Below are 41,983 nucleotides of genomic sequence, written 5' to 3'. Positions count from 1 at the left end.
TCAACAACCTCGACACACTCACCCCCGAGGTTGTCGACGCCGCCCGCGAAGCACTCCTCATCGGCCACTGAATTCCGCGCAAACAACGCCACTTACCGCTGCGATTCACAGGTGAAGGACGAATCCGGCTCATTCGTCTCCGCGACGAATTGCGGGTGCTCAGGGACTTCGTCGGGGACGATCTCACCACCCTGATCAACGAAGTGGAACGTCGCATCCTGCTCGACATCGAGGTGGCAGCCAAACCGCGGGTGGGGATCCATGAGGCACGGCGCAACCTTGACGCTTTCGTGGACGCCGTCGCCGGATTCAGCTCGACGGCGGAACGCGTGGACCTGGCCGCGTTCCTGGCCTGGCTTGAGGCAGCAGATGCCGAAGAGGATGGGTTGCCGGTCACCGCACTCGAGACCAACCGGGATGCTGTGCAGCTCCTCACCGTGCACGCCGCGAAAGGACTGGAATGGGACATCGTCATTGTCCCGGGGCTCAACGAGGGTGCTTTCCCCAGCGGATCCGACTCGCGCTGGAGCAGCGGTGACTCGGCTATTCCATGGAATCTCAGGGGAGACGCGGGAGAACTGCCGCACTGGGACTGGGACCAGGAGGATCAGGTTTCGTGGATTGCCAGCGAGAAGGAGTTCACCGCGGAGGCACGCTACCACGCCGAGCGGGAGGAACGCCGGCTTGCCTACGTCGCGTTCACCCGGGCCAAACACGTGTTGGTCTGCACGTCTTCGGCCTGGGGTGGCGGCCGGACCAAACCCACCCCGGTGTCCACCTACCTCACTGAGCTGCTCGACCTGGCCGAACACCACCAGCCAGGCTTCGCTGTGCTGCAATGGCTGACCCAGGAGGAGGAAGGAGACAACAACCCGGCCAACGCAGCGGAAACCCGTGCCGCCTGGCCAACAGACCCGCTCAACACGCGTCGTCCGGAAATGGAGACCGCAGCGGCTGCGGTCCTGACAGCGGCAGCCGCGGCATCCGATTCGTCGGACACCAACGCGGGAACGGGGCCGGCTGGCGCTGGCGGGCGGTGGTCCGAGGAGACACGACTGGCTCTGGCCCGGCATTCCCGGGCAACCGGCAGTTCAGAAGTCGAACTCCCGGCGCACATCTCTGCGTCCCTCCTGGTGGAGTTATCCGATGATCCTGCTGCGGTGGCCCGTCAACTTCGGCGGCCGGTGCCGCGGCGTCCCGGAATGGCAGCCCGGCGTGGCACAGCCTTCCACACCTGGATTGAGGAGTACTACGGGACCAGCGGCATGCTGGACCTCGGTGAAACCCCGGGTGCCGATTCCCATATCGACGATGCCCTGGACCTCGACAGTATGATCGCTACCTTCAGGCAGTCAGCATGGGCCCACCGCCTGCCGGTGGAACTTGAGGTCCCCATCGAAACGAAGGTGGGTCCGCTCGTGGTCAGGGGACGTATCGACGCGGTCTTCCGGCACGACGACGGAACGTGGGAACTGGTCGACTGGAAGACTGGCATCCCGCCATCGCGGGAGAAACTAACGGTGCGGTCGGTGCAACTCGCTGTCTACCGGTTGGCTTGGGCGCGGTTGAAGGGAGTTCCGCTGGAGTCGGTTCAAGCGGCGTTTTATTACGCCAGCACCGATACGGTGATTCGACCACATGATCTGGCTAGCGAGGCAGGACTCGAAGACATCATTATCAGGGCGACGTCCCTGCACCAGGACTAGGTTGCCAGCGCTTACTGCCGACTGCCGCGGAAGATCAGCTGGACTTGATGATCGGCAGCGACGACGTTTCAGTGTCGTCGGCCGGAACCGGTGAGACTGAAAACGGGCGAGGATTCTCGGTGGTGTTGGCCGACTCGTTGCCCGCGTCGCGATCAGTATCCGGCGACTCGGCACCAGTGCCAGTGCCGGGATCGCCGTCGTCGAAGCCCGAAGTGTCGCCGCCGTCGTCCTCAATAGTTTCCCCAGCCACCGAATGGTCGTCGATCGGTAGGGCGGGTTCCGCGACCTCGCCGTCGGCACCGTTGTTGTCCAGACCGTTGTTGTCGGCACTGTCAGTGTCGGCACCGTTAGTGTCGGCGATCGTGGTGTCGGGCTGGTGCTGTGACTGCTGTGCCCGGTAGGCGGCGGCAGCGGCTTCCTCGGCCTGCAGGTCCCGGTCAAGGGTTGACATCATGTCCTCGGCCTCGGCGATCATCTCGGAATTGTTCATCGCCACGCCCCGCACCAACCACTGCGCCAAGGCGAATTCTGCGGCGAGAGCGGCACGCCGCATCAGGTGCGGGTCAGCGGCTTCGCCACGAGCCGCGACGTAGGCGTTGTGGACGGCGTCGGCGAATCCCGGGTTGCTGGCTGCCAGCAGCCAGGCAAAGTCGTCGGCTGGATCGCCCACTCGCAGGTCGGTCCAACCGGTTACCGCGCTGACACGACCGGCCGAGATCAGCAGATTGTCTTCGTGAAGGTCCCCGTGGACCACTGTCGCGTGGAACCGCCAGAGCGTGACATCCTCGAGCGCGTGTTCCCACCGTCGCAGTAGATGCGCAGGTATTCTGCCCGTGGTGGCGGCCTGGTCCAGCTCGTTCAGCTTCCGTTGCCGGAACTCGTTTGCCTCGTAGCTGGGCAGATCGGCGTTATGAACCAGCAGCGGAGGCAGATCGTGGATCGCGGCGAGCATCCGTCCGAGTTCCTTGACCAGCTCATTCCCCCCACTGGCCAGGTCGTCCAGCTCGCGGACGGAACCTTCGAGATGCGCGTACACGAAGGTACACAGTTCGCCCTGCCGCAGTGTCCCCGCGATGTGGGGGACCAGGAACGGCAGCTCCGCCCTGATCGCGGGTGTGAATGCCTTCAACGCCTGCAGTTCAGTCTCGAGCCTCATTGACGCGTCGGGGTGTTTAGGGGACCGTACCCGCCACTGTTTCCCGGAGTCGTCGACTAGCAGCGCCGACTCGAAATCCGCGGCATCGTCGGGGATGCCTGCCACCCCGGTAGGGGTAAGCCCGGGTACGGCGGCGCTGGCAATCGCCGCGAGTTCCATGGGTGTCCGTTTCACATCCTCAACGGTAGGGCTGTCCTTCCCAGAAAGAGCCGTTGCCGGTCGGCGAGTCGTCAGAAGCTGCCACCGCGGTCAGCAAAAGTGGTACTGAAATGTGTTTTGGGGGACCGAGAACGTACCGTAGAACCATGAGCGAAACCCTCCGGATTCCCACCCTTCCGTCCTTCGGAGCGCTACCGCTGGCGCGGGTGGCGCTGGACCGTGGAGGGGCGCTGCGTTCAAGTCCCTTGCTGCTCGATGAGCTGTGGGGTGCTCCCACCACGCGTGTGATGTTCATCGCCCAGGGGAAATCCCCAGTTGTTGACGGGAACCTCCTGTTCGTGGATTCGGCTACCGTTAGCCGTCCGGAAACCTTGGTCTACCTGGGGCGAACCCTCGCCGACGATCCCGATCACGACGGCATTCCGACCGGTACCCACATTCTGCTCGCAGTGCTGGAATCCACGGACAACGAAATTTTTGACGGCACGAGCTGGCTGGGCCTCCGAGAGGTGGCGCTGGCTCTCTCCGGCAGGGACGCGGGCATCTTCGTTCAGGCCGCGTCGATTGCGAACTGGCATGCGAAGCACACCCACTGCCCCCGTTGTGGGGCGTTGACAGAGGTTGTTGAAGGTGGCTGGGTGCGGCGCTGTCCAGCCGATGAGTCGAGCCACTACCCCAGGACCGACCCGGCCATCATCGTCGCAGTGGTGGACGACGCCGATCGGCTGCTCCTGGGATCGGCGGCCGCCTGGCCCGAGGGACGGTTTTCCACCCTGGCGGGTTTCGTCGAACCGGGAGAGTCGCTGGAAGCCGCTGTTATCCGCGAGGTGGCGGAAGAATCAGGTATCGAGGTCCACTCACCCCTGTACCTGGGCTCGCAGCCGTGGCCCTTCCCCGCCTCCTTGATGGTGGGGTTTATCGCCACTGCCGTGAACACCAACCAGGTGCCGGATGGTGCGGAGATCGTGGACCTCCGATGGTTCACGCGGACGGGGCTGCTTGAGGCAGTTCGAAGCGGCGAGATCACTATCCCCACTGGAGCTTCAGTCTCGCGGGCGCTGATTGAACACTGGTACGGCGGCTCGCTGGACCTGGCAGTCGAGGGGGTCCGGCTCTAGGTATGGAGACAACTCTCGAAGAGAGGATCCTCGCCGGCCTCGATGATGAACAGCGGACAGTCGCCTCCTCGCTGACCGGGCCGCTCTGCGTTCTCGCCGGCGCGGGAACGGGTAAAACCAGGGCCATCACCCACCGGATTGCCTATGGTGTCCACACCGGTGTCTACAAACCACAACAGGTGCTGGCGGTGACCTTTACGGCTCGGGCCGCCGCGGAGATGCGGACCAGGCTCCGCGACCTGTCCGCCTCGGGAGTGCAGGCGCGGACGTTCCACGCCGCCGCCCTGCGGCAGCTGCAATACTTCTGGCCACAGGCAGTTGGTGGCCCCCTGCCTGCTCTGGTGGACCACAAGGCGCAGCTCATCGCAGAAGCGTCGAGGCGGCTCCGGTTATCGACGGACCGGGCCGCGATCAGGGATGTTGCTGCGGAGATCGAATGGGCCAAGGTGTCCATGCTTACCCCCGAGCGGTATACAGCCGCGGCCGTTGGTCGGGTGGAGCCCGCAGGCATGGACCACACAACAGTCGCCCGTATCTTTGCTGGCTACGAGGACCTGAAGCTCGACCGCAACGTCATTGACTTCGAGGATGTGCTGCTGATTACTGTGGGGATCCTGCAGGAGGATGAGAAGGTGGCGGCCACCGTGCGCGCCCAGTACCGGCATTTCGTGGTGGACGAGTACCAGGACGTTTCCCCACTGCAGCAGCGGTTGCTGGATTTGTGGCTCGGTGACCGCCGCGAATTATGCGTGGTGGGTGATGCCAGTCAGACCATTTACTCATTCACCGGGGCAACCTCGCGGCATTTGCTTGATTTCACCGGTCGGTATGAGGGTGCACAGGTGGTGCGGTTGGTTCGCGACTACCGGTCGACGCCGCAGGTGGTCAAACTAGCCAACAACCTGTTGGCCGCGCGAACCGCAGAAACCGGCCGTCAGGCAGGCTCCTCGAGTTGGTCTACCCCGCTGGAGCTTATTGCCCAGCGCGACGCCGGGCCGGAACCCTCGTTTACCGAGTGCAGCGACGATGAAGCGGAAGCCGCCGAAGCGGCCAGACGGATCAAGGCGCTCATGGATGGTGGGGTGCTGGCGAGTGAGATCGCGATCCTCTACCGCACGAACGGCCAGTCTGCGGCCTATGAACAGGCGCTCGCCAGCGCCGGTATTGGCTATCAGCTTCGCGGCGGTGAGCGTTTTTTCGCGCGCCGGGAAGTCAGAGATTCGCTGCTGCAGTTGCGTGCCGGCGCCAGAACCGCAGGAACAGACGATGTCCCGCAACTGGTGCGGGACATCCTCGCGAGCCTGGGGTACACCTCGGTGGCGCCGGCGAGCTCGGGAGCGGTCCGGGAGAAGTGGGAGTCGCTCGCCGCGCTGGTCGCTTTGGCTGACGAACTCAGCGCGGCCCGGGCTGCTGACGGATTCACCCTTCAGGATTTCGTGGCGGAGCTCGAGGAACGGGCCGCCGCCCAGCACGCACCGACGGTACAGGGCGTCACCCTCGCGTCGCTCCACGCGGCGAAGGGCCTGGAATGGGATGCTGTGTTCCTGGTCGGCCTCAGCGAGGGTCTGATGCCGATCTCCTTCGCTGACACGCCGGAGGCTGTCGACGAGGAGCGCAGACTCCTCTACGTGGGCATCACCCGGGCGAGGGAACACCTGGCGCTCTCCTGGTCCACCGCTCGCACCCCGGGAGGGCGGGCCAGCCGGAAACCGACCAGGTTCCTCGACGGGCTTCGCCCAGGCGTTTCCGGTGATCGGGCCTTCCGGACGCCCAAGGTCAAGCAAAGCCGCAAGGTGTCGGCTCCGTCGACCTGCAGGGTGTGTGGGAAGGTGCTTGGGTCCGGCTCCGAACGAAAGATCGGACGATGTGGTGACTGCCCGGCGACGTACCAGGAAGCCACCTTTGAGGCGTTGCGGGCCTGGCGGTTGGACCAGGCTCGCGAAAATGACGTGCCCGCGTTCGTTGTGTTCACCGACGCCACCCTGGTCGCTATTGCCGAGGCACGGCCAACAACGATCGAGCAACTGGGGGCGCTGGCCGGGATTGGTCCGGCCAAACTCGAGAAGTACGGGGAATCGGTGCTGTTGATCATCGCGGAAAGTGAGTGAGAGCAACCCATGACTGTCAAGGATCCGCCCGTCGAAGTCAGACGGTCCGCGAAGCGCAGGCGGACCGTCAGCGCTGACCTGCGCGACGGCGTCGTGATCGTTTCCATCCCAGCCCACTTCACCGCGGCCCAGGAAAAAGACTGGGTGCACCGCATGGTCACCAAACTCCTGTCCAAACAGCAGTCGCTAACCCCGGCGCTGGACGGCGCGGACCAGACCAACCCGGGGGAAGAGCTCCTGCAGCGCGCCGGGGCACTGTCGGAAGCCTATCTGGCCGGGCGCGGCCAACCGGTGAGCATCGGATGGGTGACGAACCAGAATTCCCGGTGGGCATCGGCCACACCGGCCCGCAAGACCATCCGCCTCTCCCACAAGCTGCAGGGTATGCCCACCTGGGTGGTTGACTACGTCATCCTGCACGAGATGGCCCACCTCATTGAGCCCTCCCACAACCGCATGTTCTGGCGGCTACTAGAGGCGTATCCCCGAACGGAAGCAGCTAAAGCGTTCCTTGAAGGTGTGTCCTTCGCTTCCAACCACGGAATGGCAGGCCACTAGCGGCTGCGGCACCGAGCAACGATTCGAGCTGGGTCATCGTGCGGGCCGATCATCCCACTGGTGACCCCGGGAGGCGTAAATGCTGGCGGTGTCGATGAGGTTGATTCCTGCGTCGATGGCACGACGGAAGACCCCGATCGAATCCCCGTCGCCTTGTCCCCGAACATCCTGGGGCCGAAGCAGGACGGCTGACCCCGACGCCGGTCCGGCCGAACTGGGTGGCCAGCTGAGCTGTGCCCTGCTCAGGTACTAGGGCTTGCCGCCCTCCGGGGAATCTTCGCCGTTGGTTGGCTGATCCCCGGACTCGGGCGACTCGTCTGGTGACGGGGTCTCCTCAGTTTCGTCGAAGCCGCCGTCCAATAGCCGCTGCAGGGCAGCGTCCACCTCGGAATCCGAGGACTCGGCGAGCTGTCGACGCTGGCTGAACCCCTGAGGGTCGTCGAGATCCTCGGCGGTCGGTAGCAGATCGGGGTGTTCCCACACCGCATCGCGGCCTTCGATGCCCCGTTCGGCGGTGAGATGGGCCCAGAGCGTGGCAGCGTCGCGTAGCCGTCGTGGACGCAATTCAAGGCCCACCAGGGAAGCGAACGCATGTTCGGCCGGCCCGCCGGTGGCGCGCCGGCGGCGGACCATTTCCCGCAGCGCCGCAGACGACGGCAGATTCGCGGTGGCAGCGGCGGTCAGTTCATCGACCCACCCCTCCACCAGGGCCAGGGCAGTCTCGAGCCGCACCAGCGCAGCGTCCTGCTGCGGGGTACGTTCCGGCATGAAGACACCCTCGGAAAGGGCAGCCTGCATGGACTCGGGATTGGACGGGTCGATGTCCCGTGCCACTTCCTCGATCTTTGACATGTCGATGTGAATGCCCCGGGCATAGCTCTCAACTGCACCGAGAAGGTGCCCTGAAAGCCAGGGCACCTGGGTAAACAACCGGGTGTGGGCGGCTTCACGGACGGCGAGGAACAGCCTGACTTCCTGCTCGGGAATATCCAGACCCTCGCCGAAGGCCGCGACATTCACTGGCAACAGGGCCATCTGGCCCTCTGCGAGGGGGACCCCAATGTCGGTGGAACTTACAACATCCTTGGACAGGGCACCCACGGCCTGGCCGAGTTGCATCCCGAACATCGCCCCACCAAGATTCTGCAGCATCGAGGAGGCGCCGCCCATCATGGTCTTCATCTCCTCCGGCAGTTGTCCGGAAATGGCGTCGGACAGCGCCTTGGCGATGCTCACCGCCACCGGTTCCGTGAGGCGTTTCCAGGTGTCCATGGTGGCCTCGACCCATTCCGCGTGGGACCACGCGCGGCCAAGGGTGTTGGTGGAGGGGAAATCGGTGACAGGGTCGAGCCACATCTCTGCAAGCCTCAGCGCCTCATCGACGTCGCGGCGCTGCTGAGGGGTGACCGAGGGGTCCCCATCGGCTGCCGCGACGCGGCGCGCGTGGTCGTGGGCGAGCTGCCAATTCACCGGCCCATCGCTTTGTGCCGCGAACATTGCCTGAACCTGCTGCATCATCATCGCCATGGCCTGCGGATCGGACGGCAGACCAGCGGCTTTGGCGAGCTCCTGCGGATCCATACCCTGCGCATTGCCGCCCATCAGACGGGCCAGCATCTCGGAGAGGGGATCCTTGGGGGTGTCGCCGTCGTCGTTGGACGGATCTGACGGGTTGGAGGTCACTGCTACCACCGGTCCTGGAATTGGCTGCTGGGATGGGCTGCTCGTCTACTGCTGGTTGTGGGCTCTAGCCACAGTCGTCGAACATCGTGTCGGTTCTTCCACGTTACCCGCCGTGTCGCGGGGTTGTCCCGAACGCGCTGAACCGTTCGCTGAGGGCAAAGTGGAGGCGGTCGGTCGGTGGGTGCTGGACTCGCGCCCAGGAAGTACGCTAAAGAAGCTCGATGATGCGCGGTTCGGCCGCGGCAGAGCAGTATGAAGGACCACCAGGGCATGCGCAGTGTCTGACGAAGAGAAGGTTTCCTGTTGACCCAGCCCACCTACAACGACCCGCCAGTGCCGCCCACCAGGGCCAAACGGGATCCCCGGTTCACTGTGATGGCAGTGTCCGGGTTCCTCGCACTGCTCCTGGGCGGCGCCGCCGTCCTGCTGCCGGCGCCCTATGTGGTCGAGTCGCCTGGGCCAACGTTCAACACGATCGGGGAAATCGACTCCCAGCCGCTGATCGAAGTAGAGGGCCGCCAGACCTACCCCACCTCCGGCGACCTCGACCTCACCACCGTGTATGTGACGGGTGGGCCGGGGACCCAGCTTGGCATCTTCGAAGTGTTCAGAGCCTGGCTGAATCCCACCGAATCGGTGGTGCCACGCGAACTCCGGTATCCGCCGGACGCCACCCAGGAAGACATCCAGGAGCAGAACGCCGTCGCCATGACCTCATCGCAGGAATCGGCTATCGCTGCTGCGCTCGGTCACCTCGATATCGACTTCGACGAGGAACTCTCGGTTGCGGGCCTGATCGAGGATGCGGCAGCTACCGGCATTCTGGAAGAGGGCGACGTCATCACCTCGGTGGACGGCACTGACATCACGAACATCGGAGTCCTTCGGGAGTCCCTGAACGCCGCGAACGGCGACTCAGTCGACCTTGGGCTACTGCGCGACGGCGGGGAGGTCACCGAGGCGGTGACCCCCAAAGAATCCGAGGGGGGCGATTTCCAGCTCGGCGTGGGTCTGGTCGCCAACTTCACCTTCCCTTTTGATATCACTATTGCGCTCGACAACGTCGGCGGCCCCTCGGCGGGATCGATGTTTGCCCTGGGCATTGTTGACCTGCTCACCGAGGGCGAACTCACCGGCGGTAAACACTTCGCGGGGACGGGCACCATCGACTCTGCGGGTCAGGTGGGGCCGATCGGAGGAATTCGCCAGAAACTAGCCGGTGCACGGCAAGCAGGAGCTGAAGTGTTCCTGGCCCCAGCCGCGAACTGCAATGAAGTGGTGGGCTATGTGCCGGACGGCTTGCAGGTGGTGCGGGTGGAGACACTCGACGACGCGGCGGAAGCTGTCCGCACGCTGGGAGCGGGCGAGGACGGTTCGGCCCTCCCCACCTGCGAAGCCGGGTAGGTCGGCCAGTCGACCGGCTTCCCGGCAGTGGTGGGTGGTGATTTGGACACAGTTTCATTTCGATCTGGTGTCAGGCCGCCCGGATCGGAACGAAATTGGGTGGCCCGGACGTGTTCAAGGCAGAATGGAGATTCATGGAACCAGTCCGTCGTGCCGCTGATTTTGGCGGTTCGAGAGCGGTTTCCGTGATCCAACGGATCCAACGATGAGGTAAATGTGACTTCCGGACCAGACCGGCCGTTCGGCAGCAGGCCGAGCCAAACCAATTCCAGTAGCGCGAAAAGACGCAGCCCGCTGATCCCGACGTTGGTGGTGCTGGCCGTTCTGGTCATCGCCTTCGTATACGTCTCACAGGTCTACGCTGACGTCCTGTGGTACAACCAGCTCGGCTTTGTGGAGGTCTTCGTCACCGAAAACCTTTCACGAATCGGACTGTTCGCGGCTGCCTTCCTGATCATGGGCGCCAGCGTGTACTTCAGCCTTCGGGTGGCCTACCGGTCCCGCCCAATTTACGCGCCCGACAGTGCTGTCCAGGACAACCTGAACCGGTATCAGGCGCAACTTGAACCGATCCGTCGCCTTCTGATGCTCGGCATCCCCGTGGTGCTGGCCGCATTCGCCGGAACGGCGGCCGCCTCCCAGTGGCAGCCAGTCCTGCTGTTCTTCAACCAGGAACCGTTTGGTGAGCAGGACCCGCAGTTTGGTCTGGATATTGCCTTCTACGTCTTCACTTTGCCGTTCCTGACCTTCGTGGTCGGCTTCCTGATCAGCGTGGTCATCATCAGCGCCATCGCGGGTGTCCTCACCCATTACCTGTACGGCGGAATCCGCCTTGAGGAAAAGGGACTCTTCACTTCCAAGGCCGCCAGGATTCACGTCGCTGTGCTGGCTGCCCTGTTCCTGCTTCTTCAGGGCGTGAACTACTGGCTGGACCGGTATGCCACCCTGACCGGCACCGGAGGGAACTGGGATGGGGCCCTGTACACGGACGTCAACGCGGTAATCCCCACCAAGGCGATCCTTGCCGCGGCGGCCATTATTGTCGCTGTTCTGTTCATCGTGTCAGCAGTCATCGGACGGTGGCGGTTGCCGATCATCGGTACCGCAATGCTCGTCATCGTGGCGATTCTCGCTGGTGGAGTGTACCCGTGGGTCATTCAGCGTTTCCAGGTGGTGCCGTCCGAGTTCAGCCGCGAGGAACCGTTCATTGAACGCAACATCGATCTGACCCGCGCGGCCTACGGTCTCGACGAGGTGGAGACCATCGACTATAACCCGGTAGAGACACCGGAAGCGGGCGCTCTCAACGCGGATGGCGAGACCACCGCGAACATCCGGTTGCTCGACCCGAACCTGGTCAGCGACGCGTTCAGCCAGCTGCAGCAGTTCCGTCAGTACTACCAGTTCCCCCAGACGCTCAACGTAGACCGGTACGAGATCGACGGTGAGATCGAGGACACGGTGATCGCTGTCCGTGAGCTGAACACCGCCGGTGTGCCGGACGGCTGGATCAACGAGCATGTGCTCTATACCCACGGTTACGGCATCGTCGCCGCGGCCGGTTCGACCACCGAACCGGATGGCCGCCCCACGTTCATCCAGTCCGGCATCCCCTCAACCGGTGCGCTCGGTGACGAGTCCACCTACGAGCCGCGGATCTACTTCGGCGAGGAGTCACCGCTGTACTCGGTGGTTGGAGCTCCTGAAGGCGCGAACCCGATTGAGATCGACCGTCCCCAGAGCGAAGAATCCGATCAGCAGTCTCGCAGTACCTTCCAAGGCAGCGGCGGACCCAATGTGGGAAACATCTTCAATCGATTGGTCTACGCGCTGAAGTTCCAGTCAACTGATCTTCTGCTCTCGGATCAGGTCAACAGCGAATCCCAGATCTTCTACGACCGGGACCCGGTCGAACGGGTCGAGAAGGTCGCCCCGTACCTGACGCTCGATGGCAACAGTTATCCAGCGATCGTCGATGGTCGGGTCAAGTGGATCATCGACGGGTACACGACGACCTCGGATTACCCCTACTCGACGCAGCAGGAACTCCAGTCCGCGACCCAGGACTCGCTGACCGCCGAGGGTCTCGCCACGGCGCTCCCACCGGAGCGGGTCAACTACATCAGGAACGCCGTCAAGGCGACGGTTGACGCCTACGACGGATCGGTGGACCTGTACGCCTGGGACGAGGAAGACCCCATTCTCAGGGCGTGGCAGAACATCTACCCCTCCTCGCTGCAGCCCTATAGCGAGATGTCAGCTGATTTGATGTCCCACGTCCGCTACCCGGAGGATCTGTTCAAGGTGCAGCGTGAATTGCTCGCCCGGTACCATGTGACCGAGACCGAGCCGTTCTACAGCAACAACGAGGCCTGGAGCGTCCCGAACGATCCCACCCTCGAGGGCGACGACATCAGCGTTCCACAGCCGCCCTACTACCTAACACTGCAGATGCCGGAACAGGAGGGGGCCAGCTTCTCGCTGACCACTCCATTCATCCCCTTCGTCCCGGCGGGCCAGGAAGCACGAAATGTGCTGTACGGCTTCCTCGCTGCAGACGGCGACGCCGGCACCGGCGAGGACGGCGTGAAATCCGATACCTATGGCACCCTGAGACTGCTTGACTCTTCCGGCCGTGACTCAGCCGTCGGACCAGGTCAGGCAGCCAACCTGTTCAACTCGGACACCACAGTGTCGCAGGAGCTCAACCTGCTGCGACAGGGTGCCTCTGAGGTGATCAGCGGGAACCTGCTGACGCTGCCAATCGGTGGCGGCGTCGCGTACGTCCAGCCGGTGTATGTCCAGTCCTCGGGTGATTCATCCTTCCCGGTTCTCCGGCGCGTACTGGTGAGCTTCGGTGAGGAGGTTGGCTTCGCGCCAACCCTGGACGAGGCCCTCGATCAGGTGTTCGGTGGTGACTCGGGAGCCGTGACAGGTGATACCGAGAATGTGGGTGAGACCCCGGCAGACCCTGCTGCGCCTCCCGCAGAAGGTGATCCCGCCGACGGCGAGCCCGCCCCCGAGCCGACTGAGCCCGTCACTGGGGGCACCGACGACCCGTCAGCCGATCTTCGGGCGGCCCTGGAGGATGCCAACACGGCCATCCAGGACGGCCAGGACGCCCTCGCTGACGGCGACTTTGCAGCCTATGGCGAAGCTCAGGATCGACTGAGCGACGCTCTGGCCCGGGCGCTTGACGCCGAGGAACGTCAGTCAGGGACCGCACCAGCAGGGGAGTAGGGCGGCAACTAGCCTCCCAAATCCCGCCGATTTGCACTATCCACCCCGGGGCCGTAACGTTGAGTCTACGCCGCGGGGTGGAGCAGTTCGGTAGCTCGCTGGGCTCATAACCCAGAGGTCACAGGTTCAAATCCTGTCCCCGCAACGAGAGAAAGATCCCGGTCAGTGTTAGACACACTGACCGGGATCTTTTTTTGTGCTCAAGGCCGGGAAGCAGCGGGTAGGGTCGCGGTTTGAACGCCATCCCTGCCCGCTGCGGGGTTCCTAGGTGCCGCGCAGGTCCTGATAGGCGGACAGTGCCCGTTCGCGGGTTTCTGCCAGGTCCACCACGGGGGGTGTCCCTATGTTTTTGGTCAAGCGGCTTTCGGGGTTTTGGTCTCGTAGAGTGTTTTGGTTTTGAGCATGGCGTAGATGACGTCGCAGCGGCGGCGCGCGAGGCAGATGATGGCGGCGTTGTGCTTCTTGCCCTGACCGCGTTTCTTCTCGTAGTAGGCCTTCGATAGCGGGTCATGACAACTGGCGATCCAGGCGGATCTGAAAAGCGCATTCTTGAGTTGTTTGTTCCCGGAGCGTGCGGGAAACTCGCCACGGATCGAGGTTCCGGATCGGCGGGTGACGGGCGCGATGCCCGCGTAGGCGGCTAAGTGGCCGGCCGTGGTGAAGGTGCTGGCATCGCCGATGGTCAGGAGTATCGTCGCTGCCGTCTTGATGCCGACTCCTGGCATGGACATCAAGACGATGGAAAGAGGGAAGTCGTCCAGGAGTTTCTCGACCTCAGCGGCGACGATGGCCCGCTGGTGTTTGAGCTCTTTGATCTGCGCAGCGACCCGCGGGATGACCAGTTCCACCGCGTCGGTGCCGATCACGGTAACCGTCTGTTCCTCGAGGGCGGCGAAGATTTCATTAATGAGTTTGGTGGGGTCTTTGCGGCTGTGGTTCCTCGCCCAGCGCAGCACGTTGCCGCGCCCGGCCGCGCGCAGACCGGTCGGTCCGGCGTATTTGATCAAGAGGTCGAGCACGAGGGTGCGGGTGAGGATCGTGCCGACGAAGACCCGCTCCAGGGACGGAAAGATCTGCAGCAGCAACGACCGGAGCCGGTTGATCGACCTGGTGCATTCATGGGTCAGGTCCGTGTCGAAACCGGAGAGGACTTTCAACGCGGCGAGCACTTCACTGTCTCGGTCTACCGCCCGCAACGTGTGGGGCATGGTCCGTGCCGTGTCAGCGATGATGAACGCATCCCGGGCATCGGTCTTCGACCGTCCCGGGTAGAGGTCCGCGGCTTTCCGCATGGCCAGGCCCGGCAGGTACGCCACCTCGCATCCGCAATCCCGGGCTACCGCGACCGGCAGCGCCCCGATGGTGTTGGGCTGGTCCACGATCATCAATACCCGGCCATGCTGGCCAAGAGCAGTGAACAGTTCTCGGAGTCGTGTCTCGTCCTGCGGCAATGGCTTATCAATGAGCCGTTCTCCGGCCGGGGTGAGAGCTGTGGCGTGATGTTCGGACTTGCCGACATCGAGCCCGCAATACACATCAAATTGTTCGGTCATGATGGCGCTCCTTTGCACCACTAGATGGCCGCAGTCATGACACCTGTTCCTGGCACCCACGTTACGAAGAGACCTGAACCCAAACGGGTCCGGCCGCGTCCCTATCAGCAGTCAACAAGCGCCTCCGAACCTGGCGACAGCACCCCCCGGATCATCAATGACAGGGGCAGAAAGTCATACCAGGCCCAGCGACCAAGTCCCCGACCTTCGAGGACTCCAATAAATGTAACAGGGGTACCCCGCTGGGGCGTCAGCGTCCTTCCACGGTTCGTGAATGTTTCCGGCGTCCCTGAGTTCCGGGACAAAGCGTTTGAGGTAGATCCCCTCTTTGTCGAACTTCTTGCTTTGCGTCACCGGGTTGAAAATTCGGAAATAGGGCGAGGCGTCAGCCCCGGATCCAGCGACCCACTGCCAGTTGGCGGGGTTGCTCGCGGAGTCAGCGTCGACCAGCGTGTCCCAAAACCATTGTTCGCCAACCCGCCAGTCCACCATGAGGTTCTTGATGAGGAAGGAGGCGGTAGCCATCCGTACCCGGTTGTGCATCCACCCGGTGTCCCAAAGCTGCCGCATCCCGGCGTCGATCATTGGATAACCGGTGCGGCCTTGCTGCCAGGCTCCGAGTTCGCTCTGGGTAGGCGTCTGCCAGGCAAAACCGTCGAAGTCCCGTCGGTAGTTCTGGGTGGCCAGATCGGGGTTGTGGAAGAGCAGCTGCCAGCAGAATTCCCGCCAGCCGACTTCGGAGCCGAAAACCTGGATGTCCCGGGCAGCCGATGAGTTGGTCGATGCCTTGGCCGCATGCCAAACCTGGAAGGGGCTGAGCTCGCCGAATCTGAGGTGCGGTGAGATTCGGCTGGTGCCTTCCACCGCCGGAAGGTCACGGTTCGCTGCGTAACCCTCGACTGGGCCATCAAGGAAATCGTCCAGCCGTTCCCAGGCACCTGCTTCCCCGGGGTGCCACTGCTGCTGCAGGCCCCCCGACCAATCGGGCGTGGTCGGCAGCAGCTGCCAGGAGGCGAGCTCCTCAGACGGCAGCGTTGGCCCCGCCAGCCGTTTGGGTGGCGCCAGGGGTGCCCGCGGCTCCGGTTGGTTCTTGCAGGCCCGCCAGAACGGCGTGAACACCTTATAGGGGCCGCCAGCGCCCGTCGTGACCTGCCATGGCTCGAAGAGCAGATTCGCCTGGTAGCTGGCTGCTTCGATTCCGGTGTCCCCGCACCATGATTTCAGGTCAGCATCGATCGTCCGCTCGGGTTGGGCGTAGCGCCGGTTCCACAGCACGCGTTCCGCTCCGGATTCAGCGACCAGCCCGCGGATCACTGCTCCGGCCGGGCCCGACCGCAGGACCAGTTGGCCGCCGAGATCCTCAACGGCATGGGACAGGTTGGTCAGGGAATGGTGCAGCCACCACCGGGTCGCCCCGCCCAGGGGTCGAATTCCTGGGCTTTCCTCATCAAGCACATAGCAAATAATGAGGTCGTCTGCGTCGATGTCGAGCGCTGCAGAGAGGGCTGGATTGTCGCCAAGCCGGAGGTCGTCGCGGAGCCATACGATAGTTGGTGCCATGCACGCTAATCTACCTGCAGCGCCCCGCTTTGCTGAGCTTGTCTGCCCGGGCAGCAGAAGGCCGGCGCCCCCTGGGTGGGTGACGCCGGCCGGATGCACTACTGGGTGTTACTGGCCAGGCTGGTACTCGTCCGTGTCGCTACCCTGGCCGATGGCGGACGGAGTCCGCCCGGAGGAACCGCCGGATTTGAGAGCAGCCAGCCGGGCTTCGACCTCGGTCTGCTCGCCGAGGTCTTCGAGGCTTTCGAACTGGGAGTCCAGGCTTGAGTTCGCCAGTTCGGCCTGGCCAAGAACCCTCGCCTCTTCGCGCCGGATCTTCTCTTCGAAGCGGCCGACTTCGCTGGTGGGATCCATGAAGTCGATGCTCTTGACCGCGTCGTGAACCTGCTGCTGGGCTTGAGCGGTCCGGGACCGGGCAATCAGCTCGTCCCGCTTGCTGGTCAGTTCGTTGAGCTTGCCCTTCATCTGGTTGAGGCCGGTCTTCAGCTTCTCAACAATCTCTTCCTGCGAGCCGATGGTGGGCTCGGCGCCACGGGCTTCATTCTCGGCGGTCATCTGACGCTGGATTGCGACCTTCGCGAGATTGTCGAACTTCTCGGCATCGACAGTGTCACCGGCGTTGCGGTATTCGTCGGCCTTCTTCGACGCGGCGAGGGCCTTGTTGCCCCAATTACGGGCGTTATCAAGATCTTCCTTATAATCTTCCTGCAACATCCGCAGATTGCCGATGGTCTGAGCCACGGCGCTTTCCGCTTCGGCGATGCTGTTGGTGTAGTCGCGGACCATCTGGTCCAGCATCTTCTGGGGATCTTCGGCCTGGTCGAGGAGAGAGTTGATGTTCGCCTTGGCCAGCTGGGCAATACGTCCGAAAATTGACTGTTTTACCATGGGGTTGCCTTTCGCTTAGCGTCTGTTCTGGGTAAATATTCACCCCTACGGGGTGAGGATTATGAGTTTTGCGGGCTAGAAGTCGCCGCCGCCACCGCCGAAGCCGCCGAATCCGCCGCCGCCACCGCCGAAGCCGCCGAATCCGCCGCCACCGAACATGTCGCCGCCGCCGCCTCCGAATCCGCCGCCGCTGTCTCCGCCGCCACCGAAAAGTCCGCCGCCTCCGCCGCCGCCATTGAGGATACCGCCGAGGAGAATGCCGCCCAGGAGTGCGCCGCCCATTCCGCCACCCTGATTGCGGCCGCCGCCGAACATGCCGCCGCCACCAAAGCCTCCCATGCCGCCGCCAAAGCCATCGACGTCCTGTTGAGCGATCTGTGCTGCCTGTTCAGCTAGCGCGGTGGCTTGCTGCGCGTGCGACAGTGCCGCAACCGGATCGTCGGATTGGATCTGTACCGCGTAGTCGAGATTCCGCTCCGCTTCGGCGAGCCTGGTGCGTGCCTCGCTGCCGACCCCGCCGCGTCGGGCACGGATGTAGTCGGAGGTGCCGGAAATCCGCGACTGGGCTGCCATGATTGCATGCTGCAAAGCTTCCCGGGCGCGCTGCGCCTGCTCGGTCTGGTTTTTGACTCCGCCCAGTGCCGCATCGAGTTGGGCGTGAGCCGCCTCAATGCGTTGCAGGAGCGACACCGGGTCGACCCGGCCAGCCGTGGATTCGTTGCGGACGGTGGTGAGAGCGGCTTCGGCGGACGCCACCGGGCCGGCGAGATCCTGGTGCTGACCGGTGCTGAGCATCGCCTGTGCCTGGGCCAGATCCTGTGCCGTGTCGGAGACCGAACGGTCCAGCTCTACCTTCGCCGCATCAAGTTCGGTGGCCCGTTTGGAAATTGCGTCCAGCAGCACGGTGGTCTGGTGGACGCTTTCTTCGGCTGCGCGCACCGCGATCACTGCAGACCCGGTATCGCCTGCACTCAGGTGCTGCTGCGCCGAGTCGGCGGCACTGCCAACGAACTGCAACCGTTCGTTGGCCTGATCCACGTTGTCCTGCACCTGGGAGGTAGCCGAATCAGCGTACTTCTGCTGCAGCTGCTGCAGGAGCTGCTCCGCGTCGGACACACGGGTCCTGACCGCTTCAGCCGAGGCCTGCGCGGCGGCAAGCGCTGCGGGAGCGTTGCGCTCCAACTCGCGCAGGGCGTCGAAATCGGCCTTGTGCTCCTGCAGCGAACCGTTGACGGATTCGCAACGCCGGATGATGTCTCCGAGCCAGGTGCGCTGCTGCTCTTCGGTATCTGGAATATGGTCGTCCAGTTGCTGCTGCAACTTGAACGACTCACTCATATGCCGCTTCGCCGCAGCGATGTCATCGACGAAGGGTTGCACTGCAGCATCGCCATATTGGGCCTGCGCAAAGCCGACCTCCTGCTCACTGGACTTGATTGCGTCATCGGCTGCAATCAACAGGCTTCCTGCCCTCTTGCGCAGTTCTTCCACGCTGAAAGCTGCCAACGGGTCCAGGACTTCCCCGTCCGGGCCACGTCCGGGCCCGAAGTCTTCGGTCTGGGACGGTCCGCGGGTCAGCGACTTCTGGCTGCGGGAACGCAGGAAGAAGAAACCGCCGATACCGGCCAACGCCACCAGCGCGCCAACCAGCAGGACTGCGCCGAGACCGCTGCCACTGGACTGGCTGTTATCGGAATCACCGGACACCGAACCGCCGGACAAGGACTCCGACACTCCGGTGGCTGCAGCAACACCGGCTGCTGCCCAGTTGCCGTCCTCCAGTTCAGGCAGAATGTAGGAGTTGAAAATTTGTGGTGCGTCCGCGCGAACGGGACTGGAATTGCTTGCAACGAACCTAGCCTGTCCCTCGACGGACACGGTCAACAGGACATCGGACTCGCCTAGTTCGCTGACGGTGGCGGTTTCCTCGGTCCACTGGTCGGCGTCAGTCGGGTCGGTGAACGAGTCGACGTAGGCGACGCGCAAACGGTAGCCCTCTTCGTCCCGGAGCTGGGCAATAGCGTCTTCAAGCTCGGCCAGCCCACCGCCGTCGAGCACTCCTGCCTCATCGATGATCTCTTCTGCACCGAAGTCCACCGGGGGCACCGCAAATGCGCCGGGGAGTGTAGTGAGGGGCAGCATCAGTCCGGCGGTGACGCCTACTAGTGCCGCAAGGCGCCTGGTACTCGATCGCATTCAATACCCTTCGAAAAGTGTCCCCGGAATTTCACTGCGCGTGGGGGCCAACGGTCGGCGGTAGATGCCGTCAACGCTGTCACACGCCCTTTTTGAAGTCTAGGGTGCCGCGATAAGGCAGTCCACCTACCGACCTCTGCCCCTAGCGAAATGAATCAGGACCTGGTCCGGGACTTTGCCGGCGGAGTCTGGCCGGGGAGAATGGATGAGGACTAACGGACGCCCGGTTGGCTCACAGTATTCATCCAGCGAACGTGCGCCAAAGATCCAGATTGGTTTGGCATAGTTCGATGCATCGAGACGAAAGGCTTTCCGATGACTGACGACAATAACAACGGGTTCGAGCGCAACATACCGCCACGCCCTCAGACTCCGCCGTTTCACCGGTGGCAGGATTCCTCTCGTCCCGACGACGGGAGCGAGATCGCTGCCTCAGCCGCATCGTCCGATGGGGGACCCTCCGGCAGCTCAGAGCAGCACCCGTCAGCAGGGCAGCACCCCTCGACGCAGCCGCACCCGGTGCAGCCGCCTACGTCACCGTCTCAGGTTTCTCATTCCCAGGCAGCTCACAGCGACCAGTATTCCGCGGACCAGTCCACGGCGACCGCTTACGATGACGGCTCCTACTCCAGCGGGGGCTTCTACGGGTCCGCTCTGCCCCCGGCAGCCCTTCCCCACCGACGGGACAAGAAGCGCTTTGGAACAGCGGCCTTCGTCAGCGGTGTGCTCGTCGCCGGCCTGCTCGGCGGCGGGGTAGTCGCCGGGGCCGATCGTCTCCTCGGCGACCAGGGCACCGTCCCCGCTACGACCACGGGTCAGTCACAATCGGTGGTCGTCAATGACACCGAAAGCGTCAACGAAGTCACTGGGGCCGCTGTCAAGGCTTCCCCCAGCGTTGTCACTATCGCTGTGAGCGGCGCCGGCTCGGGTGGTTCAGGGTCCGGAATAGTGCTCGACGACGACGGGCACATCCTCACCAATACCCACGTGGTGACGCTCGGCGGTCAGGTGGGCGATGCGGCCGTTGAGGTTCGTACCAGCGACGGGCGAGTGTTCCCCGCGGAGATTGTCGGCACCGATCCGCTGTCCGATCTTGCGGTGATCAAAGTGGACGCCCCCGATCTGCAACCCGCTACCCTGGCGAATTCCGATGAGCTGAATGTCGGGGACACCGCCATTGCAATCGGGGCGCCCCTCGGACTCAGCGGAACCGTCACCGACGGCATCATTTCCACGCTGAACCGGACGATCAGCGTTGCCTCCTCGGCAGTACCGGAGGAGCTTTCCGATGCCGTTCCTGAGGAAGAGGGGGATGGTTTCAACTTCCTCCCCCCGGAAGGCACCGAAATGCCACAGAACCAGTCGCAGGGGTCGATCTACCTGAACGTCATTCAGACTGACGCCGCTATCAACCAGGGCAACTCCGGTGGTGCGCTGGTCGACGGCCAGGGCAGTGTGATCGGCGTCAACGTGGCGATCGCATCGTCGGGTTCCGGGGAAAGCACCGGAAACATCGGTGTGGGGTTCTCCATTCCCATTAATTATGCTGAGCGGGTTGCCCAGGAGATCATCGCCAACGGCAGTGCCTCGCACGGTTTCCTCGGCGTTTCGGTCTCGCCATCGGCTTCCGAGAACACCAACGGGGAAACCTCCTTCTCGGTAGGGGCGGAGGTCGCAGGAGTCGAACCGGGCTCGCCCGCTGAGGCAGCAGGGTTCCAGGAAGGCGATGTCATCACCAATGTGGCTGGGCGCCCAATCACCGATCCACGCGACCTCACCGCAGCGGTGCGGATGCAGGCCGATGGGGACACTGTGAGCGTTGAATTCCAGCGCAACGGGGAAGTGCAGACCATTGATGTGACAGTGGGCCGGGCCGACGGCTAACCCAGGCCGGGATCCCGATATGGTTAGCTAGGGCTGGGCAGATCCCCAACTTCAGAAGAGGTAGCAATGGAAGAGGCATCGCACGCAGGCCTGGACATAGTGGTCCTGGTCAAGCATGTGCCGGACGCGCAGTTCGACCGCCACATCAGAGGCGACGACCGCACTACCGACCGGAATGAGAGCATCCTGTCCGAATTGGACGAGTACGCGCTCGAGGCAGCGCTGCAACTCGTTGAATCCCATGGCGGAGAGGCGGCTGGCCATCGGATCACCGCGGTCACCATGGGGCCGTCCGCTGCGGTCAGCGCCGTCAAGAAAGCACTTCAGATCGGCGCTCATGCCGGGGTGCACCTCTGCGATGATGCACTCGCCGGATCGGACGCGGCCGGGACCTCCCGGGCGCTCGCCGCCGTCGTCAACCACCTCGGGTCGGTAGACCTGGTCATCACCGGAATGGCATCGACGGACGGCGAGACCTCACTCGTACCGGCGCAGCTCGCCGAACGGCTGGATTTGCCGCAGGTGACGTTCGCTTCATCTCTTGAGCTGCAGCCAGCGGATGGTTCCTGGACGCTGACAGCCCGACGGGACGGCGACGTCTACTCGGAGACGGTTGAGGCTACCCTGCCCGCCCTTGTCTCGGTCACCGATCAGATCAATGAGCCGCGGTACCCGAATTTCAAGGGCATCATGGCGGCGAAGAAGAAGCCGTTGAGCACCCTGTCGTTGCAGGACATCGGTGTGGACCCAGCCGAGGTGGGCTTCGCTGGCGCATGGACTTCGGTTCAGGTCGCGGACCCCAGGCCGCCCCGTGGCCAGGGAACGATCATCAGTGACGAAGGTGACGCAGGGATCCGGTTGGTGGATTTCCTTGCAGCTCAAAAATTGCTGTAGCACCTCCCCGAACCCGCGCTCGAACAACGCAAAGGAGCCACCTCAATGGCTACAGTTCTCGTTTTGATTGATAACCCGGGTGAGGTTCTGCACAAGAGCCACCGGGAACTACTCACGCTTGCGACCACCTTCGGCGACGCCGCAGTCGCCTTCATCGGTGACCTGAACGACGCCGTCCTTCAGGAATTGGGTGCGCGCGGCGTCGGGTCCGTCTACCAGCCGGCCGCGTCCGACATCGAGGATTCCCTCGTCGCCGGGAAGGTTGCCTTCCTTGCCGAAGTAGTGCGGTCGGTCGCCCCTGCGGCTGTCCTGCTGGGGAATACCTTCGAGGCGAAGGAGATCGCGGCCCGGGCCGGAATTCAGCTTTCCTCGGGGGTGATCACTGATGCGGTCGCCATCGGCGAGGATTTCACCGTCACCAAGTCGGTGCTGGCCGGCTCCTACGCGGTCGAGGCGAAGGTGACCACCGGCACGCCTCTCATTACGGTGAAGGCCAATACCGTCGAGGTAGCACCGGTCGGCGACGGGGGCGTCCCCAGCGTCGTCACGGTTGAGTCGGTGAGCCCGGCCAACACGGCCCGGATCACCGGTCGAACGGCGAAGCCGGCAACCGGGCGACCCGAGCTGACCGAGGCGCGGGTGATCGTTGCCGGCGGGCGGGGAGTCGACGGCAACTTCGCGCCCGTCGAGGAACTCGCCGATGCGCTGGGCGGCGCCGTTGGGGCATCCCGTGCGGCCACCGATGCCGGCTGGATCGAACACTCCGCCCAGGTGGGACAGACCGGCAAAACAGTGTCGCCGCAGTTGTACATCTCGGCTGGCATCTCCGGCGCCATCCAGCAGAAAGCCGGGATGCAAACCGCCAAGGTCATCATCGCGGTCAACAAGGACGCCGATTCGCCGGTGTTTGAGATCGCCGACTTCGGTGTGGTCGGTGACCTTTTCAAGGTGCTGCCGCAGGCAACCGCCGAGATCCTGAAGCGTAGGTCCTGACCACGGTGGCGACAGTTTTTGATCCCGCCGTCGATCAGATCGTGCGGGTGTTGTGCTTCGCGGCGCACCCCGATGACATCGACTTCGGTGCAGCCGGAACCGTGGCCCAATGGACAAGGGCGGGCGTCGTCGTCGACTACTGCATTATGACCGACGGCGACGCCGGCGGGTTCGACCCCGAGGGGCAGAGTGAAATCGTGCGGACCCGCAGGGCCGAGCAGCTTGCTGCGGCCCAGCAGGTGGGAGTTCGCGAAATCCACTATCTGGGTGAACGTGATGGGTTCCTGGAAGCCTCCACCGAGGTGATCAAGCAGGTAGTGGCAGTGATCCGCCGGGTCCGTCCTGATGTGGTGCTGGCAATGCACCCGGAGCGAAACTGGGACCGGATTCAAAAAAGCCACCCGGACCATCTGGCCTGCGGCGAAGCGGTCACCCGCGCGGTGTATCCGGCCGCCGAAAATCCGTTTGCCTTCCCGGAACTGGAAGCTGCCGGGCTGGCAAGCCACCGGGTGCCCTGGTTGTGGCTCTATGCCGGCCCGTCCCACCTGGAAAACCACTTCGTCGATGTTACTGACGCGGTGGACGACAAGCTGCGCGCCCTTCACTTCCACACCAGTCAACATCCGGACTCCGACCGGATGGACGCCGTCGTGCGTCAGCTACTCCGGGACAACGCCGCACGCGGCGGCCTCCCAGCCGGGCATAGCGCCGAAGTTTTCCATGTGGTGCCAGTCAATTCAGCTCAGACTATTGCCGGATTCTAGCCACCCCGATAACGGTGGCGGCCCAGGTCCAGCTGGGTAAGGTCCTTTCAATGCGCCCGACCTCACGCGCCCGATCAAGCCTCGAAGGGGATCTCCGCGACGATCGGAAGGGTTGGCCGTTCGGACCCGCCGTCGGGCTCGACGGTGATGGCGAACCCCATCGACGAACCAATGCCCTCGACGGTAGTGACCAGCGATTCCTGCAGGTCCTCAGCGGTCATGGTGCTGATGGAGACCGGGTCGGTCCCGTCCGTGGGAACCCGCCACATCTGGTAGACCTTCCCCACGGGAGGTGCCGGTACCTCACTGAGGGTGATGACCGCCGCGTCTTCCTCACGGGAGAGCTTCAGCTCCGCGGTGCCTCCCGCCGGAATCGTGAAGATTTCGGACTGGAGATCCTGGGCCTGCAACACTTCCTGTTCAACCGAGGTTTCCTGGAGGTTCTGGGCGACGCTGACTCCGCCGACGGTGATGACCACTGCTGCTGCGGCTGCGGCCAGCCAGCGTCCCACGGGCCGGCGTTGCTTTGCCTCGCGTCGGTTCGCCAGCTCATCGAAGGTGCCCGCCGACGCCTGGGCCCGGGCGGGCGCCGCGGAAGCGCTCTGCTCGGGGAGACCGGCCGGCAACTGAGCCAGGATGCGGTCGAACAAGGCGGGGGGCGGTTCGACGTCGTCGATCGCGTACGCCCGGGCAAGGGTCTCACGGGCACCCCGGACGCGCTCATCAAAGGCTTCCCGCTGGATCGGGTCGGCGGCTGAGATGTAGTCCTCGATAGCCCGAAGCTCCCGATCACTCAGGGCGTTCAGGGCATACATCTCGGCCCAGTCAAGCACACGGCCGTGGGTCAGGTCACTCTCCAGATCGTCAATCGATCCATCAAACATGTCGTTGTTCTGCATCTCAGTTCACCCCCAAACAGGTTTTCAGTCGAAGCAATCCGTCACGGATTCTCGATTTGATGGTAGGTACGGCCACGCCAAGTTTTTCGGCGACCTCGCGGTAGGTCAATCCGCCGTAATATGCGAGCTTCACAGATTCCTGTTGGGTCTCCGTCAGTGAGTCGAGGCATTTGACCACTGTCTCCGCCTCGAGGCGCTGGGTTACGGTGTCGACGACGTCGTCGTGATCGATTTCCTGCATCGCGGCGCCGTATCGTGCTTCGCGGTCAGTGGAACTCTGCTCAGACCGAACCTTGTCCACAGCCCGGCGATGGGTCAGGGTCATTAGCCAGGCCATCGGTGACCCCATCTCGGGTCGGAACCGGTCCGCGAGGTTCCAGACCTGCAGGTAGACCTCCTGGGTGGTGTCCTCGCTGAGCTCCGGGTCAATGAGGACACGACGGGCCAGCCCATAGACCCGTCGGGAAGTTTGCGCGTAGAACTCGGCAAAGGCTTGCTGGTCCTTGGCTGCGACTCGCAACAACAGCTCAGTCAGGGTTGCAGCGGTACCGGGTTCAACGGCGAATCCACCCGCTGGTGAACCGGCCGGAGTAGTTCTGCTGGCTCGTGGCGTATCCATATACTCCAAGCATAAAGCGCCCCGTCTGCGATTCAGAACATGCGACCCGCCGGCGCGGATCAGTTGGTCAGTGCCTCCCACCTGCCTACCCATCCCTATCACCGTCCTTTCGATGTTCTGTAGACAGGACTTTCACCGCCTGTATCGGTGCTTCACGACACGGGCGGATCAAGTTTTGCTGCCACTAGTACTTCGGAGCTGGGCGGTGCGGGGATGGGGTGGGGAGAGTCTGGATCTTACCCAGCTGCTAGTCAGCGGTCTCCGCAACAGCAACCAGGGATTGAGCGGCCAGGACGAAGCCGCTGCCGAGCCGGTCAAGGAAGCTGGCCCGGATCCGTTCGACGGCTGACTCGTCGCCCGGGAGAAGGTGACGGAAGGCGGTCCCCTGAACCACCGACCATGCTGTCTGGGCATCCAGCGGCAATTCAATGGCTACCGAATCGACTCCGACCGTATTAAACCCGTTAGCCAGCAGCCAGTCTCCCAGTTTCTCGGGCGAGGCCAGTCTGGCCACGTTGGCGATCTCCCGTTCGAGCAGCGCTGGATCCCGGGAGGGATCCTCGGAGCATGCGTCCTGAAGGATGCGCCAGAACTCCGTGTGGGCGCCAGCGTCCCAGGTGCTGAGGGCAATCCGTCCGCCGGGACGCAGTAGCCGCGACAGATGCGCCGTGGCAGGCGCCATATCCGCGAAGCGGGTCAGTCCGTAACAGGACAGCACCACGTCATAGCTGCCGTCGGCAGGCCGCTCGGTGACATCGGCCGTGTCAAACCGGATGGTGGCGAGGTTCATGGCTTCGGCTTTCGCCTTCGCCAGGTCCAGCAGCCCCGGGGATGGGTCGAGTGCGTCGATCACGCCTTCCGGCCCGGCGGACTGCGCCGCCGGGATGGTGCTGGCACCGCTGCCACAGTAAACGTCGAGCACCCGGTCAGCGAGGGCGATATCGGCGGCCGCTGCGACGGCATTTCCCATCGGGTTCCAGAGCAGCGGTGCCAGGCGTTCGAAGTCCTCGGCGCCGGTCTCGGACACTTCCTCGGCATGGCGTGGTGGCATGGTGGCTCCTTAGGGCTGAAAAAGCTAGACGACGGCGCCGGCGAAGCTGTGCTGGCGCCATGCTTCGTAGAGAACAATAGACGCCGAGTTGGCGAGGTTAAGTGAACGACGGGTGGGGAGCATGGGTAGCCGGACCCGGGCCGTCACCTGGGGGTCATGCTTGACCTCCAGTGGTAGACCTACCGACTCAGGCCCAAAGAGCAACACGTCTGCTGGCTGGTAGCTGATGTCCGCATAGGATTCCTCGCCGTCGGAAGTGAACGCGAAGACCCGCTGGGGGGTGAGAGCTTCCCACGCGCTCGCCAGGTCCTTGTGGACCTGGAGCACTGCCAGGTCGTGGTAATCGAGCCCCGCTCGGCGCAGCTTTGCATCATCGAAGTTGAAGCCGAGCGGCTCCACCAGGTGCAATTCGGCGCCGGTGACAGCGGCCAGCCGAATGGCGTTGCCGGTGTTGCCGGGGATTTCGGGCGTGTAGAACAGGATACGGAACACTCGTTAATCCTAGCGCTCGGCGTACTGTAGCAAACGGCCCAGGACGGGGAGCTGCACCACATAGGGCTGCGGCCCGCCGCCCAGAAATTTCTTGAGCTCGCGGAGGAGGGTACCGGGATTCGCCACATGAACGCTGGTCAGTGCAGATTTGTCCAGCGTTGGCGGGTAATCGACAATCGGCTCGAAGGGGTTGCCTTCACCCCCGTGGAGGACAAGCCACGCCTGGACATTGCACTCGGGAAAGAGATCCTGGACCCGTCGGACCGACTCGGTAATGCGCACGTCACCGGCGATTCTGCCGTTGTGCCGCAGGGCACGCCCGTCCCAGCGATAGTTACCGGGTGGAGCGAGCATCGAATCGACGACCGCCAGACGGTATCCGGCCAACACCGCATGGCCCGCTTCAGTTCCGGTGTCGTCGCCGAACCGCAAACCGTTAACTAGTCGGGCGGCGGGGAAGCCCGGAAGGAAACGGTGTTCCAGCAGGGCAGCGGTGCGGCGCTCGCCGTCGAACCGTGAGCCGCTGCCGGATCCGAGACGCTTGAAGAATCCGGGCTGTCGAGCGGTGCCATGGATCTGGCTGCCCGCGAGGGTCAGCGGAATCACCGGAGGCTGCGCTGGTGAGAAGGGCGGCTCGTAGACGGCTGGACGTTGGAAAGCTTCGTCATCAGCGGCACGATCAGGAGAGGGAACACTTGACCGTGAGGGCGAACTGGCCGCCGTCGGTTCATGGGCGGCCGGGCTGCCACCCAGCCCGTGGTCATACCGGCGGCGACGTTCTGGATCCGAGAGGGTCTCATAGGCGACGGCCACGTCATGGAACTCTTCGGCGCTCCCGCCAGCATCAGGATGGGTTGATCGTGCGGCCCGGCGGTAGGCGTCCTTGACCTGTTTGGCGGTCGCGTTCCGCGACAATCCCAGGACGGCGTAGTAGGTCCGGTCGGGCGGGGTCGCCATGAGGGCCTTTCATCTTCGGCGGGCATGCTGGGGGCCTGGAGCGGGTGGAACCGATGTGCTGAAGTTCCGGGCGCAGACGCGGCCGGCACGCTATGCCTCATCAGGGCAAGACTGTAGACGGTTTCCCGACTGCCAACCAAATACCCGCTGTACCTTCAACGGCGAACCGGGCGAAAGGGTTCGGCTTCGGTAGCATCGGACAATGACGAATCGGGACAAGGTGATCAGGGGCGAGGACTGGTACGGCAAGGTGCTCGACCGTGCCGACTATGCGGGAACCATATTCGTGGATTGCGATTTCACCGAACTCCAGTCCAGCGGGGCCAACTTCAGCAAGTGTGTGTTCCGCAACGTCAAGTTCAATGTCTCAACCCACACTGAGGGGGCATTCGACGGCTGCCGGTTCGAATCCTGCAGCTTCTTCGATTCGACCTTTGCCGGGTGCAGGCTGACCGGCAGTTCCTTCGTCAACTCGTCGCTGGTCCCCCTCAAGGTCGCTGGCGGCAACTGGTCCTATGTTTCGCTGGTGCGTGCGGACCTGTCCTCCGCCGACTTCACTGGCGTGTCCCTCACCGAAGCCGACTTCACCGAGGCCAACCTCACCAAGGCGTCGCTGCGGAATTGCCAATTATCCAATGCTGAATGGGCAGGAGCGCGGCTCCGGGGAACCGACCTACGTGGCAGCGAACTGGGCGAACTGTCGATGGACAACGTACAGTTCCGCGGTGCCGTGATCGACGTCGCGCAGGCGATGACCATTGCCGAGGCCCTGGGGGCCGTGATCAGATGAAGCTGCTGGTCGCGGTCAACCCTACGGCCGGGGCGGGGGCCGCGAAGAAGGCGGCAAGCGCGGCAGTCACCTCACTCATTGCCCTCGGACACGAGGTCACTGTCCTCGCCGGACCAAGCTATGCGACGCTTGTTGACCGGGTGAGCTCAGCTGTGGCGGAGAGGTCGCCGGACGCGCTGGTCGTGGTGGGCGGTGACGGGATGGTGCAGCTGGGAGCCAATGTCCTGGCGGGAACCACGGTCCCACTGGGCATCGTGGCGACCGGCACCGGCAATGATGTGGCCCGGACGCTCGGCCTGCCCCTCAGGGACCCGGAAGCAGCGGCCCTCGTCATCCATGAAGCACTCCCCGGACCGCCCCACTGGATGGACCTCGGGCGCATCAGCAGGGACCAGGACGGGGCAGGAGTGCTCTGGTTCGCTGGGGCCTGCTCAGCAGGATTCGATGCGATTGTGAATGCCCGGGCCAACACTTGGTCCTGGCCCAGGGGAAAGAGCCGGTACACCCTGGCCGTGCTGCGTGAGTTGGCAGTCTTCAGACCCATCGGCTACCGGCTGGTCATCGATGGGTCTGCCGAGTCGACGGCCGCAATGCTGGTTTCGGTGGCCAACGGGAGGTCCATTGGAGGCGGAATGAAGATTACGCCCGACGCGCTCTGTGATGATGGGCTCCTGGATCTGTTGGTGGTCTCCGCAGTCTCACGACTCCGGCTGATCGCGATGCTGCCCCGGCTCTTCGCGGGAACCCACGTGTCTCACCCGGCGGTCCGGATCGAAAAGGTCCGTTCGGTCCGTGTCGAGGTGGCCGGACTGACGGTCTTCGCCGATGGGGAACCGGTAGGGCCGGCGCCGGTCCAGATCGACGTCGTTCCCCGGGCGCTCAGAGTCCTCCGACCGGTGAAAAGTGAAGTGTCGAGCCGGAACCGCTAGAATTGACCGATGCCCGTGTACCTGGACCACGCGGCGACCACGCCTCTTTCGGCGCCCGCGCTCGCCGCACTCACCACCGAACTCAGCCGTAGCGGCAACCCTTCGTCGCTGCACGGCTCAGGGCGTCGTGCCCGTCGGGTGGTGGAAGACTCCCGCGAGACCCTCGCCGCCGCGGCGGGAGCGCATCCCTCGGAGGTGATCTTCACCTCCGGTGGGACCGAAGCTGACAACCTTGCCGTCAAGGGCCTGTTCTGGGCCCGCCGCGCCGCGGACCCGCGCCGGCTGAGGATCCTGTGCTCAGCCATTGAACACCCGGCGGTCCAGGACACGGTCGAATGGCTGGCCAAACACGAAGCGGCGCTGGTCACCTGGCTACCGGTCGACTCCGATGGCGTGGTCTCCATGGCGGCGCTGCAGGCCGAGCTCGACGACGGCCCGGACACCATCGCGCTGATCACCGTGATGTGGGCCAACAACGAGGTCGGCACCATCCAGCCCATTCGGGACATCACCGCGGCAGCCGCGGCGCACGGCATCCCCGTGCACTCGGATGCTGTGCAGGCCTTCGGGTCCCTCCCGGTGTCTTTCAGCCATTCAGGACTCGCGACGATGGCGGTCAGTGGGCATAAGATCGGCGGCCCGGTGGGTGTAGGGGCCCTTTTCGTCGGGCGGGCGGTAACGCTCACCCCGGTGCAGCATGGTGGAGGACAGGAGCGTGATATCCGGTCGGGAACCCTTGACGCCGCCGGTATCGCGGCTTTCGCTGCGGCCGCTGCGTTCGTCACAGGCAATCTCGACCAGGAGTCCGCCCGCATCGCCGCCCTCAGGGATCAGCTGATCACCCAGGTGGAGTCCGCTATCCCGGAGGCGGTCCTCAGAGGGCACCGGACCCTGCGGCTTCCCGGCAACGCCCACTTCACGTTTCCCGGCTGCGAAGGGGACTCCCTCTTGTTCCTGCTCGATCTTGCCGGAGTGGAATGCTCCACCGGCTCGGCCTGCACGGCGGGAGTACCCCGGCCGTCCCATGTGCTGCTCGCGATGGGCCTCACCGAGTCGGAGGCCCGAGGGGCCCAGCGATTCTCGCTCGGGCATACCTCAGGCCCCGAGGACGTTGAAGTCCTTGGAACTGCGTTGCCCGAGGCCTACCGCCGCGCCCGGCAGGCTGGAATGGCTGGCCATGCTTCAAACATTCAGACAGCTGGAACAGGTTTTCGATAGTGAAGGACAACTCATGAAGGTACTCGCAGCAATGAGCGGCGGAGTGGACTCCGCCGTCGCCGCAGCACGCGCAGTGGAGGCAGGGCACGACGTCGTCGGCGTCCACCTGGCGCTCTCGCGCATGCCTGGCACCTTACGCACCGGTAGTCGTGGGTGTTGCACCATCGAGGACTCCCGTGACGCCTGGCGTGCCTGCGACATCCTGGGGATTCCGTACTACGTGTGGGACTTCTCGGAACGATTCAAGGAGGACGTTGTCGACGATTTCATCGCCGAGTACGCCGCCGGTCGCACTCCGAACCCGTGCATGCGCTGCAACGAACGGATCAAGTTCGCGGCACTCCTGGAAAAGGCGTTGGCGCTGGGCTTCGACGCCGTCTGCACCGGCCACTACGCGAAGGTCATTGAGGACAGTGACGGGAACCGCGAGTTGCACCGGGCCGCGGACTGGGCCAAGGACCAGTCCTATGTGCTGGGCGTCCTCACCCACGAGCAGCTCAAGCACTCAATGTTCCCGCTGGCCGAAACCCCGTCCAAGGCGGAGGTCCGCGCCGAGGCTGAGCGCCGCGGTCTGTCCGTGGCTAACAAGCCCGACAGCCACGACATTTGTTTCATTCCCGACGGTGACACCCGCGGCTGGCTGGCCGAACGCATCGAGATGACCGAGGGTGCGATTGTCGACACCGACGGGGAGCAGGTGGGCACCCACCCCGGCGCCAACGCCTTCACAGTGGGCCAGCGCCGTGGCCTGAAGCTCGGCACACCCGCCGACGACGGCAAGCCCCGCTTCGTGTTGGAGATCCGGCCGAAAGAAAACAAGGTGGTAGTCGGTCCCGAGCGGCTGCTGGCCGTAGACCAGCTGCGGGGCATCAAGGTGTCCTGGGCCGGACTGCCGATCGACGCGGTACTGACCGGCAGCGAATTCGAGTGCATGGCGCAGGTGCGAGCCCACGGCGACCCTGTCGACGCGGTGGCCTGGATGGAGAACAACGGTGAGGGGCAGGCGGAACTCGTGGTCCGGCTGAACGAACCGATGCGCGGCGTCGCCCCGGGCCAGACCGTCGTCCTGTACCAGGGGACACGGGTCCTGGGCCAGGCGACCCTCGACTCTGCCCGGTCACTGGAGCGCCCCGAACTTCAGCCAGCGCTGTAGGGACACGCCACGTCGCACTGCCGGTTGAATATGTCGACGCCGGATTAGTCGGCAGTCTGCAACTGGTGTTTGACTTGATGCATGATTGAATCGAGCAGCGGCTACGACCCGGGGGCAAGCTCCCTCGCCGGGCAGGTACAACCCGAGGTGATGGCGGAGCTCCTGTCGGTGCGGAGCAGTATCGACAACATCGATGCGACTCTCGTGTATCTTCTCGCCGAACGGTTCAAGGCCACTCAGCGGGTGGGGGTCCTCAAGGCGGAGCACCAGCTACCGGCGGGCGACCCGGATCGGGAGGCGGCCCAGATCACCAGGCTTCGCGCGTTGGCCGAAGAAGCCAACCTAGACCCGGCCTTCGCCGAAAAGTTCCTGAACTTCATCATCTCCGAGGTGATCCGTCACCATCAGGCGCTGTCCGAGAACCGCCGGTCACCGGAGGGCCCTGGTGGAGCCTAGCTCCGCCCAGGTCACAGCTACCGCCCTGGGCGAATGGCCAGGAACTGACCCTCTCGAAGCTACGCGGGTGGTCCGGGGTGAGCTCGGTGACCCGCACCTTCCCCACCTGGTGTCCCTGCCGGGCCGCGGGGTCGGTAGCGACGCCGTCGGGCGGACAGCAGCCATCCTGGTGGAGTTGCCAGTGGATGTGCAGCCCCACGGCTGGCGCCTCGTCGACCGGCCCGGCAAGGATCATCGACGGGCAGTGTCGGCGCTGTCCACCGACCTGAACGTGCTCGGTGATGTGATTGGTGCAGAGTCAGAGCCGGCGCCGGCGTTGAAAATCCACCTGCGGGGCCCACTGTCCCTTGCCGCCAACCTCCATCTGCACAGCGGGGAACGCGCCCTGCTCGACGTCGGGGCGCGCCGCGAAATCAGGGATTCCCTGGCAGCCGGCGCTGCCGACCTGGTCAGCAGGGTCAGATCAGCGGCATCGGGCGCCCTGGTACAGGTACAACTGGACGAACCCGAAATCGCGTTTGTCTTGGCCGGCGGTGTGCCGACGGCGAGTGGCTACCGGACCCTCCGGGCGGTGCCGGACCAGGAAGCCGCCGACGCGTGGGACACCGTAGCCGAGGCAGTGCGGGCAGCCGGGGGCGGAACTGTGGCGGTGTCATTCCCCGCCGAGCGCGCTCCGCTCGATGTGCTGGCGACCAGCAGCATCACCGCGGTAGCGCTTCCCCTCGCGGGATTGTCGATGGCGCAGTGGGAGTCCCTGGCCGGTCAACTCGAAGCGGGCGGCGAACTGTGGGCGGGCATCATGCCCGACCCGCAAGCCGTCCCAACGGTGTCCGCCCTGGCGGGGGCAGTCCTGTCGCCCTGGCGGATGCTCGGGTTGCCGTTGAACCGGTTGGCGCAGTTGCGGTTGACCCCCGACACCGGGCTGGCCGGGGTTTCACCCGCCGCCGCCGCGAACATCCTGCGCCGGTTGACCCAGACCGCCGACGCGCTGAACCAGGAGATGGCCAACGACTAGCGGCGCTTCTCCCAGCGTCGCGGCTCCGCCTCAGCGGGCAGGACACCGTCGAAGTCGACCAGGTGGTAGTCGAAGGCCCCCGCGTAGACCAGGAGTGTCCCCAACTGACGGTGGATCACCCGGGTCTGGATCCGGAACCGACCGGCTTCCTCATCCCACCACTGCTCCATGTAGGCCTGCGCCCCGACGACGTCCGGCACCGGTAGCCGCACCGGGCCAGCGAATACCCGGGTCCGGGTGGACACCATCCGCATCCTCCCGGCTGGTGTGACCGAGCAGGTCAGATCGGTGAGCGTCAGACGGTGCGCCCCCACATAGTCGAGCAGTTGACCGTTCTCCTCCGAGGTGGTGTCCTCGAAAATCCGCTCAGCAGCCGGGAAGTGCAGGATCCGGCGGGCGGTCAGGGATGCACGCCCAAACGGGTCAAGGTGCGGGAAATTGCTGATGCTGAAGGGGACATCGGTCCCATACTCGGGGAAAAACGAGTTCTCGGCAGCTGCCAGCCTGAAGGCGGGCCTGATAAACCAGGCGGGGCAGCCTGCCACATCGAAGGTGCCGCTGCCTATTCCCGCCTGGCCCGCGTCGGCGTGGAGGCCAAAGTAGGCCTGGAGTTCGGGCTGTAACCTGTTGAAATCGGCGCCCAAGGCGCGCTGGTAGATGGACTGCATGTTAGAGCTCCCATTTTCGTCGTTCACTGAGCCAATCGATCAGGATTCGTGCCGTAAAGCGTTGGTGCATCCGCAGGTAGGGGCTGGTGGCCAGTTCGGGTTGGTCTCCGCTGGTGACCATGTAGGCGGCGAGCACCGCGAGCCACGCATCAATGTGGTCGGGGTTGGCCCCGCAGCTCAGCGGAGAGTCGGCAAGCCAGCTGTCGACGTCGACCCCTGCCTGGCGTGGGTAAACCAACAGGGCTACCCAGTCAGCCCAGGCGGGCCCGATAGACAGAAAGTTCCAGTCACAGAAGAGTGCAACGGGCGTCGCTCTGGGCCCGCCACGGGGGCGGATCATGATGTTGTCTGCCCGGAGATCATTGTGGAGCACAGCATCGCCGGCCAGCGCCTCGTGACCCAGTGCGGTCAATTTTTCCAGCTCGGACAGGTGCTGGACGTTCAGCGACGGCAAATAGGCGGGAAGCGCTCCGTTCGGGGCCCAGCACTCTACGAGGTCAGTCCGTGAGCTGGCTCCGAAGAACTCCTCCACCATTGACCCGTTCGCAAGGTTTGCTGGCGTTTCCTGCAGCCCTGCCTGCACCACTAGGAGTGACTCGTGCACCGCCCTGAGATCACTGACCGTCCATGGCTGCCCCGGCATGTAGCCGTCAACGGCCTCAAAGCACAGTAGCTGCCAGCGGGTGCCCCCAGCAAGGACCTGATCGGTTGAGTGCAGTTGCGGGATGGGAAGTCCGGCCGGAAGTGCAGTGAGAACCTCGGCCTCGCGGACATAGGCAGCGAAAATGTGGCTGTCCGTTGACGGCGCCGCCTTGGCGAAGAGGCGGCGGTTCCCGGCGCCAACGACAGCTGCGAAGCCGTTGGTGAAGCCACCGCCAGCCGGGGTGACGGACTCCGTCGGGCTTCCCAGCTCGGCGGCGATTCGGTGGCGAACAGCCGCAGGTAACGCTGCCCACGGGGTGCGGTGGGCTGTTCGGGAGTAGTCGACCCTGGCACTACCTTCGGTCGGGATCATCAGAGCCGGCCCGCCGCTTTGAGCCGGATATACATGTCAGCAAGGTGTGGCGGTAGTTCGTGGGGGGTAGCATCGACCACTTCTGCCCCCAGCTGACGGAACTGGGCTGTCACCGCGGCACGATCCAGCAGGGCACGCTCCGCGGACGCGGCCCGATACACGTCGGACACGGACTGGCGTTCGCCGCGCATCTCATCCAGTCGCGGGTCGCGAACTGACGCGACCACCACCACATGCTGTGAGGTCAGATCGGCCAGCACCGGCAGCAGCCCCTCTTCTACTGAGCCCGAATCCAGCGACGTCAGCAGCACAACCAAAGAACGGTGGGAGGAGATGGAGCGAACCTGGCCGGGCACCCGTGACCAGTCGGCTTCAATCAGCTCGGGCTCCAACGGTGCCATCGCCTTGACGAGGGCGCTCAGCAGATTCCCCTTCGCCGCCGAATTCACCCTGGCCCGGGGACGGCGGTCGAAGGCAAGGAAATCCACCCGGTCCCCACCCCGCTGTGCGAGGACGCCCAGCAGCAGGGCAGCCTCGATACTCGTGTCCAGTCGGGGCTCATCGTCGATCCGCGCAGCTGAAGTGCGCGAGGTGTCCATCACGATGACCACCCGCCGGTCGCGTTCCGGCCGCCAGGTGCGTACCACCGTGTCGCGGCGGCGGGCGGTCGCGCGCCAGTCGATCGAGCGGACGTCGTCGCCCCTCACATAGTCCCTGAGCGAATCGAATTCGGTGCCGGCACCGCGGATCTGGACGGCGGCCCGGCCGTCAAGCTCACGCAACCGGCGAAGCTTCGATGGAAGATGTCGTTTGGAATGGAACGGGGGTAGGACCCGGAGGAGCCCGGGAGCCGGAATGCTCACCTGGCGGCCGGTCAACCCCAGCGGGCCGACGCTGCGAATCGTCACCTGTGCCACCCGCAGATGCCCACGCCGTTCGGGGAGCAACCTGATCAACAGTTGCCTGGACTCACCCGGTGGAACCGAGACGTGCTGTACGGCATCAGCTGCCCCTGCCGACGGCTGCCACGCCTCACGGACAGTGGCCCTCAGTTGACGCCGGGAATAGTTACGGACGGTGAGCGTACTGGTGCAAGCCTCGGTCAGCCGGACGCTGTCCGGTAGATCCCGGCTGAGGCCCGTTTTCCTCGGCGAGGCGGCCAGGGAAAGGTCCAGGGCTCCCACCAGGACCAACGCAGTGGTCCAGATCAGGATGGACACCGCGCCCGGGTAGAGCGCCACGGGAACAATCCCGAGGAATGCCAGGAGGACAAATCGTCCGGTGATGGTCATGCGGCCCGGGGCCTAGCGTGGCACGGGGACGGTAGCGAGGATCCCCAACAGCACATCATCCACTTCGACGCCGTCCATTTCAGCCTCGGGACGCATCGACACCCGGTGTCGCAACGCTGGCAGGGTGAGGGCCTTGACGTCGTCCGGCGTGACGAAGGTGCGGCCTGACAACCAGGCCCAGGCGCGGGCGGTGTTGAGCAACGCGGTGGCACCGCGCGGGGAAACACCGAGCTGGAAAGATGGAGCTGTGCGGGTGGCGCGGACCACATCAACGATGTAGGCGATGACCTCGGGCGCAATCGCTACTGTTGCCACCGCGCGCCGGGCCTTCGCCAGATCAAGGGCCGAGGCGACCGGGCGAATCCCCGCCGCAGCGAGGTCCCGCGGGTCGAAGCCCGCACTGTGGCGGCGAATCACCTCTATCTCGTCGTCCCGGTCCGGCACTGACAGCGTGAGCTTCAACAGGAAGCGGTCGAGTTGAGCCTCGGGCAGGGGATAGGTGCCTTCGTACTCCACCGGGTTCTGGGTGGCTGCGACGATGAACGGATCGGGGAGCGCCCGCGAAACGCCGTCGACCGACACCTGGCGTTCCTCCATTGCCTCTAGTAGGGAGGCCTGGGTCTTGGGCGGCGTCCGATTGATCTCGTCCGCCAGCAGGATGTTGGTGAAGACCGGCCCCTCGCGGAAGGTGAATTCCGAGTTCTGCGCCTCGTAAATGAGTGACCCAGTGACGTCTCCCGGCATCAGATCGGGAGTGAACTGGACCCGCTTGGTATCGAGACTCAAAGCTGCCGACAGGGTGCGCACGAGCAGGGTTTTGGCGACACCCGGAACACCCTCAAGCAGCACATGGCCCTTCGCGAGCAGGGCGATCAGCATTCCGGTCACTGCCGCGTCCTGGCCGACGATCACTTTGGCTACCTCGGACCTCACGTTCAGCAGGGCCTGGCGTTCGGGGCCGGGGCCGTCCGGTGACACCGGGGAGTCCTGGTGGGTCGGGATGTGTTGACTCATCTCGCGTCGATCTCTTTCTCTAGGGCGTCAAGGTCTTGGCTCCATCGCACCAATTGGGTGTCGGACGCTGGTCTTTCGGTCCGCAGAAGTTGGTCGAGGTCGGCCGGGGACCGCGGGGAGTGGCGTGCCGCCGCGGCTACCACCTCGGTGACCGAGCTGGTGGCTGGCAAGCGAAGCCGTGCTGCAAGCCGAATGAGGGTGGCGGCTCGGAGGTTGGCGGCGGCGCGATCAATGGACCCAGAATCCTGGTAGAGCCGCGCCCGTCCTTCGGCCGTCTCGGCCGCCCGCACCACCACGGGCAGCGGTTCCTCGGCGAGCGGCCCCAGGCGGCGTCCTCGCCAGACAGCGGCCAACAGGCCAGTGCCGAGTAGCCACAGCATCACAAGGTTCACCCAATCGGGCAGCAGGTTCAGGGGATCGACCGGTGTGTCGGTCAGCGCCAGATCGGCTGCCGTGGGCTGATACCAGATGAGGACGGGGCTGCTCCCCAGGGTTCGCAGGGCAAGTGCCGCGTTGCCTTCCTGGTCGATGGTCTCGTTGCTGATGATGCTTCCGTGGCCGAGTGCCACCACTTCCTGGCCAGCCGTGGCGGCGTAGGAACCCGAGGGTGGGCCGCCCTGCGCAGTAGCGGGGGGGAAACAGATCAGATCGGCCCGGTAGGCGAAACCGCCGGGGGAGATACTGCCGGCGGCGGCGGCGTCCTCAACCCCACAGTCTGCCGGCAAGGGGGTGTCTTCGGAGGCGGGGATTAGACCCGCCTGTCGGATGGAGGGGGCAAGTTCGCCCAGGATGAGGGTGTTCGGCTCGACCAGAACCAGTCGGTCGGCGACACCGTCCAGGGCGCTCAGCTGGTCGGAGTTGAGCCACGAATCCGGATCGTGCAGCAGGAGGGTCGAGGCGCCAGCCGACGACGAAGCCGCGGCGGCTTCGAGCGATTCCACCTGGATCACCTCGACGCCCTGTCCCCTAAGCACCTCTGCGAGCGCCATGGCTCCTGCCGGAGCCGGGTTGGCGGGGGAGAGTGCGACGCCGTCCTGCCCGGAACGTCCGAAAAATCCCACCAGCACCACAGCCACCAGGAGAAATCCCAGCACCAGCCAGGGAGCGAGCCTACGGAGGCGGGTGGCTGCGGTACGGCCCGCGCTGCCGCCATCACCGACGACCTCGATGGTGGTGGCCTGGTCTATTTCGACAGCCATCAGCGGGGCGCTGCCAGTTCTGTTGCCGGCTGCTGCAGGTCCGGGCGGGCGGTTGCAAGCAGTACATCGACCGCCGTTGCCCGCTGGTAGTCGGATTCATGCGCCGGCAGGTTGCCGTAGTGCACCTCGTTGAAGCGGTCGGCTAGCCACAGGGTGTCGGCGCCGATCGCCCCGAAGGCGGCCCTGAGCTGCACTCCCGTCTCACCTGCTGTGCGCCCGGGCTGGCGATCGATAATTCCCCGCTCTTCGGCCGAGCGGATCACCGCTCGTAGCCGCTCGGTCAGCGCAATATCCCATTCCCGTGATCCCGCCGCAGCCGCGGCGAGTCCACGATGCTCCTGCGCGGTGCGGACGGTGTCACCCGAAAACACTCCGGTGCGGGCGCGTTTGTTGCGGGCATTGAGGCGAGGTTTGACCAGCCACACCGCTGCGGCGATCACCACCGCGGCGCCCAGGGCGAGCAGCAACGTACCGGGTCCGGCCTCAAGCGGCCGAAGGTCGGCGAAGATAGACCCCAGCCATTCGAGGATCGTGGTGGCGATCCGTTCCAGGAAATTGGGTTCCGCCTCCTGATAGCGGCCCTGGGCGAGCTCATCCTCCAGCCAACCGCGGGCTTCCTCGTCGTCGGGCACGACCGGGACCCGACCAGCGATCGGCACCGACGACTCAATCAAACAGATCAGCATTGGCGAAAGTGGCACCCGGCTCAGGTCCCATTGGTGGGTGGGCTCGGTGGTCCACCCGGCCGGTGACCGAATTGTTGACCGCCGGGGTTGGCGGACTGGCCGGGAATCGGGGTGAACCGGCCCGCAGTTGCTTCCTCATGTTCGCGCAGCAGGACCACATCGAACCCCTCGCGCCGGATGCGAAGGTCCACATAGAGCAGGGCGGTCACACCGGCCTGGAAGGCGTAACCAATGGCACCGAAGACAGCTGTAATAAGCTGACCGACCAAAAGGATGGGCAGCGAGTTCATCAGCTCCTCGCCGAGCTCGGCCGGCGAGTCGCTGAAGGACACGAACTGGGTGGCGAGCAGGCTCAGGGGAGTGGAAATCACCGAGGTGATGATAGAGACGATGATGCTGGTCAGGATCAGGATCCCGAACGTTCGCCACCAATTGCGGGAAGTCAATGTCCAGGACCGGCGCAGGGAGGTGAGCGGTCCGGCACCCTCAAGCATGAGTACCGCCGGTGCAAGGACCAATTTGATACTGAGCCAGACAATCAGCGCCAAGGAGCCGAGGGTTCCCAGCACGATCAACCAGACCGAGTCCTGACCGAGGAGCATGGCCAGCAGCACCGCGATCACCACCAGAACCGTCAGTCCGGCAATGACCAGCAGAAGCAGGAGGAATCCCAGACCCAGGAGGGGCAGGATCCGCCGGACGGCCAGTTTCCACAGTTGCACAAAAGAAGTGCGCTCGTTGAGCACTGCACGTGCGATCGGGATGACCAGCACCCCTTGCAGAATGAGGACACCCACGCTGCTGAGCACCACCAGTGCCGTGGCGACGGAAACCAGTGACGTCGCCAGTCCTGCAACCTCGTCCATCGACGGGTCGACGGGATCCAGTTGCGCGATTGAGCCGAACAAACCGACCGTCAACAGCAGGGTGAGAACCGATATCACTACCTGGAACAGGATGGCGGTGCCGAAGGTTGCCAACGGATTCTTCCGGCAGGCCTGGAACGCCCCGTCGAGGATCTCGCCCAGGCCCAGGGGCCTCAGCGGAATGATTCCCGGTTTAGGCGGTGCCTGATAGCCGCCGAACTGGCCGTGCGGAACACCCTGCCACCCGGGCTGCGCTCCCCATTGGGGTGATCCAGTGGGTTCGGGGTGCTGCCCCCACTGTGGTTGCTGCCCCCACTGTGGTTGCTGCCCCCACTGGGCGTTCTGCCCGGGCTGTGGTGGTTGACCCCACTGCGGTGGCTGGGCGTTAGGTGGCGGAAGAGGTGCGCCCGCCGTATCGTCCCGCGACTTGTCGGCTGGTTCACTCTCATGCGGATTGTTACTCATCCTGTCCCCCCGGAACGTTTGTTCCACTTGTGAACCCGTCTCCTAGAACTATAGTTACCGGGAGGGATTTCCGGGAACCTGCCCGGCGCTGGGGCGCGCGGAGCGATTGCGCTAGTACGACATTGCCGTGGCAATGGGAGACTATGGAGATATGAAGGCACGCATTCTGGTCGTTGACGACGACGAAGCACTGGCCGAGATGATCGGCATCGTACTACGCAACGACGGATTTGATCCCGTGTTCTGCGCTGACGGTTCTCAGGCCCTGGATATCTTCAGGAGCTCCAAACCCGACCTGGTGTTGCTTGATCTGATGCTGCCAGGGATGGACGGAATCGAAGTCTGTCGCCAGATCCGCAACGAATCCGACCTCCCCATCGTCATGCTGACTGCGAAGTCGGACACCTCCGACATCGTGCGAGGTCTGGAATCCGGCGCCGACGACTATGTGCCGAAGCCGTTCAAGCCTGCGGAACTGGTGGCACGGGTGCGAGCGCGGCTGCGCCCCGGTGACCAGAAGGCTCCCGAGACTCTCCGCATCGGTGAGGTCACCATCGACGTCGCCGGGCACTCGGTGGTCCGCGCCGGTGACCGGATTTCCCTGACCCCCCTGGAATTCGATTTGTTGGTTGCGCTGGCACGCAAACCCTGGCAGGTCTTCACCCGGGAGTTGCTGCTTGAACAGGTCTGGGGCTACCGGCACGCCGCGGATACCCGACTGGTCAATGTGCATGTGCAACGGTTGAGGTCGAAAATTGAACGGGACCCGGAAGCGCCAGAGATTGTGTTGACGGTCCGGGGCGTGGGATACAAGGCAGGACAGGGGTAAGTTGGACCGCGCTGCAGCTAGCGTTCGGAACAGGCTGGGTGACGTGGCGTCGCATGCCTGGTCCTGGATCCGGACGGTGCTTTCGCGGACCGCCCGGCAGTGGCGACGGTCGCTGCAGTTCCGCACGGTCGTCTCCACCCTGCTTCTCACCGCGGTGGCCTTCGCTGCCGTCGGCGCCTTCCTGTCCAACCAGATTGCGACCGGGTTGTACGAGGAACGATTCGAACAGTTCCGCGCCGAGTCCAGCAACGGGCTCAGCGAGGTCGCAGCAATTTTCAGCAGCGCCTCGACCACCGACAGCGAATCGACCCTCCGATTGGTGCAGGACACCCTGCCAAGCCTTGAGGGTGGCGGCGCCGATGCACCCAGGCGGTTCATCCTCGCCATAGTGCCCGATCAGACCACCGATATCTACGTTGCCCCGTTCGGGAGCGACAACCTGACCGAGTCGAGCGCCATCCCGGCGGCCATGGCCAACGCGGTGAGGTCGGGCGATGACCAATACT

36 protein-coding genes and 1 tRNA gene (1 of these 37 cut by a window edge) are annotated in these 41,983 nt (G+C 64.4%); 19 read left to right on the top strand and 18 right to left on the bottom strand.

What is annotated here, in order from left to right; genetic code table 11:
• Positions 1-155: 155 nt before the first annotated feature.
• Positions 156-1,706 (top strand): 3'-5' exonuclease, encoded by a 1,551-nt coding sequence (locus ACX80T_RS12390; protein WP_459304581.1) that lies wholly within the window; start codon positions 156-158, stop codon positions 1,704-1,706.
• A gap of 34 nt (positions 1,707-1,740) precedes the next feature.
• Here the strand turns inward: ACX80T_RS12390 and ACX80T_RS12385 are convergent, their stop codons facing one another.
• A complete protein-coding gene (locus ACX80T_RS12385) occupies positions 1,741-3,036 on the bottom strand; it encodes a macrolide 2'-phosphotransferase (RefSeq protein ID WP_459304580.1) in 1,296 nt (431 codons plus the stop codon).
• 131 nt (positions 3,037-3,167) lie between these two features.
• Between ACX80T_RS12385 and nudC the strand changes: the two genes are divergently transcribed.
• The 3 genes from nudC to ACX80T_RS12370 are packed head-to-tail and all read left to right on the top strand — an operon-like array spanning position 3,168 to position 6,805.
• Positions 3,168-4,139 (top strand): NAD(+) diphosphatase, encoded by a 972-nt coding sequence (gene nudC, locus ACX80T_RS12380; RefSeq protein ID WP_459304579.1) that lies wholly within the window; start codon positions 3,168-3,170, stop codon positions 4,137-4,139.
• Between the two features lie 2 nt (positions 4,140-4,141).
• Positions 4,142-6,247: an ATP-dependent DNA helicase UvrD2 gene (locus ACX80T_RS12375; RefSeq protein WP_459304578.1), complete on the top strand. Its 2,106-nt coding sequence runs from the start codon at positions 4,142-4,144 to the stop codon at positions 6,245-6,247.
• Between the two features lie 9 nt (positions 6,248-6,256).
• Positions 6,257-6,805 carry a M48 family metallopeptidase gene (locus ACX80T_RS12370; protein WP_116778701.1) on the top strand — a complete coding sequence of 183 codons (549 nt, stop codon included), beginning with the start codon at positions 6,257-6,259 and terminating at the stop codon, positions 6,803-6,805.
• 249 nt (positions 6,806-7,054) lie between these two features.
• Here the strand turns inward: ACX80T_RS12370 and ACX80T_RS12365 are convergent, their stop codons facing one another.
• A complete protein-coding gene (locus ACX80T_RS12365) occupies positions 7,055-8,488 on the bottom strand; it encodes a zinc-dependent metalloprotease (protein WP_116778702.1) in 1,434 nt (477 codons plus the stop codon).
• A gap of 303 nt (positions 8,489-8,791) precedes the next feature.
• Between ACX80T_RS12365 and ACX80T_RS12360 the strand changes: the two genes are divergently transcribed.
• The 3 genes from ACX80T_RS12360 to ACX80T_RS12350 all read left to right on the top strand — a co-directional run bounded on the left by ACX80T_RS12360 (position 8,792) and on the right by ACX80T_RS12350 (position 13,277).
• Positions 8,792-9,892, top strand: a complete 1,101-nt coding sequence (locus ACX80T_RS12360) for a YlbL family protein (RefSeq protein WP_019481686.1) — start codon at positions 8,792-8,794, stop codon at positions 9,890-9,892.
• Between the two features lie 216 nt (positions 9,893-10,108).
• Positions 10,109-13,132 carry a UPF0182 family membrane protein gene (locus ACX80T_RS12355; RefSeq protein ID WP_459304575.1) on the top strand — a complete coding sequence of 1,008 codons (3,024 nt, stop codon included), beginning with the start codon at positions 10,109-10,111 and terminating at the stop codon, positions 13,130-13,132.
• A 71-nt stretch (positions 13,133-13,203) separates the two neighbouring features.
• Positions 13,204-13,277: transfer RNA gene (locus ACX80T_RS12350), tRNA-Met, on the top strand.
• A 208-nt stretch (positions 13,278-13,485) separates the two neighbouring features.
• Here the strand turns inward: ACX80T_RS12350 and ACX80T_RS12345 are convergent.
• The 4 genes from ACX80T_RS12345 to ACX80T_RS12330 form a co-directional block, all read right to left on the bottom strand.
• Positions 13,486-14,685, bottom strand: coding sequence for an IS110 family RNA-guided transposase (locus ACX80T_RS12345; RefSeq protein WP_459304574.1), 1,200 nt, complete (start codon positions 14,683-14,685; stop codon positions 13,486-13,488).
• A gap of 174 nt (positions 14,686-14,859) precedes the next feature.
• Positions 14,860-16,245, bottom strand: coding sequence for a cryptochrome/photolyase family protein (locus ACX80T_RS12340; RefSeq protein ID WP_459304573.1), 1,386 nt, complete (start codon positions 16,243-16,245; stop codon positions 14,860-14,862).
• A 108-nt stretch (positions 16,246-16,353) separates the two neighbouring features.
• Positions 16,354-17,133: a PspA/IM30 family protein gene (locus ACX80T_RS12335; RefSeq protein ID WP_024475749.1), complete on the bottom strand. Its 780-nt coding sequence runs from the start codon at positions 17,131-17,133 to the stop codon at positions 16,354-16,356.
• A gap of 75 nt (positions 17,134-17,208) precedes the next feature.
• Complete coding sequence (locus tag ACX80T_RS12330; protein ID WP_459304572.1) at positions 17,209-19,329, bottom strand: TPM domain-containing protein; 2,121 nt, start codon at positions 19,327-19,329, stop codon at positions 17,209-17,211.
• 315 nt (positions 19,330-19,644) lie between these two features.
• Between ACX80T_RS12330 and ACX80T_RS12325 the strand changes: the two genes are divergently transcribed.
• From ACX80T_RS12325 to ACX80T_RS12310, 4 genes are all read left to right on the top strand, one after another.
• On the top strand, positions 19,645-21,213 hold the full coding sequence (locus tag ACX80T_RS12325; RefSeq protein ID WP_116778526.1) for a S1C family serine protease: 1,569 nt from the start codon (positions 19,645-19,647) through the stop codon (positions 21,211-21,213).
• Positions 21,214-21,279: 66 nt separating this feature from the next.
• Positions 21,280-22,107 (top strand): electron transfer flavoprotein subunit beta/FixA family protein, encoded by an 828-nt coding sequence (locus ACX80T_RS12320; protein ID WP_459304571.1) that lies wholly within the window; start codon positions 21,280-21,282, stop codon positions 22,105-22,107.
• 45 nt (positions 22,108-22,152) lie between these two features.
• Positions 22,153-23,100, top strand: coding sequence for an electron transfer flavoprotein subunit alpha/FixB family protein (locus tag ACX80T_RS12315; protein WP_459304570.1), 948 nt, complete (start codon positions 22,153-22,155; stop codon positions 23,098-23,100).
• Positions 23,101-23,105: 5 nt separating this feature from the next.
• The gene (locus ACX80T_RS12310; protein WP_459304569.1) at positions 23,106-23,864 is read left to right on the top strand and encodes a PIG-L deacetylase family protein; all 759 of its coding nucleotides are present in this window, start codon (positions 23,106-23,108) and stop codon (positions 23,862-23,864) included.
• Between the two features lie 74 nt (positions 23,865-23,938).
• Here the strand turns inward: ACX80T_RS12310 and ACX80T_RS12305 are convergent, their stop codons facing one another.
• From ACX80T_RS12305 to ACX80T_RS12285, 5 genes are all read right to left on the bottom strand, one after another.
• Positions 23,939-24,763 (bottom strand): anti-sigma factor, encoded by an 825-nt coding sequence (locus ACX80T_RS12305; RefSeq protein WP_459304568.1) that lies wholly within the window; start codon positions 24,761-24,763, stop codon positions 23,939-23,941.
• Between the two features lies 1 nt (position 24,764).
• A complete protein-coding gene (sigK, locus tag ACX80T_RS12300; protein WP_019481696.1) occupies positions 24,765-25,382 on the bottom strand; it encodes an ECF RNA polymerase sigma factor SigK in 618 nt (205 codons plus the stop codon).
• A gap of 247 nt (positions 25,383-25,629) precedes the next feature.
• The gene (locus tag ACX80T_RS12295) at positions 25,630-26,433 is read right to left on the bottom strand and encodes a class I SAM-dependent methyltransferase (RefSeq protein WP_116778523.1); all 804 of its coding nucleotides are present in this window, start codon (positions 26,431-26,433) and stop codon (positions 25,630-25,632) included.
• Between the two features lie 24 nt (positions 26,434-26,457).
• Entirely contained in the window at positions 26,458-26,925 is a 468-nt protein-coding gene (locus ACX80T_RS12290; RefSeq protein WP_116778522.1) for a tRNA (cytidine(34)-2'-O)-methyltransferase, read from the bottom strand.
• A gap of 9 nt (positions 26,926-26,934) precedes the next feature.
• The gene (locus ACX80T_RS12285) at positions 26,935-27,882 is read right to left on the bottom strand and encodes a J domain-containing protein (RefSeq protein ID WP_459304567.1); all 948 of its coding nucleotides are present in this window, start codon (positions 27,880-27,882) and stop codon (positions 26,935-26,937) included.
• A 202-nt stretch (positions 27,883-28,084) separates the two neighbouring features.
• Between ACX80T_RS12285 and ACX80T_RS12280 the strand changes: the two genes are divergently transcribed.
• The 6 genes from ACX80T_RS12280 to ACX80T_RS12255 all read left to right on the top strand — a co-directional run bounded on the left by ACX80T_RS12280 (position 28,085) and on the right by ACX80T_RS12255 (position 33,443).
• The gene (locus ACX80T_RS12280) at positions 28,085-28,672 is read left to right on the top strand and encodes a pentapeptide repeat-containing protein (RefSeq protein WP_459304566.1); all 588 of its coding nucleotides are present in this window, start codon (positions 28,085-28,087) and stop codon (positions 28,670-28,672) included.
• Positions 28,669-29,601, top strand: a complete 933-nt coding sequence (locus ACX80T_RS12275; RefSeq protein WP_459304564.1) for a diacylglycerol kinase family protein — start codon at positions 28,669-28,671, stop codon at positions 29,599-29,601. Before ACX80T_RS12280 ends, ACX80T_RS12275 begins: the two co-directional genes overlap by 4 nt.
• Before the next feature lie 9 nt (positions 29,602-29,610).
• Positions 29,611-30,819, top strand: coding sequence for a cysteine desulfurase family protein (locus ACX80T_RS12270; RefSeq protein ID WP_459304563.1), 1,209 nt, complete (start codon positions 29,611-29,613; stop codon positions 30,817-30,819).
• Between the two features lie 13 nt (positions 30,820-30,832).
• Entirely contained in the window at positions 30,833-31,972 is a 1,140-nt protein-coding gene (gene mnmA, locus ACX80T_RS12265; RefSeq protein ID WP_459304562.1) for a tRNA 2-thiouridine(34) synthase MnmA, read from the top strand.
• Between the two features lie 81 nt (positions 31,973-32,053).
• Entirely contained in the window at positions 32,054-32,428 is a 375-nt protein-coding gene (locus ACX80T_RS12260; protein WP_019481704.1) for a chorismate mutase, read from the top strand.
• Positions 32,418-33,443: a uroporphyrinogen decarboxylase/cobalamine-independent methonine synthase family protein gene (locus ACX80T_RS12255; protein WP_459304561.1), complete on the top strand. Its 1,026-nt coding sequence runs from the start codon at positions 32,418-32,420 to the stop codon at positions 33,441-33,443. Before ACX80T_RS12260 ends, ACX80T_RS12255 begins: the two co-directional genes overlap by 11 nt.
• On the opposite strand, the gene ACX80T_RS12250 is transcribed toward ACX80T_RS12255, so the two are convergent.
• Genes ACX80T_RS12250 through ACX80T_RS12220 form a run of 7 tightly spaced genes read right to left on the bottom strand, consistent with a single transcriptional unit; the run spans position 33,440 to position 40,648 of the window.
• Complete coding sequence (locus tag ACX80T_RS12250; RefSeq protein ID WP_459304560.1) at positions 33,440-34,111, bottom strand: DUF4166 domain-containing protein; 672 nt, start codon at positions 34,109-34,111, stop codon at positions 33,440-33,442. The genes ACX80T_RS12255 and ACX80T_RS12250 overlap by 4 nt on opposite strands.
• A 1-nt stretch (position 34,112) precedes the next feature.
• Positions 34,113-35,126: a phosphotransferase gene (locus ACX80T_RS12245; RefSeq protein WP_459304559.1), complete on the bottom strand. Its 1,014-nt coding sequence runs from the start codon at positions 35,124-35,126 to the stop codon at positions 34,113-34,115.
• A complete protein-coding gene (locus ACX80T_RS12240; protein WP_459304558.1) occupies positions 35,126-36,418 on the bottom strand; it encodes a DUF58 domain-containing protein in 1,293 nt (430 codons plus the stop codon). The genes ACX80T_RS12245 and ACX80T_RS12240 overlap by 1 nt, the downstream gene beginning before the upstream one ends.
• A 12-nt stretch (positions 36,419-36,430) precedes the next feature.
• On the bottom strand, positions 36,431-37,432 hold the full coding sequence (locus ACX80T_RS12235; RefSeq protein WP_024476503.1) for an AAA family ATPase: 1,002 nt from the start codon (positions 37,430-37,432) through the stop codon (positions 36,431-36,433).
• A complete protein-coding gene (locus tag ACX80T_RS12230) occupies positions 37,429-38,631 on the bottom strand; it encodes a DUF4350 domain-containing protein (protein ID WP_459304557.1) in 1,203 nt (400 codons plus the stop codon). The genes ACX80T_RS12235 and ACX80T_RS12230 overlap by 4 nt, the downstream gene beginning before the upstream one ends.
• A complete protein-coding gene (locus ACX80T_RS12225) occupies positions 38,631-39,332 on the bottom strand; it encodes a DUF4129 domain-containing protein (protein ID WP_459304556.1) in 702 nt (233 codons plus the stop codon). The genes ACX80T_RS12230 and ACX80T_RS12225 overlap by 1 nt, the downstream gene beginning before the upstream one ends.
• Before the next feature lie 5 nt (positions 39,333-39,337).
• A complete protein-coding gene (locus ACX80T_RS12220) occupies positions 39,338-40,648 on the bottom strand; it encodes a hypothetical protein (protein WP_459304555.1) in 1,311 nt (436 codons plus the stop codon).
• A gap of 151 nt (positions 40,649-40,799) precedes the next feature.
• Here ACX80T_RS12220 and mtrA point away from each other — a divergent pair, with 151 nt between their 5' ends.
• Together mtrA and mtrB are read left to right on the top strand one after the other, a co-directional pair.
• Positions 40,800-41,477 (top strand): MtrAB system response regulator MtrA, encoded by a 678-nt coding sequence (mtrA, locus tag ACX80T_RS12215; RefSeq protein WP_019481712.1) that lies wholly within the window; start codon positions 40,800-40,802, stop codon positions 41,475-41,477.
• Between the two features lie 43 nt (positions 41,478-41,520).
• On the top strand, positions 41,521-41,983 hold the 5' portion of the coding sequence (mtrB, locus tag ACX80T_RS12210) for an MtrAB system histidine kinase MtrB (protein ID WP_019481713.1). Its footprint extends 1,211 nt past the window's final position; the window shows 463 of its 1,674 coding nt (coding positions 1-463); it begins with the start codon at positions 41,521-41,523; its stop codon lies off the right edge, out of view.

The organism is Arthrobacter sp. Sr33 (genome assembly GCF_054511195.1).
This window is presented reverse-complemented; position numbering and strand designations above follow the sequence as displayed.

Excerpts from the sequence above, each read along its gene's own strand:
- nudC (WP_459304579.1), top strand. The coding sequence starts at position 3,168 with ATGAGCGAAACCCTCCGGATTCCCACCCTTCCGTCCTTCGGAGCGCTA.
- ACX80T_RS12375 (WP_459304578.1), top strand. The coding sequence starts at position 4,142 with ATGGAGACAACTCTCGAAGAGAGGATCCTCGCCGGCCTCGATGATGAA.
- ACX80T_RS12370 (WP_116778701.1), top strand. The coding sequence starts at position 6,257 with ATGACTGTCAAGGATCCGCCCGTCGAAGTCAGACGGTCCGCGAAGCGC.
- ACX80T_RS12345 (WP_459304574.1), bottom strand. The coding sequence starts at position 14,685 with ATGACCGAACAATTTGATGTGTATTGCGGGCTCGATGTCGGCAAGTCC.
- ACX80T_RS12340 (WP_459304573.1), bottom strand. The coding sequence starts at position 16,245 with ATGGCACCAACTATCGTATGGCTCCGCGACGACCTCCGGCTTGGCGAC.
- ACX80T_RS12335 (WP_024475749.1), bottom strand. The coding sequence starts at position 17,133 with ATGGTAAAACAGTCAATTTTCGGACGTATTGCCCAGCTGGCCAAGGCG.
- ACX80T_RS12330 (WP_459304572.1), bottom strand. The coding sequence starts at position 19,329 with ATGCGATCGAGTACCAGGCGCCTTGCGGCACTAGTAGGCGTCACCGCC.
- ACX80T_RS12325 (WP_116778526.1), top strand. The coding sequence starts at position 19,645 with ATGACTGACGACAATAACAACGGGTTCGAGCGCAACATACCGCCACGC.
- ACX80T_RS12320 (WP_459304571.1), top strand. The coding sequence starts at position 21,280 with ATGGAAGAGGCATCGCACGCAGGCCTGGACATAGTGGTCCTGGTCAAG.
- ACX80T_RS12315 (WP_459304570.1), top strand. The coding sequence starts at position 22,153 with ATGGCTACAGTTCTCGTTTTGATTGATAACCCGGGTGAGGTTCTGCAC.
- ACX80T_RS12305 (WP_459304568.1), bottom strand. The coding sequence starts at position 24,763 with ATGCAGAACAACGACATGTTTGATGGATCGATTGACGATCTGGAGAGT.
- sigK (WP_019481696.1), bottom strand. The coding sequence starts at position 25,382 with ATGGATACGCCACGAGCCAGCAGAACTACTCCGGCCGGTTCACCAGCG.
- ACX80T_RS12295 (WP_116778523.1), bottom strand. The coding sequence starts at position 26,433 with ATGCCACCACGCCATGCCGAGGAAGTGTCCGAGACCGGCGCCGAGGAC.
- ACX80T_RS12285 (WP_459304567.1), bottom strand. The coding sequence starts at position 27,882 with ATGGCGACCCCGCCCGACCGGACCTACTACGCCGTCCTGGGATTGTCG.
- ACX80T_RS12280 (WP_459304566.1), top strand. The coding sequence starts at position 28,085 with ATGACGAATCGGGACAAGGTGATCAGGGGCGAGGACTGGTACGGCAAG.
- ACX80T_RS12275 (WP_459304564.1), top strand. The coding sequence starts at position 28,669 with ATGAAGCTGCTGGTCGCGGTCAACCCTACGGCCGGGGCGGGGGCCGCG.
- ACX80T_RS12270 (WP_459304563.1), top strand. The coding sequence starts at position 29,611 with ATGCCCGTGTACCTGGACCACGCGGCGACCACGCCTCTTTCGGCGCCC.
- mnmA (WP_459304562.1), top strand. The coding sequence starts at position 30,833 with ATGAAGGTACTCGCAGCAATGAGCGGCGGAGTGGACTCCGCCGTCGCC.
- ACX80T_RS12260 (WP_019481704.1), top strand. The coding sequence starts at position 32,054 with ATGATTGAATCGAGCAGCGGCTACGACCCGGGGGCAAGCTCCCTCGCC.
- ACX80T_RS12250 (WP_459304560.1), bottom strand. The coding sequence starts at position 34,111 with ATGCAGTCCATCTACCAGCGCGCCTTGGGCGCCGATTTCAACAGGTTA.
- ACX80T_RS12245 (WP_459304559.1), bottom strand. The coding sequence starts at position 35,126 with ATGATCCCGACCGAAGGTAGTGCCAGGGTCGACTACTCCCGAACAGCC.
- ACX80T_RS12240 (WP_459304558.1), bottom strand. The coding sequence starts at position 36,418 with ATGACCATCACCGGACGATTTGTCCTCCTGGCATTCCTCGGGATTGTT.
- ACX80T_RS12235 (WP_024476503.1), bottom strand. The coding sequence starts at position 37,432 with ATGAGTCAACACATCCCGACCCACCAGGACTCCCCGGTGTCACCGGAC.
- ACX80T_RS12230 (WP_459304557.1), bottom strand. The coding sequence starts at position 38,631 with ATGGCTGTCGAAATAGACCAGGCCACCACCATCGAGGTCGTCGGTGAT.
- ACX80T_RS12220 (WP_459304555.1), bottom strand. The coding sequence starts at position 40,648 with ATGAGTAACAATCCGCATGAGAGTGAACCAGCCGACAAGTCGCGGGAC.
- mtrA (WP_019481712.1), top strand. The coding sequence starts at position 40,800 with ATGAAGGCACGCATTCTGGTCGTTGACGACGACGAAGCACTGGCCGAG.